General features: G+C 65.1%; 50 protein-coding genes (2 of these 50 running past the window's edge). 23 read left to right on the top strand and 27 right to left on the bottom strand.

The features are described 5' to 3' along the window. Together CO675_RS02290 and CO675_RS40365 are read left to right on the top strand one after the other, a co-directional pair. Positions 1–245: the 3' portion of a helix-turn-helix domain-containing protein gene (locus CO675_RS02290; protein WP_094194089.1), read on the top strand. 151 nt of this gene lie to the left of the window's left edge; only the last 245 of its 396 coding nucleotides appear in the window; its start codon lies off the left edge, out of view; the stop codon is at positions 243–245. 406 nt (positions 246–651) lie between these two features. Further along, positions 652–975 (top strand): hypothetical protein, encoded by a 324-nt coding sequence (locus CO675_RS40365; RefSeq protein ID WP_158231173.1) that lies wholly within the window; start codon positions 652–654, stop codon positions 973–975. A 38-nt stretch (positions 976–1,013) separates the two neighbouring features. Here CO675_RS40365 and CO675_RS02280 read toward each other — a convergent pair whose 3' ends face one another. From CO675_RS02280 to CO675_RS02245, 8 genes are all read right to left on the bottom strand, one after another. Beyond that, the gene (locus CO675_RS02280) at positions 1,014–2,096 is read right to left on the bottom strand and encodes an isocitrate/isopropylmalate dehydrogenase family protein (protein ID WP_097670388.1); all 1,083 of its coding nucleotides are present in this window, start codon (positions 2,094–2,096) and stop codon (positions 1,014–1,016) included. A gap of 120 nt (positions 2,097–2,216) precedes the next feature. Then, positions 2,217–3,287 carry an alcohol dehydrogenase gene (locus tag CO675_RS02275; RefSeq protein ID WP_097670387.1) on the bottom strand — a complete coding sequence of 357 codons (1,071 nt, stop codon included), beginning with the start codon at positions 3,285–3,287 and terminating at the stop codon, positions 2,217–2,219. Positions 3,288–3,429: 142 nt separating this feature from the next. Next, on the bottom strand, positions 3,430–4,395 hold the full coding sequence (locus tag CO675_RS02270; RefSeq protein ID WP_097670386.1) for an ABC transporter ATP-binding protein: 966 nt from the start codon (positions 4,393–4,395) through the stop codon (positions 3,430–3,432). Next, positions 4,395–5,381, bottom strand: coding sequence for an ABC transporter ATP-binding protein (locus tag CO675_RS02265; RefSeq protein WP_097670385.1), 987 nt, complete (start codon positions 5,379–5,381; stop codon positions 4,395–4,397). The genes CO675_RS02270 and CO675_RS02265 overlap by 1 nt, the downstream gene beginning before the upstream one ends. Then, entirely contained in the window at positions 5,378–6,247 is an 870-nt protein-coding gene (locus tag CO675_RS02260; RefSeq protein ID WP_097670384.1) for an ABC transporter permease, read from the bottom strand. The genes CO675_RS02265 and CO675_RS02260 overlap by 4 nt, the downstream gene beginning before the upstream one ends. Next, complete coding sequence (locus CO675_RS02255) at positions 6,234–7,184, bottom strand: ABC transporter permease (protein WP_097670383.1); 951 nt, start codon at positions 7,182–7,184, stop codon at positions 6,234–6,236. Before CO675_RS02255 ends, CO675_RS02260 begins: the two co-directional genes overlap by 14 nt. A gap of 6 nt (positions 7,185–7,190) precedes the next feature. Beyond that, complete coding sequence (locus CO675_RS02250) at positions 7,191–8,732, bottom strand: ABC transporter substrate-binding protein (protein WP_097670382.1); 1,542 nt, start codon at positions 8,730–8,732, stop codon at positions 7,191–7,193. Positions 8,733–8,965: 233 nt separating this feature from the next. After that, positions 8,966–10,177 (bottom strand): CaiB/BaiF CoA transferase family protein, encoded by a 1,212-nt coding sequence (locus CO675_RS02245; RefSeq protein WP_245452602.1) that lies wholly within the window; start codon positions 10,175–10,177, stop codon positions 8,966–8,968. A gap of 176 nt (positions 10,178–10,353) precedes the next feature. Here CO675_RS02245 and glgA point away from each other — a divergent pair, with 176 nt between their 5' ends. Next, the gene (gene glgA, locus CO675_RS02240) at positions 10,354–11,805 is read left to right on the top strand and encodes a glycogen synthase GlgA (protein WP_097670876.1); all 1,452 of its coding nucleotides are present in this window, start codon (positions 10,354–10,356) and stop codon (positions 11,803–11,805) included. 167 nt (positions 11,806–11,972) lie between these two features. Further along, entirely contained in the window at positions 11,973–13,031 is a 1,059-nt protein-coding gene (locus CO675_RS02235; protein WP_198964459.1) for a class I SAM-dependent methyltransferase, read from the top strand. 80 nt (positions 13,032–13,111) lie between these two features. Here the strand turns inward: CO675_RS02235 and CO675_RS02230 are convergent, their stop codons facing one another. The 5 genes from CO675_RS02230 to CO675_RS02210 form a co-directional block, all read right to left on the bottom strand. Beyond that, the gene (locus CO675_RS02230) at positions 13,112–14,659 is read right to left on the bottom strand and encodes a L,D-transpeptidase (protein WP_245452634.1); all 1,548 of its coding nucleotides are present in this window, start codon (positions 14,657–14,659) and stop codon (positions 13,112–13,114) included. Between the two features lie 245 nt (positions 14,660–14,904). Further along, entirely contained in the window at positions 14,905–16,101 is a 1,197-nt protein-coding gene (locus CO675_RS02225) for an MFS transporter (protein ID WP_245452601.1), read from the bottom strand. A gap of 130 nt (positions 16,102–16,231) precedes the next feature. Further along, a complete protein-coding gene (locus CO675_RS02220) occupies positions 16,232–16,762 on the bottom strand; it encodes a PRC-barrel domain-containing protein (RefSeq protein ID WP_245452600.1) in 531 nt (176 codons plus the stop codon). Positions 16,763–16,806: 44 nt separating this feature from the next. Next, a complete protein-coding gene (locus CO675_RS02215; protein WP_097670379.1) occupies positions 16,807–19,008 on the bottom strand; it encodes an amylo-alpha-1,6-glucosidase in 2,202 nt (733 codons plus the stop codon). 96 nt (positions 19,009–19,104) lie between these two features. Beyond that, positions 19,105–20,868: an ABC transporter ATP-binding protein gene (locus tag CO675_RS02210; protein ID WP_097670378.1), complete on the bottom strand. Its 1,764-nt coding sequence runs from the start codon at positions 20,866–20,868 to the stop codon at positions 19,105–19,107. 310 nt (positions 20,869–21,178) lie between these two features. Between CO675_RS02210 and CO675_RS02205 the strand changes: the two genes are divergently transcribed. From CO675_RS02205 to CO675_RS02180, 6 genes are all read left to right on the top strand, one after another. Then, on the top strand, positions 21,179–22,246 hold the full coding sequence (locus CO675_RS02205; protein ID WP_097670377.1) for a glycosyltransferase family 4 protein: 1,068 nt from the start codon (positions 21,179–21,181) through the stop codon (positions 22,244–22,246). A 299-nt stretch (positions 22,247–22,545) separates the two neighbouring features. Continuing rightward, positions 22,546–23,799 carry an ABC transporter substrate-binding protein gene (locus tag CO675_RS02200; protein WP_097670376.1) on the top strand — a complete coding sequence of 418 codons (1,254 nt, stop codon included), beginning with the start codon at positions 22,546–22,548 and terminating at the stop codon, positions 23,797–23,799. 16 nt (positions 23,800–23,815) lie between these two features. After that, a complete protein-coding gene (locus tag CO675_RS02195) occupies positions 23,816–24,685 on the top strand; it encodes a branched-chain amino acid ABC transporter permease (protein ID WP_097670375.1) in 870 nt (289 codons plus the stop codon). Beyond that, complete coding sequence (locus CO675_RS02190; protein WP_097670374.1) at positions 24,685–25,671, top strand: branched-chain amino acid ABC transporter permease; 987 nt, start codon at positions 24,685–24,687, stop codon at positions 25,669–25,671. Before CO675_RS02195 ends, CO675_RS02190 begins: the two co-directional genes overlap by 1 nt. A 7-nt stretch (positions 25,672–25,678) precedes the next feature. Further along, positions 25,679–26,428: an ABC transporter ATP-binding protein gene (locus CO675_RS02185; protein ID WP_097670873.1), complete on the top strand. Its 750-nt coding sequence runs from the start codon at positions 25,679–25,681 to the stop codon at positions 26,426–26,428. Then, positions 26,421–27,125, top strand: a complete 705-nt coding sequence (locus CO675_RS02180) for an ABC transporter ATP-binding protein (protein WP_097670373.1) — start codon at positions 26,421–26,423, stop codon at positions 27,123–27,125. Before CO675_RS02185 ends, CO675_RS02180 begins: the two co-directional genes overlap by 8 nt. Before the next feature lie 231 nt (positions 27,126–27,356). On the opposite strand, the gene CO675_RS02175 is transcribed toward CO675_RS02180, so the two are convergent. The 3 genes from CO675_RS02175 to CO675_RS02165 are packed head-to-tail and all read right to left on the bottom strand — an operon-like array spanning position 27,357 to position 32,465. Next, positions 27,357–29,300: an alkyl/aryl-sulfatase gene (locus CO675_RS02175; protein WP_097670372.1), complete on the bottom strand. Its 1,944-nt coding sequence runs from the start codon at positions 29,298–29,300 to the stop codon at positions 27,357–27,359. Between the two features lie 50 nt (positions 29,301–29,350). Then, the gene (locus tag CO675_RS02170) at positions 29,351–31,171 is read right to left on the bottom strand and encodes a flavin-containing monooxygenase (RefSeq protein ID WP_097670371.1); all 1,821 of its coding nucleotides are present in this window, start codon (positions 31,169–31,171) and stop codon (positions 29,351–29,353) included. A gap of 49 nt (positions 31,172–31,220) precedes the next feature. Beyond that, positions 31,221–32,465, bottom strand: coding sequence for an acyl-CoA dehydrogenase family protein (locus tag CO675_RS02165; RefSeq protein ID WP_097670370.1), 1,245 nt, complete (start codon positions 32,463–32,465; stop codon positions 31,221–31,223). A 112-nt stretch (positions 32,466–32,577) separates the two neighbouring features. Between CO675_RS02165 and CO675_RS02160 the strand changes: the two genes are divergently transcribed. Together CO675_RS02160 and CO675_RS02155 are read left to right on the top strand one after the other, a co-directional pair. After that, positions 32,578–33,357, top strand: a complete 780-nt coding sequence (locus tag CO675_RS02160; protein ID WP_158231172.1) for an IclR family transcriptional regulator — start codon at positions 32,578–32,580, stop codon at positions 33,355–33,357. A 44-nt stretch (positions 33,358–33,401) separates the two neighbouring features. Then, the gene (locus CO675_RS02155; RefSeq protein WP_097670368.1) at positions 33,402–34,382 is read left to right on the top strand and encodes a Bug family tripartite tricarboxylate transporter substrate binding protein; all 981 of its coding nucleotides are present in this window, start codon (positions 33,402–33,404) and stop codon (positions 34,380–34,382) included. 21 nt (positions 34,383–34,403) lie between these two features. Here CO675_RS02155 and CO675_RS02150 read toward each other — a convergent pair whose 3' ends face one another. The 3 genes from CO675_RS02150 to CO675_RS02140 are packed head-to-tail and all read right to left on the bottom strand — an operon-like array spanning position 34,404 to position 38,315. Beyond that, the gene (locus CO675_RS02150; RefSeq protein WP_097670367.1) at positions 34,404–35,507 is read right to left on the bottom strand and encodes an ABC transporter ATP-binding protein; all 1,104 of its coding nucleotides are present in this window, start codon (positions 35,505–35,507) and stop codon (positions 34,404–34,406) included. 15 nt (positions 35,508–35,522) lie between these two features. Then, on the bottom strand, positions 35,523–36,548 hold the full coding sequence (locus tag CO675_RS02145; protein WP_245452599.1) for an ABC transporter substrate-binding protein: 1,026 nt from the start codon (positions 36,546–36,548) through the stop codon (positions 35,523–35,525). Positions 36,549–36,572: 24 nt separating this feature from the next. Further along, a complete protein-coding gene (locus tag CO675_RS02140) occupies positions 36,573–38,315 on the bottom strand; it encodes an ABC transporter permease (protein ID WP_097670872.1) in 1,743 nt (580 codons plus the stop codon). A 537-nt stretch (positions 38,316–38,852) separates the two neighbouring features. Here CO675_RS02140 and CO675_RS02135 point away from each other — a divergent pair. The 8 genes from CO675_RS02135 to soxA all read left to right on the top strand — a co-directional run bounded on the left by CO675_RS02135 (position 38,853) and on the right by soxA (position 46,400). Further along, positions 38,853–40,250, top strand: a complete 1,398-nt coding sequence (locus CO675_RS02135; protein WP_097670871.1) for an MFS transporter — start codon at positions 38,853–38,855, stop codon at positions 40,248–40,250. 153 nt (positions 40,251–40,403) lie between these two features. Next, complete coding sequence (locus CO675_RS02130) at positions 40,404–40,853, top strand: (2Fe-2S)-binding protein (protein WP_097670365.1); 450 nt, start codon at positions 40,404–40,406, stop codon at positions 40,851–40,853. A 10-nt stretch (positions 40,854–40,863) separates the two neighbouring features. Continuing rightward, the gene (locus CO675_RS02125) at positions 40,864–43,062 is read left to right on the top strand and encodes a xanthine dehydrogenase family protein molybdopterin-binding subunit (RefSeq protein WP_097670870.1); all 2,199 of its coding nucleotides are present in this window, start codon (positions 40,864–40,866) and stop codon (positions 43,060–43,062) included. A gap of 56 nt (positions 43,063–43,118) precedes the next feature. Next, a complete protein-coding gene (locus tag CO675_RS02120) occupies positions 43,119–44,390 on the top strand; it encodes an NAD(P)/FAD-dependent oxidoreductase (RefSeq protein WP_097670364.1) in 1,272 nt (423 codons plus the stop codon). Continuing rightward, positions 44,383–44,832 carry a sulfur oxidation c-type cytochrome SoxX gene (soxX, locus tag CO675_RS02115; protein WP_245452598.1) on the top strand — a complete coding sequence of 150 codons (450 nt, stop codon included), beginning with the start codon at positions 44,383–44,385 and terminating at the stop codon, positions 44,830–44,832. The genes CO675_RS02120 and soxX overlap by 8 nt, the downstream gene beginning before the upstream one ends. 13 nt (positions 44,833–44,845) lie before the next feature. Then, positions 44,846–45,310 (top strand): SoxY-related AACIE arm protein, encoded by a 465-nt coding sequence (locus CO675_RS02110; protein WP_097670362.1) that lies wholly within the window; start codon positions 44,846–44,848, stop codon positions 45,308–45,310. Then, entirely contained in the window at positions 45,310–45,630 is a 321-nt protein-coding gene (gene soxZ, locus CO675_RS02105) for a thiosulfate oxidation carrier complex protein SoxZ (protein WP_097670361.1), read from the top strand. Before CO675_RS02110 ends, soxZ begins: the two co-directional genes overlap by 1 nt. Further along, positions 45,627–46,400: a sulfur oxidation c-type cytochrome SoxA gene (gene soxA, locus CO675_RS02100; RefSeq protein ID WP_097670360.1), complete on the top strand. Its 774-nt coding sequence runs from the start codon at positions 45,627–45,629 to the stop codon at positions 46,398–46,400. Before soxZ ends, soxA begins: the two co-directional genes overlap by 4 nt. 86 nt (positions 46,401–46,486) lie before the next feature. On the opposite strand, the gene CO675_RS02095 is transcribed toward soxA, so the two are convergent. Continuing rightward, on the bottom strand, positions 46,487–47,260 hold the full coding sequence (locus CO675_RS02095; protein WP_097670359.1) for a ferredoxin--NADP reductase: 774 nt from the start codon (positions 47,258–47,260) through the stop codon (positions 46,487–46,489). Positions 47,261–47,428: 168 nt separating this feature from the next. On the opposite strand from CO675_RS02095, the gene CO675_RS02090 reads away from it, so the two are divergent. The 3 genes from CO675_RS02090 (at position 47,429) to CO675_RS02080 (ending at position 51,131) form a co-directional block, all read left to right on the top strand. Further along, a complete protein-coding gene (locus CO675_RS02090) occupies positions 47,429–48,625 on the top strand; it encodes an amidohydrolase family protein (RefSeq protein WP_097670358.1) in 1,197 nt (398 codons plus the stop codon). Between the two features lie 434 nt (positions 48,626–49,059). After that, complete coding sequence (locus CO675_RS02085; protein WP_097670357.1) at positions 49,060–50,460, top strand: selenium-binding protein SBP56-related protein; 1,401 nt, start codon at positions 49,060–49,062, stop codon at positions 50,458–50,460. A 2-nt stretch (positions 50,461–50,462) separates the two neighbouring features. Continuing rightward, on the top strand, positions 50,463–51,131 hold the full coding sequence (locus tag CO675_RS02080; protein WP_097670356.1) for a hypothetical protein: 669 nt from the start codon (positions 50,463–50,465) through the stop codon (positions 51,129–51,131). Between the two features lie 63 nt (positions 51,132–51,194). Here the strand turns inward: CO675_RS02080 and CO675_RS02075 are convergent, their stop codons facing one another. The 7 genes from CO675_RS02075 to CO675_RS02045 all read right to left on the bottom strand — a co-directional run. Next, the gene (locus CO675_RS02075; RefSeq protein ID WP_097670355.1) at positions 51,195–51,650 is read right to left on the bottom strand and encodes a MarR family winged helix-turn-helix transcriptional regulator; all 456 of its coding nucleotides are present in this window, start codon (positions 51,648–51,650) and stop codon (positions 51,195–51,197) included. Between the two features lie 15 nt (positions 51,651–51,665). Next, positions 51,666–52,370 (bottom strand): ABC transporter ATP-binding protein, encoded by a 705-nt coding sequence (locus CO675_RS02070; protein ID WP_097670354.1) that lies wholly within the window; start codon positions 52,368–52,370, stop codon positions 51,666–51,668. Then, complete coding sequence (locus CO675_RS02065; RefSeq protein WP_097670353.1) at positions 52,367–53,158, bottom strand: ABC transporter ATP-binding protein; 792 nt, start codon at positions 53,156–53,158, stop codon at positions 52,367–52,369. The genes CO675_RS02070 and CO675_RS02065 overlap by 4 nt, the downstream gene beginning before the upstream one ends. Continuing rightward, positions 53,155–55,044 carry an ABC transporter permease gene (locus CO675_RS02060; RefSeq protein ID WP_097670352.1) on the bottom strand — a complete coding sequence of 630 codons (1,890 nt, stop codon included), beginning with the start codon at positions 55,042–55,044 and terminating at the stop codon, positions 53,155–53,157. The genes CO675_RS02065 and CO675_RS02060 overlap by 4 nt, the downstream gene beginning before the upstream one ends. A 209-nt stretch (positions 55,045–55,253) precedes the next feature. After that, a complete protein-coding gene (locus tag CO675_RS02055; RefSeq protein WP_097670351.1) occupies positions 55,254–56,468 on the bottom strand; it encodes an ABC transporter substrate-binding protein in 1,215 nt (404 codons plus the stop codon). 29 nt (positions 56,469–56,497) lie between these two features. Next, positions 56,498–57,082 (bottom strand): amino acid synthesis family protein, encoded by a 585-nt coding sequence (locus CO675_RS02050; protein ID WP_029078203.1) that lies wholly within the window; start codon positions 57,080–57,082, stop codon positions 56,498–56,500. 16 nt (positions 57,083–57,098) lie between these two features. Then, positions 57,099–57,267: the final stretch of a UPF0280 family protein gene (locus CO675_RS02045; RefSeq protein WP_097670350.1), read on the bottom strand. It continues 740 nt past the right edge of the window; only the last 169 of its 909 coding nucleotides appear in the window; its start codon lies beyond the right edge, outside the window; its stop codon occupies positions 57,099–57,101.

Genomic DNA, 57,267 nt, shown 5'->3' with positions numbered 1-57,267 from the left:
AGAAGTACGAGAAGGGCGTGAATCGTGTCGGCGCCGCTCGCCTTCAGCAAATCGCGAGCGCGCTGGACGTGCCGGTGACCTTCTTCTACGACGGCGACAACAAGGCCCGCGAAGTCGAGAGCCTGCTGTTCCTCGACAGCGCGTTCAGCCTCCGGTTGCTGCGCGCCTACAGCAAGATCAAGGATCAGACCGTGCAGCGCCAACTGGTGTCGCTGATGGAATCGATCGCCGCCAACGAAGACTGAACGGCAGCACAGGTACGATCGCAACACCGCGAACGCGATCGACCAGAGCGAGCGGATCGGCCGCGACCGGTCATTGGGATCGCCACGCGCCGGTCGAACCGGGAAGATATCGAAGCGCTGCCATCGGCGATGGCAGCGCTTTTTCTTTGGCCGCGGCAGGCAAGGTTTTGCGCGCGGGCCGTTCCGGTTCCCGCTTCGGCTGCACATCTCATGCAGCGCTTGCGAGCGCGACCCGCCGCCATTCTGTCGCGCGGCCAATTGTCGCCCGCGCATGGAGCGACCTCACAACTCCCGCATTTGCTGCGTTGAACCGGCATCGCCAGAACCGAGTGCACCTGCCTGGCTTTTTGTCGCAGCAACGAAGCGGCCGCATGGACGTTTTCAGGCTTCAACCAAGGAGATCTCAATGAATATCAAGCTTGCAATTATTGGACTGGCCGCGCTCGCAAGCGCAGCGTTGATGTCCGGTGCGGCATCGGCGATGCCGAACGGGCTGCCACAGGCCAGCCACATCGCAGGCGAAACGTCCAATGTCGACAAGGTACGCCAGGTCTGCGATCGCTGGGGCCGCTGCTACTGGCAACCGGGCTACGGCTACGGACCGCGCCATCACGGATGGCATCATCGTCCACACGTCTACCCCCGCCATCATCACGGGTACCGTCATCACGGCGGCCATCACGGTGGCGGCCATCACGGTGGTGGACATCACGGTGGACACAGGCGCTAATCGTCAGCGAGGGGGCTTCGGCCCCCTCCTTTTTCGCATTAGAGCGCCGCCAGCACGGCCTTCGCAACATCGGCCGTGCCGTTGCTGCCGCCAAATTCGAACGGCTTGATGCCGCCGGCATAGACCTTGTCGACCGCGCGCTCGATTCCTTCGGCGGCTTCAGCGGCGCTCTCGAGGCCGTGCTTGTCGGCGAGCCAGTCCAGCATCATCGCTGCCGACAGGATCATCGCAGTCGGGTTGGCCTTGCCCTGCCCCATGATGTCGGGCGCCGTGCCGTGACACGGCTGAAACACCGCGTAGCGGTCGCCGATGTCGGCCGACGGCGCCATGCCCATGCCGCCGATCAGGCCGGCGGTGAGGTCGGATAGGATGTCGCCGAACATGTTCTCGGTCACCATGACGTCGAAGTCCCACGGGCGCTTCACCAGCGCAGCCGCAGCCGCGTCGATGTAGAGGTGATCGGCCCTGACGTCGGGATGACGCTGCGCGGTCTCGTCGAAGATGCTCCGGAAGAACGCGAACGCCTTGAACACGTTCGCCTTGTCGACGCAGGTCAGCCCGCCGCCGACGCGGCCGCGCGCCTTGCGGCGTTCGGCAAGCCGAAACGAGAACGCGAACAGCCGCTCCGAGGTCCGGCGCGTGATCACCATGGTCTCGCGCGCCTCGCTGTCGGTGACGACGCCCTTGCCCATCGAGGCGAACAGGCCTTCGGTCGATTCCCGGATCACGACGAGGTCGATGCCCTTCTGATCGGCGCCGACGATCGTGCTCGGCACGCCCGGGATCAATCGCGCGGGCCGCACGCCGGCATAGAGATCGAAGATCATCCGCAGCTCGATCTGCGGTGCGATCTCGGTGTTATCAGGATAGCGCACCGACGGCAGGCCACAGGCGCCGAGCAGAATCGCGTCGGCCTCCTCGCACAGCCGGATTGTGCTCTCCGGCATCGACTTGCCGGTCTGCTGGTAATGGCCGGCACCGGCCGGCGCCTCGGTGAAGCGGAATTTGAGGCCGGCCGAGGCCTCGATCTTGCGCAGCACCTCGAGTGCCGGCGCCATCACCTCGGGGCCGATGCCATCGCCACCGAGAACCGCGATGTGGAGTGCGTCGTTGGCGGACATCGGGATTCCTCAAGACATCTGGGAAAGGGCCACTTGTCATTGCGGGAAGCGAAGTGATGAAGCAATCCATCTATCCCGGCGCTGCGGCATGGATTGCTTCGCTCGCAATGACGGCAGCAACTACGGCGTCAGCACGGCGCGGCCGACCAGCTGGCCCTTTTGCAGATTGGTCAGCGCCTCGTTCGCCTTTGCCAGCGGCATCGGCGTGACCGGGATCGCCGGAATCTTCTTGGTCCGCACCAGATCGAGCAGCTCCTGCGTCTCGCGCAGATTGCCGACATAGCTACCCTGGATGGTGACCGCCTTGATCGGGATCAGCGGCAGCGCCCAGGTCGCGCCGCCGCCGAACAGGCCGACGATCACGAGCTTGCCGCCCTTGGTCAGGCAGTCGAAGCCGAGCTGCGAGGTCTGGGCGTTGCCGACCAGGTCGATCGCGGCGCGGATCGGCTGACCCGCCTTCCTGATGAGCTGCTCCAGCGCGTCGGGCGCTTTGCCGTCGACGGTGGCGAGTGCACCGGCCGCCTCGGCTGCCTCGCGCTTCCTGGCGTCGATATCGACCACGATCGCGCCCTTGCCGCCCATCGCCTTCAACAGCGAGAGCGCCATCAGGCCGAGACCGCCGGCCCCGAAGATCACGATCGGGGTGTCGAGATCCTTCTCGACCTTCTTCAGCGCGCTGTAGGTCGTGACCCCAGAGCAGGCGTAGGGCGCGGCCGTGACGGGATCGAGCCCCTTGAGATTGAGCAGATATTTCGGATGCGGCACCGTCATGTGATCGGCATAGCCGCCGTCGCAGTAGACGCCGAGCGCATTCGGCTTGATCGCGCACATGTTCTCGTCGCCGCCGAGGCAGGTCGGGCATTTTCCGCAGCCGAGCCACGGATACGCCAGCGTGACGTCGCCGACCTTGAGGCCGCCCTTGTCGGCGTCCTTCACATCCGGCCCGAAGGCGACGATCTCGCCGACCGTCTCATGGCCCATCGTGCGCGGCAGCGAGACGCCGCGGTCCTTCAGCGACAGCGGCTTGCGGCCATGGCCGAGATCATAGCCGCCCTCCCAGATGTGCAGGTCGCTGTGGCAGACGCCGGCGGCCTTCACCTTGATCAGCACCTGCGTGCCCGACGGCTGCGGCGTCGGCTGATCGACCTCTTTCAAAGGGGCGTTGAAATCGACGACCTGGAAACTCTTCATCGCTGTTCTCCCGAAGCTTGTTCTTGCGGCGGACCTTGCCACGCCTGCCCGCCCGGGACAAACGCTCAAGACCGCATTTACGAGCAAGCCGCCATGCAGCTCGCGCGAAGGCCAACGCACCACTGTTCAGGGGCGTGACTAGTCAGATCAGCGGATGATGGCAAGCGGCGAACTGGCCGGGCGCAACCACGCGCAGTTCCGGCACTTCGCTGGCGCAGCGCGCATCGGCCCGCGGGCAGCGGGTGCGGAAGCGGCAGCCCGACGGCGGCGCGATCGGCGATGGCGGCTCGCCAACCGGCACGCTCATGGTCGGCCGGACATCCGGATCCGGCACCGGGATCGCTTCGATAAGCAGCGCGGTATAAGGATGCGCCGGCCGCGCAAACAGCTGCTCCGACGGACCGACCTCGCAGAGCCGGCCGAGATACATCACCGCGACGCGATCCGAGACCGCCTTCACCACGGCGAGGTCGTGGGCGATGAACAGCAGGGTCAGGCCGTAGCGCGCCTTCATCTCCTCCAGCAGATTGAGGATTTGGGCGCGGATCGAGACGTCGAGCGCGGACACCGGCTCGTCGCAGATCACGAATTCCGGATTGAGCACCAGCGAGCGGGCGATGCAGATGCGCTGGCATTGTCCGCCGGAGAATTCATGCGGCAGGCGTCCGCTCACCAGCGTGGGATCGAGCCCGACCGCCGACAGCACCTCGCTGACGCGCCGCTTGCGCTCCTCGGGATCCCTAACGCCCGCGATCACCAGCGGCTCGGCGACGATGTCACCGATCCGGCGCCGCGGATTGAGCGAGGCAATCGGGTCCTGAAAGATCAACTGCACGCGCCGGCGCATCTTGCGCAGCGACTCGCCCTTCAGGGTGGTGAGATCGTGGCCGTCGAACAGCACCTTGCCGGAGACGGCCTGCCGCAATTGCAGCACGGCGCGGCCGAGCGTGGACTTGCCGCAGCCGGACTCACCGACCAGCCCCAGCGTCTCGCCGCGGGCGATCTCGAGGCTGACATCGGAGACGGCGTGGATGGTCTTGCCCCCCACCGAATACTCGACGACGAGGTTTTCCACCTTCATCAGCGGATCGGATGCGGCCTGCAACATCACGCGCCGCTCCCCGCCGCGATCGGATGGAAGCACGCATAGAGATGCTCCAGTGTCTCGGCCGGACTGAGCCGCGGCTTTTCCGTGCTGCAGCGCCCGGCGGAATAGCGGCAGCGCGGCGAGAACGAGCAGCCTTTCAGCGGCCGGGTCGGATCCGGCGGCCGTCCCGAGATTGCCGGCAGCGGCGTATGCGGCGGCACGTCGAGCTTCGGCAACGCGGCGAGCAGCGCCTCGGTATAGGGCATCCGCATTTGCTTGAACAAGGCCGGCGTCGGCGCGCGCTCGACGACGCGCCCCGCATACATCACCGCGACCTCGTCGGTGCGGCCTGCGACTACGCCGAGGTCATGCGTGATGATGATCATCGCCATATGCCGGCGCTGCTGCTCGCGCGCGAGCAGATCCAGGATCTGCGCCTGGATCGTGACGTCGAGCGCGGTGGTCGGCTCGTCGGCGATCAGGAGTTTTGGCTCGCAGGACAGCGCCACCGCGATCGCGACGCGCTGGCGCATGCCGCCGGACAGCTGATGCGGATATTGGGTCAGCCGCTGCTCGGGCGCGGGGATGCCGACCGCCGTCAGCAACTCGACGCTGCGCTGCCTGGCCTGGGCCAGATCGAGCTCCAGATGTTCCTGGATGGTCTCGATCAGCTGGGTGCCGATGGTCAGCACCGGGTTGAGCGAGGTCATGGGATCCTGGAACACGACCGCGAGCGAGCGGCCGCGCAGCTTGCGCAATTTCTCCGCCGACAGCGTCGTGAGATCCTGCCCGTCGAATATCACGCGGCCGGACAGTTTCGCCTTCCTGGGCAGCAGTTGCAGGATCGCGCGCGACAGCATGGTCTTGCCGCAGCCGGATTCGCCGACAATGCCGAGCGTCCTGCCGGCGCCTACGGCGAGATCGACATGATCCACCGCCCGCAGATTGCCGCGCGGCGTCGGCAGGTCGACCACCGCGTCCTCGACCGAAAGCAGCGCACCGTTCATAGCGCACCCTGCCTCGGGTCGGTCAGCGCACGCATCGTGTCGCCGATCAGGTTGAACGAAAGCACCGTCAGGAACATCGCAATCGCCGGAATGAAGGCGAGCTGCGGCGCTACCTCGAGGCTTTCGCGTCCCTCCCCGATCATGCTGCCCCAGCTCGAGATCGGCGGCGGCACGCCGAGGCCGAGGAAGGAGAGCGAGCCCTCGACCACGATGGTGACGGCGACGCCGAGCAGGAAGAAGGCGATGAGCGGCAACAGCACGTTGGGCAGCAGCTCGCGCAGCAGGATGCGCGCATGGGTGGCACCGAGCGCTTGCGCCGCGATGACGAATTCGCGCCGTGCCAGTGTCAGCGTCGCCGCCCGCGCGACCCGCATGAAGGCGGGAATGCCGAGCACGCCGAGGATGCAGGTCAGGTTGAAGATCGACTGGCCGAGATAGGCGGTGACCGCAAGTGCCAGGATCAGCGGCGGGAATGCCAGCAGCACATCCATGCTGCCGACCACGAAGGATTCGAACCGGCCGCGGAAATAGCCGGCGAGCATGCCGAGCGCGCCGCCGATGGTGACGCCGATCATGGGTGCGCATAGGCCGACGATCAGCGAGATGCGTGCGCCATAGATCAGCCGCGACAGTTCGTCCCGGCCGAGGCCGTCGGTGCCGAGCCAATGCTCGGCCGAGATCGGCGCCCGCCGCTCCAGCATGTCCATGTCGGTCGGGCTCGGCAGCGGCAGCAGGTCGGCGAAGATCGCGACCGCGAACACCAGCACCATCCAGCCGATCGCGCACCAGAACAGCACGCCGAGCCGGCGCCTGCGCCGCACCGGCGTCGCTTCGGTCTCGTCGAGGCTGAGCTCAAGCGTGGCCATGGCGGATCCTCGGGTCGAGCACGGCGTAAAGCAAGTCGACGATGAAGTTCATGATCACGAAGCCCGCCGCGACCAGCAGCACCACGCCCTGCAGGATGATGAGGTCGCGGGTATAGATCGCGCCGACGAGGAGGCGGCCGATCCCCGGCAATGCGAAGATCGATTCGACGATCACGGCGCCACCGATCAAGCGGCCGATATTGATGCCGGTGATGGTGACGAGGGTCAGCGAGGACGGCTTTAGCGCGTGCACGAACAGGATTCGGGAGGGCTTCAGACCCTTCGCCTTTGCGAGCGCGATGTAGTCCTCCTGAAGCGCTGCGATCATGTCGGAGCGCAGCACGCGCATGATACCCGGCCATTCCGCAAGCCCGAGCGTCAGCGCCGGCAGCACCATGAAGCGCAGATTGGCGACGGGGTCCTCAGTGAACGGCACGTAGCCCGTCGCCGGCAACATGCGCAGCTCGACCGCAAACAAGTAGATCAGCAGGATCGCGGACAGGAAGGTCGGCACCGACAGCATGCCGAAAGCCGAGCCGGTCATGAAGCGGTCGAACGCGGAGCCCGCCTTGGCGGCGCAGGCGATCGCCAGCGGCACGCCGATCGCAAGCCCGATCAGCTCGGCGAGGATCATCAGCTCGAACGAGACCGGGACGCGCTCGCTGACCGCCTGCCACACTGTCTGCCCGGTGCGGAAGGATCGTCCGAAATCACCCTGCAGGATGTGCCAAAGCCAGCCGAGATAGCGCAGCCAGATCGGCTGATCGAGCCCCAAGTCGTGACGCAGGGCCGCGACATTCTCAGGCGTCGCCTGGTCGCCGAGGATCACGTACGCCAGATCGCCGGGCAACAGCGAGGCGATCACGAAGGTGAGAACCGAAACCGCGATCAGCACCGGTACCAGGTACAGGAGCCTGCGCGCGACGAAGAACAGCATGAAACGCTATTCCTTCCAGGCGTAGGAGACGTCGAGCACCCCGTTGAACATTTTCGGCACGCCCTTCACCTTCACGCTCGAGATCGCGTAATAGGTGTTCTGGAAGGTCCAGAACCAGATCGCCTCCTTGTTGATCAGGCGGCTGATCGCGCAATAGTCCTCGGTACGCTGGGCGACGTCGGCGGTGGTTCGCGCATGCTCGAGCAGCCGGTCGAGCTCCGGATTGGAGTAATTCGCCAGCGCGACCGGGCTGCCGGTGTGGAAATTGGCGTACATCTGCGGATCGGGATCGGCGAGATCGACGATGCGCCACGGCGTCAGCTGGAATTGGCGCATGAAGGCGCGCGGCGGAATGGTCGCCTGATCGACCTGCTCGATCTCCATGTTGGCGCCGATGCGCTTCCAGAATTGCTGCAATACCTGACCGCCGGTACGGCCGCGCGGCGTCGCCGTGACCAGCATCTTGAACTCAACCGGCTTGCCGTAGTCCTTGATCAACGCTTTGGCCTTTTCGACATCGTAGGGCAGCGCGCCGTCATCCTTGCACTTCACCCAGGACCCGTCGCCGTACGGATTGCTGGCCGGTCGCGCCAGGCCATTGGTAATCGCTTGCGACATCTTGTTGCGGTCGAGCGCCATCACCAGCGCCTGGCGCACACGCACATCGTCGAACGGCGGGACCTTGGTGTTGAAGGCAGCGACTGCAGCCCCCGAGCCTTCATACGTATGCACGGTTAGACTGGTGTCCTTGCGCGCCTTGATAATGTTGTCGGCGTCGGCCTCGTCGTCCCAGACGATGTCGGCCTCGCCCGATTGCAGCGAAGCGAAGCGCGACTGCGCGTCCGGCAACGGCTTCAGGATGATGCGGTCGAGGTAGGGCTTGCCCTTGTCCCAGTAGTCCGGATTCTTCTCCAGCACCATGCGATCGCCGGCGTTCCAGGATTTCAGGATGTAGGGACCGGTGCCGACCGGGTTGCGATTGTAATCATCGCCCTTGGTCTTCCACGCGGTCGGCGACTGCATCACATTGTTGGAACTCTGGATCGACTGCGTCGCCGGAAAGTTCACCGACGGGTCGGTGAAATTGTAGCGCACCGTGAGGTCATCGATGACATCCACACTCTTGATGCTGGTGATGTAGAAGGCGCAACGGCACTTGTTGGCCGGATCCTTCTGGCGGTCGAAGTTCTCCTTCACCGCCTGTGCATTGAACGGGGTGCCGTCGTGGAATTTGACGCCGGGCCGCAGCTTGATGGTCCAGGTCTTGAAGTCCTCGGCATGCTCCCAGGACAGCGCGAGCTTCGGCTTCGGCTCGCCCTTCTCGTCGAGCGTCATCAGCGTGTCGAAGATCGCGGCTGCCGCGGTGTTGGCCGACGTGTCGTAGACGCCGACCTTGAGCGGGTCGAAGCCCGCGATGTCCAGCTCCTGGCCGACGGTGAGCGTACCGCCCTGCTTTTGCGCATGGGCCGGTGCAGCGAACGCCGCTGCACCTAATCCCGCCACAAGAAATATGCGCGCAACTGCGTGCGCGCGCCCGGCCAGCTTCATCGATGCTCCCTCCCAAATGGGCGACGTCCGGTGTTCCGGATCATCGTATGTCGGGCCGCAGCTTGTCCGGAATCGCCGCGCGCGACAAGACCGTAAAACGGATGAAAAGCCGCAGGCAGATCACGATGCGATCACGCGGACCGGCATCGTGATCTCGTCGACCGGTTTGAGTCCGAACCGTCGGGCCGATATCCCCTTTGCGCCAATGCGGCCTTCCAGGCCCGGATCATGCTCTAGCTGCGCGCCGTCTTTGCCGGTTGCGCTGCGAAGCCTGCGATCTGATCGTCGGAGAGCCCGATCTCCTTCAGATAAGATCGTGTGTGCTCGCCGAGCGTCGACATCCGCTTGCGCGCGCCAACCGCCGCGCCGGACATCCGGAACGGCAGATTGAGCACCTTGAAACTGCCGCCGCCGTCCTCGACCTCGGCCAGTGCGCCGCGATGGGCAATTTGCGGATCGGCGAGCGCCTCGCGCACGGTGCGATAGGCCGACGACGGCACGCCATATTCATTGAGCGCGGCAAGACAGGCCTGCGTGCTGACCGCGCGCGACCACGCCTCGACGCCCTCCATCAGGCTCGCCCAGTTGTCCCGCCGATCGGAATATTTGGCGAAGCGCGGATCGGACACCCATTCCGGCCGGCCGATCACCTGCATCAGGTTCTGGAACGTCTTCTCGCTGGCGATCGCCACCATCACGTAACCGTTGGCGGTCTCGATCGGGCCGAACATCGGCCGCTGGGTTTGCTTCACCTCGAATTGCGACCACTGCAACTCGTTCAGGGTCAGGCTCAGCATCGATTCCAGCATCGAGACGTCGATATGCTGACCCCTGCCGCTGGCACCGCGCTGATAGAGCGCCGCCGAGATCGCGCCGAAAGCGTAGACCCCGGTCAGCACGTCGGCATGGTAGATGCCGCAATAATCCGGCCGGGTGCGGCCCGGCTGGTAGGCGAGATGCGCCATCTCGTAGCCCGAGGCGGCATGGATCACCGGCGCATAGGCCGGCAATTCCGCCGATGGGCCGGTCTGGCCGTAGCCGGAGATCGAGCAAAAGATCAGCTTCGGATTGATGTCGCGGATCGAGGCATAATCGAGCTTCAGCCGCCGCATCACGCCGGGGCGGAAATTCTCCACCAGCACGTCGGCGGTCGCGATCAGCCTACGCACGGCTTCGACGCCGGCCGGCGACTTCAGGTCGAGCACCAGGCTGTGCTTGCCGATATTGAGCTGGCCGAACGCCGTCGAGCAATGGTTGCGCACCGGCGGCCGCGTCCGCATCGTCTCGCCTTCGGCGGGCTCGATCTTGATCACCTCCGCGCCCATGTCGGCGAGCATCCGCGTGCAATGAGGTCCGGCGATCGTGGTCGAAAAATCGAGCACGCGAAGGCCGTCAAAGCTCCGTGTCAAATTCCCCTCATCGTCGGCGGCTATTGTCGTTGCCAAGGCTTCCTCCAGCTTCGTCGTTTCCGTTGTTCGGCGTCGCGCGACCCTAAAGTGAGCCGCCCTGACGGGAAAGCGTCTCGTCCAGACCGGGACCGCGGGCCGTCTTGCATTTTACTCAAAGGCAGATTGGACCCGATCTTGCATAGCTCTGTCACGGGCTGGAACGAGGGCGCTTGTTGAAGGTCTTATTCGTCACGACGGAGATGGACGATTTCGTCCGCGTGGGCGGGCTCGGCGCCGTTTCCGCTGCACTTCCCCGGGCGCTCCGCCCCTGGAGCGACGTCAGGATCATGCTTCCCGGCTACCGGGACGTGGTCGAACAGTTCACGCATATTGAAATCGTTGGACAATGCGAGGCACTCGCCGAGATGCCGGGCTGCACGCTCGGGCGTGCATCGACCAAGGACGGGCTGCCGGTCTACGTGCTGCTGTGTCCGCAGCTCTACGACCGGCCGGGCAATCCCTATGGCGACGAAGCTGGCCGCGACTGGCCCGACAACGACATCCGCTTCGGCCGCTTTGCCTCCGCCGCTGCCGAACTTGCAGCCGGAACGCTGGACAAGAATTGGGCAGCGGACCTCGTTCACGCCAACGACTGGCAGGCCGCGCTCACACCCGCCTACCTCGCGTGGCGCAACGCGCGGATTCCGTCGATCCTGACCATCCACAATCTCGCCTATCAGGGCTTGTTTCCGAAGGCCTCGCTGCGGCGGATCGGCGCACCGGAAAGCTCATTCCACATCGACGGGCTGGAGTTCTACGACAAGCTGTCCTTCCTCAAGGGCGGCCTCGTCTACGCTTCGCATCTGACCACGGTCAGCGCGACCTATGCGAGGGAGATCACCACCGCCGAGCTCGGCTGTGGGCTTGAGGGCCTGCTGCGCATCCGCTCCGACGCCGACCAGCTGACCGGCATCCTCAACGGCATCGACGAGAGCTGGGACCCGCGCCACTGCGCACAGCTCGCCCAGCCGTTCGGCGCCGGCGACTGGAAGGGCAAGCAGGCCAATGCGGACTATGTCCGCCGGCAGTTCGGCCTTGCGGTCTCGCGCGGGCCGATCTTCGGCCTGGTTGCGCGGCTCGTGCATCAGAAAGGCGTCGACCTCGTGCTGTCGGCCGCCGACGAGATCATCAAGGACGGCGGACAGATCGTCGTCACCGGCAGCGGCGAACCCGCGATCGAGGACGCGCTGGTGGCCGCGCACCGGCGCCGGCCCGACGCGATCGGCGTCATCATCGGCTTCAACGACGCCCAGGCGCGCCGGATCTTCGCCGGCAGCGATTTCACCCTGATGCCGTCGCGCTTCGAGCCCTGCGGCCTCAGCCAGATGTACGCGCAGCGCTTCGGCTCGCTACCGATCGGCCACCAGACCGGCGGGCTTGCGGAGACCATCGCCGATGGCGAGACCGGCTTCCTGTTCGCCCAACCGTCGGCGGAATCCTTCCTTGGCGGCGTCAGGCGCGCCTTCGACGCCTATCGCGCCAAGGATCGACTCAACGCCATGCGCGCCAGCGCGATGGCCAAGTCCTACAGCTGGGACCTGTCGGCCGCCTGCTACGGCGCGCTGTACAGGAGGCTCATCATGCCGCGGGCAGCAGCCTCAGGCGCCCGCGTCGCAGGCTTGTGAAGTCGCCACGCTGGCATCCCAGCCGCATTGTGACATTCAGCCTGCGCCGCCGACCCCATTCGTGCGATCATGTCCGCGCCCAAGGCTTTCTGCCTGGACGATAGCGCACACATGAAATTGGCAATGATGGACTTTTTGCAAAAACCCAATTGCGATGGAGGAACATCATGGACGTCAACGAGGAGCGTCTCAATTCATTCATGGGAAAGATGATTGGCGATGTCGGCGCGGCCATGAACGCTTCGCTGATGCTGCTGGGCGACAAGCTCGGGCTCTACAAGGCTCTGGCGCAGCAAGGACCGATGAACGCGGCGGCCCTGGCCAAGGCAACGGGAACAGCCGGACGTTACGTTCAGGAATGGCTCTCGGCACAGGCCGCTTCCGGTTACGTCGAGTACGACAGCGCGACCGGAAAATTCTCGATGCTGCCCGAGCAGGCGCTTGCGCTTGCCGACGAGGACAGCCCGGTCTTCCTCGGCGCCGTGGGAAGCCTTGTCGGCGCGACCTTTCTCGATGAGCCGAAAATCACCGATGCGTTCAAGACCGGCAAGGGCGTCGGCTGGAACAAGCGCAGTGAATGCCTGTTCTGCGGCACCGCCCGCTTCTTCCGCACCAGCTACAAGCACTATCTGGTGCAGGAATGGCTGCCGGCGCTCGAGGGCGTCGTCGACAAGCTGAAGAAAGGCGCTGTCGTCGCTGACGTCGGCTGCGGCCATGGGGTCTCGACGCGGCTGATGGCGGAGGCGTTTCCGAAATCAACCTTCTACGGCTTCGACTATCACGACGGCTCGATCCAGGCGGCGCGGATGGCTGCGAAGGAGGCTGGATTGTCGGACCGCGTTCATTTCCAGACGCACTCGGCCAAGGACTTCCCAGCCAACAAGTATGACCTGGTGTGCTTCTTCGATTGCCTGCACGACATGGGCGACCCGGTCGGCGCGCTCAAGCACACCCGCTCCACCCTCGCCGACGACGGCACCTGCCTGTTGATCGAGCCGTTCGCCAACGATCGGCTGGAGGACAATCTCAATCCGATCGGGCGCGTGTACTACGCGGCGTCGACGATGATCTGCACGCCCGCGTCGCTGGACCAGGAGGTCGGGCTTGCACTCGGCGCGCAGGCCGGCGAGACCCGGCTGCGCGAGATCGCGCGTCAGGGTGGCTTCTCACGTTTCCGCCGCGCGGCGGAAACGCCGTTCAACCTGATCCTGGAAGCTCGCCCGTAACGGCGCCAACGCGATTGGACGGCGGTGTCATACCGCCGTCCAACGTTCAGATTGCAGTCTGATCCTTCGGCAGCGTCTTGCTACCAGTCCTGTTGCGATTGCCAGTAGTACTGGCCGCCGCGCCGGCGCGGATTGGCGGGTTGAGGATTGCCATAATACGGGGAGCCGTACTGGGTCGGCGCCTGAGGATTGCCGTATTGGGGATAGCCGTACTGGGTGCCGGACTGCGGATTCCAGCTGCGCTGAGAGAAGAAGCCGAAACCGTCCCCGTCCCCGCTCGCAACCATGTCGTCGGTTTCCATCGGCCTGGTCGGCTTGCGTGTGATGAAACCGCCCTGGGGCTGGTTGCTCAGCACGGCAACGAACTCGGTGCGGTAGTTGGTCTCGGCGCTCAGCGGCTCGTCCGAGATGATGATCGACGAGCGCGGCATCGCGGTCGGCGCAATCCGATCCAGCACATCCTGTGGAATAGTGACGCGGTCGAGCGCGTCCTTGGCGTTGTCGCCGTCGTCGATCGTCACCTCGGTCCAGCGCAGACTGCCGTCGTTATTGCGGGCCATCGCCGTGTAGATATGCGTGCCGATCGGCTGGTCCGGATCGCGGATCGTGACGGGAACCTCAATGCTCGAGTCGAACACCTCGCCACCGTCAGCCCATGGCTTGTGGGTGTTGCGCCGGACGTAGAGCTTCTGCGTCGCGCGGCTGATGTAGACGGAAACCGGCTCGAGCGCGAGCTTGGCCTCGGTCGCTGCCTTCTGAGTATCGGCCTTCTTGGTCTCGGCCGCCTTGGCGGCGTCCTTTGCGGCCGCCGCGGCGTCGAGCTTAGGCTTGGCGTCGCCCTGGGCCGCCTCGAACTGCGTCGTTGCTTCCGCGGCCTTGGCGGCAGCCTTCTGCTTCAGATCCTCGGCGCGCGCCTTGGCCTGGTCGGTCTTGGCATTGGCGAGCGTCTTGTCGGCGAATGCGAGTTCGGCGTCGGCGCGGGTCTTGGCCTTTTCCAGCTTGCGCAGTGATGCCGGCGTGAACAGCGCAGCTTCCTTGGTCGCGGCCACGGAGGCCTTCTTTGCCTCGTCGGCAACCTTGGCGGCATCCGCGGCTTCGCGGGACAGTGTCTCGGCACGCGCCGGAGCAGCCGCGATGGCCTGGGCGTTCGGCACGAACAGCGCGGGGTGAGTGAAATCGACTGGCGCCGGGTCGTTCGGCGCGATGATCACCCGCATCCCGATTCGCGTCCTGTCGAACAGCTTCTCGGCGAAGTCATAAGGCATCCGCACGCAGCCGTGCGAGGCCGCGTAGCCGGGCAGTGGGCCGCCATGCAGCGCGATGCCGTTCCAGGTGATGCGCTGCATGTTCGGCATCCATGCATCGTCGTACATGGTCGAGTGATGGTCCTTGTCCTTCTCGACCAGCGCAAAGACGCCGGCCGGCGTTTCGCGTCCCTTGACCCCGCTCGACACCGGCGCGCGGTAGATCCAGCCGTCGGCGTCGTAGAAGGTCACCTTCTGGGCCTTGATCGACACGATCGCCATGATCGGCTCGCCCGCAGCGCGCGGCGCGGTCGCCTCGACCGTTGCGGCGGGACGCTGCTGCTTTGCCGCGGCGCCGCCGGTCAATGACGCAAGTGTGACCATCGCCGCGAAGGTCACAAAGGCGGGAGGCCCCCAACGCCGCATCGGTCCGGTGATTTGCGCCGTCGTCGTTCGATTTATCATGCCATTCCTCGGTCGAAATGCCTGCCCGCGCTGCGTCGATCCCTACCAGATCACGATTTTGGATTGATTAATCCACGGGACTACCGGCTCGTTCCGCCAGCAAATCACTCATATATGACGGCGCATGCATGAGGAAGGGTGCGGCGGAGTGAAACCTGCCCGCGTCATGCCGTCCGCCGCGTCTCCGGCATGACCAGCCAGATCATGAACAGCCCCAGCGCGGCGACGCCGGCCAGCCCCATGAAGGCGGTGCTGCTGCCGAGCTTGTCGCTGACATAGCCGGCCAGCACCGTGCTGAGCGACGCACCGATGCCGACCGCCGTTCCGACAATACCCTGCGCCAGGTTGAAATGGCCGCTGCCGAACGCCACGTCGGCCACGATCAGCGGCACCATGACACTGAAGATCGCCGCGGTGATGCCGTCGAAGATCTGCACCATGACCAGCAGATAGGGATCACGCACCGTTGCGAACAACAGGCCGCGGATCACCAGCGAGGCGAATGCGAGCAGCAGCAGCGGCCGCCGGCCCCAGGCCTGGGCTTTGCGGCCGACCGACGGCGAGCACAGCGCGACGATCGCCTGCGGCACGATGATGCAGGCGGCGATCAGGACCGGCGCCCACTGGCTCGACCGTGTCGTGACGACGCCCGCCATCAGCGGCAGCATCGCGGCATTGGCGAGCTGGAACAGCATCATCGCGCCGGCAAAGATCAGCAGCGGCCGCTGCCGCACCAGAGCGAAGACGCTGGTGGCGCGCTTGTCGGGAACCTCGCGCTTCACCTCGCCATGAGCCTGCGCGATATCGATCTCGCGCTCGCGGATCCGCGCCAGCGACAGCAGCGTCGGGATCGCCAGGATGAAGGTCACGAGGAACACCGATCGGCTCGACAGGAAATAGCCGCAGGCGCCCATCAGCGCCGCAGCCGAGCCGCTGCCGAGCGAAGCGAAGCGCGCATTACGGCCGAGCCGCTCGCCGATCGCCAGCGGCCCGACCAGGCCGAGGCTGATCGCGGCGATCGCCGGACCCAGCACGCAGCTTGCGAGCGCGTGCAGCGTTGCGGCGAGTGTCACCACGGGAAAGATCGGCCAGAGCGCGTAGGCCAGCGCGGCGGCGCCGATCGCGGCGACCGCCCAGCCCGCAACGACCCGCTCCGAGCGCGCCGCATCGACGATCGCGCCGCCGGGCACCTGGCCCAAGAGGCCGATGATGCCGCCGATCGAGAGCACGAAGCCGATCTCGACCTGGGTCCACTTCTGCGTCGTCAGATAGACCGCGATGAAGGGGCCGAAGCCGGTCTGCACGTCGGCCAGGAAGAAGATGAACCAGTCGAGCCCGCGCTGGCTTTCGCGCGACGGCATCCGCGGTTCCTCAGGACTGGGTTGATCAGAGACAATCGGCACAATTTTGGTGCCGCCGGCTGATCGCTCGCCACGACCGTCGCCAACCATCTCGACGGAAGAGTTCGGACGCGCGACCAGCTTTAGCCCCCTAATGTTCGTAATCCCATGGATGAAGATTGCCGGCCGCGCCAAGCACGATCAGCGGCGTATCTTCCTTGTATTCCGGCGCAGCGCTCACCTGCTGCTTGTTGAGGTCCAGCGTGATGCTGTCGCTCTTGCTGGAAACGCCGGCGAAACGCAGTGCGTTCCAGTCGACCACGATCTTGCGGCTGCCGACGCCGAGGAAGCCGCCGAAATCGATCACCGCGGCGCGGACCTTGCCGTCGCGGTCGACGATGACGTCGACGATGCGGCCCATGTCCTCATTGGCGGAACTGCGCACGTCGCGCCCGAGAATGCCGTGCGCATCGCGCGCGCCGATCACGGTCACCGAAGGCGGCGGCGACTGTTCCTTTGACGGTTCTTTGGCCTGCTCCTTCGATGCAGCGGCTGCTGGCGGCGCAGGAGTTGCTGACGGCGCCTGGGTCGTTGGCGTCTTGCCTTCGTCGTCGGCGGCGCGGACGCCCGCGCATGTCAGCAGCGCCGCTCCAACCAGCATCACCATGATCCTCGGACGCATATACCTCTCCCCACGTTTTCGCCGCGCGCTGCGTGCGACGGCGCTCAATGCGTCAGCACGATCGACACCTGGATCTGGCCACGCGTGCGCAACACCTCGAGCGACACCTCGTCGCCGTGGCGGCGCAGCCGCAAATCGACGCTGGACGCGCCGAGCCTGAGGTCGCGCAGCACCACGTCGTTGAGGAATTCCGGCAGCCGCGGATCGCGCAAGCGGATCTCGCCGCGCGCGGTGTCGAACTCCAGCCCGAGTGCGGCCTCAAGCAGCGTGAACGGCGTCGCGCTCGCCCAGGCCTGCGGTGCACAGGCCACCGGATAGAGCACCGGGCCACGCCGGCGCTCGCGGCGGAAGCCGCAGAACAGCTCAGGCAACCGCCGCAGCTCCATATAGCTCGCGGCATCGAACAGGCCATTGAACAGATGCGCGACCGAGTGCTTGAGGCCGTAGCGCGCGAGGCCGAGTGCGATCAGCGCATTGTCATGCGGCCAGATCGAGCCGTCGTGATAGGACATCGGGTTGTAGCGCGCTTCGCCCGCGGCGACGGTGCGGATGCCCCAGCCGGAGAAGAATTTCTGGCTCATCAGGTCGGCGGCCACCCGCCGCGCGCGGTCCTCCCGCACCATGCCGGAAAACAAGACCTGCCCGGCATTCGACGTGCGCACCTTGCACGGCTGCTTGGCGCCATCGAGCGCGAGCGCATAGGTACCGAGTTCCTCGCACCAGAATGCCGCCTCGAATCGCTCACGCAGCCGCTCGGCCTCTGCATCGAGCTTCAAAGCCTTGTCGGCGAAGCCGAGCCGCCGCGCCGCTTGCGCGGCAAGCTGCTTGCCGGCGAACACATAGCCTTGCACTTCCGCCAGCGCGATATTGCCCTCGGCAAGCGTGCCGTCGGCGTGGAAGATGGCGTCGAAGGAATCCTTCCAGCCTTGATTGCGCAGCCCCTCCTCGGTGGCGCGCTGGTACTCGATGAAACCGTCGCGATCGGGATCGCCCGGGCCGTCGATCCACTGCAAGCCGGCCTCGACCGCCGGCCACAACTCGCGCAACGTCTCGACGTCGCCGGTGCGCTCCAGATAGAGCCCGGCGAGCAGCACGAACAGCGGGGTCGAATCGACGCTGCCGTAGTAATGCGCAAACGGCACCTCGCGCAGCGCCGCCATCTCGCCGCCGCGCATCTCGTGCAGGATCTTGCCCGGCGCTGCATCGGACAGCGGGTCGACCGCCTTGGCCTGGAACAGCGCGAGCCGCTTCAGCACGCCCTTGGCGATCCGCGGATCGACCCACAGCATTTGCAGCGCGGTGATCAGCCCGTCGCGGCCGAACGTCGTCGAATACCAGGGAATGCCGGCATAGGGATAACGGCCCTGCGGCGTCTCCGTCATGAGCATGTTGAGATCGGCCATCGCCTGGCACAGCACCTCGTTGAAGATGTTGTTCGAGGTCTCGATGCTGGCCGCGCCGGCCGACGAATTCCGCATCTCGCGGCGATGCGCCAGCAGGCCGCGGAAGAACGGCACCGGCTTCTGCATGATCGGCTTGTTGCAGGACACCGCGATGAACAGCGAGGTGACCTGCCCCGGCTCGAGGTCGAAATGATAGGTCGCAGTGTTGACCGACAGCCGGGTCGGCCGCGGATCGAAATGCAGCGCGGTGATCCGCGTCTGCTCGTCGAGGCCGCAATACTCCAGCACGACGTCGGTCGGGCCGAGCAACTTGCTCGAGCCGATACCCCGCCGCGGCCGCCGCTCGCCGCGCACCTCGAACAGGTCGGCGAAATCATTGTCGAACAGCAGCGTGAGATCAAAGCTTGCGGCAAGATCGCCGTGGTTCTGCAGGCCGATGCGCTGATAGGCGGTGCCGCGCCACAGGAAGATCGAGCGCACGATGTGCAGCGTATCCTTCTGCAAGGTCAGATGGCCGTCGCGATAGACGTCGGAATTGGTGAGATCGACCGTCAGCGCCGAATTGTCGTCGCGCATGTTGGAGCCGAGGAGCAGCGGCTGCACGTTCTCCAGCACCATTTCCAGCCGCGCGAGGTAGCGCGTGTCGGCGTTGAACAGGCCATCGGGCCCGCCCGCCGAAGCGCCGATGTCGCCATGGCTGTCGAGCACGATGAAGGTGTCGTCGTGCTTGAGCGAGCGCCGCGGCCGTGCCGCGGGCCCGGTCATCGGAATGTAGAACGGCTGTTCGGCGACGTGCTCAGTGATGCGAGCAGTGATGATCTGCGTAACGACGTCAGCTGCCATCTGAACCTCTGGCGACTTTGCTTGGCCTCAGTCTTGGCTCTAGTCTCGGCTCGAACGAACGCACCGGAACGCAACAACGCGCTTGATGACGCGGGGTCAGGCCGCGCTGGTGGAGAGCCGGCCCATTTCGCGCGCGACCAGGTCGCGGTAGGGACCTCTTCCCTTCACGAGGATATCGGGCGGACCATCCTCGACGATCCGGCCGCCCTGCAGCACGACCACGCGGTCGAAGCTGCGCAGCGTCGCGAGGCGGTGCGCGATCGCCACCACCGTACGCCCGCGCATCAGGCGCGACAACGCCTCGCGGATCGCCTCCTCGGAGTCTGCATCGAGCGCCGCGGTGGCCTCGTCGAGCAAGAGGATCGGCGCATCCTTCAGGAAGGCGCGCGCGATCGCGATCCGCTGGCGTTGGCCGCCCGAAACTTTGACGCCGCGATCGCCGACGATGGTGTTCATGCCTTCCGGCAAGCTTTCGATGAAGTCGCAGCGCGCCGCGATCGCCGCCCGCATCACCTCGTCGTCGGTGGCATCAGGCCGACCGTAGCGGATATTCTCCAGGATCGAACGGTGGAACAAGGAAATATCCTGCGGCACCACCGAGATCGCCGCGCGCAGGCTCTGCTGGGTGACGCGCGAGATGTCCTGGCCGTCGACCGTGATGTTGCCCAGCTCGACGTCGTAGAAGCGCTGCAGAAGGGTAAACAGTGTTGACTTGCCGCCACCGGACTGCCCGACCAGACCGACCCGCTGGCCGGGCTGGATGCGCAGGCTGAAGCGCTCGAACACCTGCAAGCCGCCGGGATAGCGGAACGAGACATTGTTGAAAGCAATCGCCGCGCCGCTCTTCACCAGCACCTCGGCTTCCGGATGGTCCTTGAGCTCGTGCGGCTGCAACAGCGTCGCCAGCGCCTCGGTCAGCCGGGCGACATGCTGGGTGACGTCGACCAGCGCGACGGCGAGATCGCGGGTGGCGCTGAGGATCGAGATGCCGAGCGTGCAGACCAGCACGACGTCGCCGGTGGTGGCTTGACCCTGCTGCCAGAGCGAGAGCGCCCAGGCCAGCATCGCGATCGTCAGAATGACGGTCACGCCGGCGTGAACCAGGCGGAGCTTTTCGAGATAGCGCAGGGAACGGCCGCGCGCGACGAGTTCCCGATTGACGGTCGCGTCGAAGCGGTCGTGCTCATAGCCGAGGCCGCAGAACGCCCGCACCAGCGGCAGGTTGTTGATCACGTCGACCATCTCGCCGTCCACGGCGGCCGCCCTGTTGGCGAAATCGTCATGTAGCGGCCTGCCGGCGGCCGCCATGCGGAACATCGCCACCACCATCGTTCCCGCGATCAGGATCAGCACTGCTGACATTGTCACGCTGACGGTTCCAACCAGGGTGATTGCCGCGAAGGTCGCGATGCAAGGCGGCAACACGTTCCAGACGAACATGTTCTCGACGGTGTAGACCGCGTTCGACGTCGCCGTGATCCGGCTGGTCAGCATGCCCGGCAGCCGGTCGGTGAAATAGCTCGGCGCGTGGCCGGTGAGGTGTCGGAACATGTCACGGCGAAGGTCGCCGCTGACGCTGACGAAGGTGTAGCTCGCGGTCCAGCTCGCGATCCGCCACAGAAAGTTGTCGGCGGCGATCAGCGACATGAGCAGAGCGAATGCCAGCCATACGCCGTTCGCAGCCAACGGTCCTGCCGACAATGCGTCGACCAGATTCTTCACGCCGTATTGCGTGCCTACCGAGCAGGCAACCGCCGCGACGACGGCCGACAAGATTACAACATGCGACGGGAGCCGCCGGCGCAGATAGCGCAGCACAAAGGGGAACGGCCGATGCGCGTATCCTGACAGATGGTCCATGACGTCCTGCAAAAGCTGTTGAAGGTGAACGAGAAAATTTTAGACGAAGCTCTCGTGCACGATGACGTGAAGGGCGGCGGTGGGATTCCTTGATGCAGCCATCACTGCGCGACAATTTTGCAACGTTGGCGTCCGCAAAAACGTGTTGGAGTGAGATGGCATCAGCAAGACCACAGTGTGATGGAAGAAAGAAGCGGCAGATCTCCCACACCTAAGGAACCTCGCACGTGCGAGAACGTTCCCGTCCTTGGCATGTCGCTGCCATCAGAGGGCTGAGGGTTCACCACATTACAAACATGGAGACGGAGAAATGCGCATCGCGCAGGTTGCCCCGCTGACGGAGGCTGTTCCCCCCAAGCTCTACGGCGGCACCGAACGGGTCGTGCACTGGCTGACCGAAGAACTTGTAACACTTGGACATGACGTGACGTTGTTCGCCAGTGGCGATTCACAGACCTCCGCGAAGCTCGATGCGACCTGGCCGAAGGCACTGCGGCTCGACGGTTCCGTCCGCGATCCCAATGCGCTGCACATGGTGATGCTGGAGCGCGTGCGGCAGAAAGCCGACGACGACGAGTTCGACTTCCTGCATTTCCATCTCGACTATTATCCGTGGTCGCTGTTCGCGCGGCAGCCGACGCCGTTCGTGACCACGCTGCACGGACGGCTCGACTTGCCGGAGCACCAGCCCGTCTTCAACACCTTCTCCAAGGCCCCGGTGATCTCGATCTCCAACGCGCAGCGGCGGCCGGTGCCGCAGGCGCACTGGGTGCGCACCATCCATCACGGCCTGCCGGAGAATTTGCTGACGCCGCAACCGGCCAAGCAGTCCTATCTCGCCGTGCTCGGGCGCATCGCGCCGGAGAAAGGCGTCGATCGCGCGATCAAGATCGCGACCCGCTGCGGCATTCCGCTGAAGATCGCAGCCAAGGTCGATCGCGCCGACCAGGAGTATTACGACGAGCTGATCAAACCGCTGATCACCAGCAATCCGCTGGTCGAGTTCATCGGCGAGATCAGTGACCGCGAGAAGCCGGATTTTCTCAGCGGCGCGATCGGACTCCTGGTTCCAATCGATTGGCCGGAGCCGTTCGGCCTCGTGATGATCGAAGCGATGGCCTGCGGCACGCCCGTCATTGCGTATAACCGCGGTTCGGTGCCCGAGATCATCGAGGACGGCTTGACCGGCTTCATCGTCGAGGACGAGATCAGCGCGGTCGCGTCCGTCGGCCGGCTCGCGACGCTCAACCGCGATGCAATCCGCAAGCGGTTCGAGACCCGCTTCACCGCACGCCGCATGGCGCTCGACTATCTCGCCGCCTATCGCAGCCTGATGGAAGCCAAGCCGCGCTTCAAGCTGGTGGCGAGCGCGGAATAGCCGTTGCAGCGGCCGATCGAATGATCCGGCGGACCGGCCGGCACCGTTCCGTCCGGTTCGTCGGGTCATTCGATTGTCAATAATACCACCGCATCCGGCGGCAATTCCCATGCAGCGACGCGGCTCGCAAGCGCGTATCGCGCGATTGCTGCGACGCAGCAGTCGAAACGTGCTTCCCGTGACCCTGGCCGATATCGCCTTTGCGATTGCCGAATTACGTGCTCTTATGCCCCCGCTTGAGCAAAAATAATAAGCGAGCGGACGGAGCAACCGAGCCGCAGTCGCACAGGGGGAACGCCATGACAGGGGACCGCAAGCCGTCGGCCATTAATAATGCCGCGCCAACCAAAGCCTCACGGACAAAGCTGAACCGCCGCAAATTCCTGGTCAAAACCGGCGGGGTGCTCGCGGCCGGCGCCTTCGGCGCCGTCCCGCTGCGCGGCTGGGCCGCCGACCCGATCAATATCGGCGCACTCTATCCGAGCACCGGCAGCATGGCGCAGATCGGCGTCGGCTGCGTTGCAGCGGCGAAGCTCGCGGTCGACATGGTCAACGAGGCCGGCGGCATCAAGTCGCTCGGCGGCGCCAAGCTCAACCTCATCGTCTCCGACGTGCAGAGCGACACCACGGTGACGCGCACCGAAACCGACCGTCTGATATCCGGCAACAAGCTGTCGGCAATCCATGGCTGCTACGCCAGCGCGCTGACCTTGATCGCGAGCGAAGTCTGCGAGCGTGCCAGGGTTCCGATCATCACCGGATCGAGCTCGGACCAGCTCAACAAGGGACGCACCTACACCTTCACGCCGTTTGCGCGCGCCTCGCAATTCGCCAAGGCGCAGCTGCAGATGGCCAAGCTCGTCAGCGACCAGGCCAAGGTCGCGGTGATCTTCGAGAACACCGCATTCGGCACCTCGACCTCGAACGGGCTGAAGGAGCTGGCGCCCGGCGAAGGCGTCGAGATCGTGATGTTCGAGCCCTACTCGGCCGGCTTCACCGATGCGAGTCCGCTGATCAACAAGGTCAAGGCCTCCGGCGCCAACACGCTGTTCTCGCTGTCCTACCTCAACGACCTCATCCTGATCGTGCGCACTGTGAAGCAGGTCGGGCTCAACATCGCGATCAATGGCGGCTCGGGCGGCTTCGTGATGCCGGACTTCTACAAGAATGTCGGCAAGGCGGCCGAAGGCCTGCAAGGCGTCGCGCACTGGAACCACGACGTCAACGACGATGCGCAGAAGGTCAACGCCGAATTCAAGAAGCGCACCGGCGAGTTCGCGTTCGAATATGCCGGCGGCCTGGTCGCGCAGACTTTCATGCTGGCCGACGCGCTGGAGCGCGCCGCCTCCGCCGATCCGAAGAAGGTGCGCGAGGCGCTCTCGACGCTCGACGTCTCCTCGGGCTTTGCTGCGATGGCGCCTGGCGGCAAGGTGAAGTTCGGCCCCGACGGCAAGAACGTCTATGGCTGTCCGGTCGGCGTGCAGTGGCAGAATGCCGATCTCGCCAGCATCTTCCCCAAGGAAGACGCCCGCGCCCCGCTGATGAAGACCTGAACGGCGGTCCCATCGCATGTGGGAGACACTGGCCCAGGCTGTCATCAACGGCCTGCTCATCGGCGGCATCTACGCGCTGGTCAGCATCGGCGTCACGCTGATCTTCGGCGTGGTCAAGATCGTCAATTTCGCCCAGGGCGAGTTCGTGATGATCGGAATGTATATCTCGTTCTTCCTCGCCACCCAGTTCGGCATCGATCCGCTGGTCTCGCTTGTGGTCTCGATGCCGGTGCTGTTCCTCGCCGGCGTGCTGATCCAGCACTTCCTGATCCGCAGGGTGCTCGGACCGAACGACATGCCGCAGATCTTCCTGACCTTCGCGTTGTCGCTCTTGCTGCTCAATCTCTCGCTGATGCTGTTCAGCGCCAATTACCGCACCGTCCACACCTCGTATTCGGATGAAGCCTGGCACATCGGCGGGCTGTACATTCCGGTCGCGAAGCTGATCGCCTTCGCGGTCGCAATGGCGCTCAGCGGACTGCTCTGGGTGTTCCTGCACACCACCGATCTCGGCCGCGCCATGCGCGCGGCATCGCAGAACCGCGACGTCGCGATGCTGATGGGGATCAATCCCAACCGTGTGTTCGCGGTTGCGTTCGGCACCGCGCTGGCGCTCGCCGGCGCCGCCGGCTCGCTCTTGATGCCGTTCTATTCGGCCTATCCGTTCGTCGGCCAGGTGTTCGTGCTGATGGCGTTCGTCGCGGTCGTGATGGGCACGCTCGGCAATGTGATGGGCGCGCTGGTCGCGAGCCTGATGATGGGCGTGGCGGAATCGCTCGGCATCCAGTTCGTCGGCGCCGATTCCGGCCTGATCGTGGTGTTCGCGCTGCTGCTGCTGACGCTTGCCTTCAGGCCGAGCGGGCTGGGCGCCAAAAGGGGCCGCTGATGCAGACCTCAGGCAACATGAAGTGGCTGTGGCTCGCGATCGGGGCCGTGGTCATGCTGGCGCTGCCCCAGCTCGTCACCTCGTCGTTCGCGATCGACATCTTCATCCGCATCCTGCTGTTTTCCTTCATCGGCGTCGCCTGGAACCTGATGGGCGGCTATGCCAAGCAGCTGTCGCTCGGGCACGCCGCCTATTTCGGGCTCGGCGCCTACACTTCGACCATCATGCAGGTGAACTACGGCATCTCGCCCTGGATCGGGATGATCGCAGGCGGCGTGGTCGCGATGCTGGCGAGCCTGCCTATCGGCTGGCTCTGCTTCCGCCTGCGTGGTCCCTATTTCACCATCGCCACCATCGCGACCGCCCAGGTGCTGATGCTGATCTTCCTCAAGTTCCGCGACTTCGCCTGGGGCGCCGAAGGAACCACGATCCCGAACCTCGGCAGCGCGCCGCTGATGATGCAATTCGAGGAGAAGTCGTCCTACTACTACGTGGTGCTCGGCCTGCTTATCGTTGGCCTCTGGATCACCCACCAAATCGAGAAATCCTGGATCGGCTACTACCTCGTTGCAATCGGCGAGGATGAGGATGCGGCCGAGGCGATCGGCGTCAACGCGCCGAAGATCAAGCGCGACATCTACATGATCAGCGCGTTCCTGACCGCGCTCGCCGGCACCTTCTACACCCAGTACATCTACTTCATCGATCCCGCGACCGCGTTCAGCTTCAGCGTCTCGATCGAGGCGGCGCTGGTCTCGATCGTCGGCGGCATCGGCACATTGTGGGGGCCTGTGATCGGCACCGTGCTGCTGGAGACCACCTCGGCGCTACTGCAAAGCTGGCTCGGCAGCTCGGTCGGCGGCATCCAGCTCACCGTCTACAGCCTGATCCTGATGGCCGTGATCCTGTGGCGGCCGACCGGGCTGATCGGGTTTGCGACCGACGTCTATCACCGCTATGTCCGGCGCAAGCCGGCACGCGCCTGAGGTTGCGATGGCAGAAGCACTCGTCATCAAGGGTCTCAGCAAGCGCTTCGGCGGCCTGCGCGCGGTGCAGGACGTCAGCTTCACCGTGCAGGAGAACGAGACCGTCGCGCTGATCGGACCGAACGGCGCAGGCAAGACCACGAGCTTTCATTTGATCACTGGATTTCACCGCCCGGACTCCGGATCGGTGCTCGCCTTCGGTCACGAGGTCGTGGGCCTCAGGCCGCATGACGTCTGCGCGCTCGGCATGGCGCGCACCTTCCAGGTGGCAAAGCCGTTCGGCGCGATGACGGTGCTCGCGAATGTGATGACCGGCGCGTTCCTGCGCGACCGTCATGTCGCCGCCGCCCGCAACAAGGCGCTTGAAGCAATCGAATTCGTCGGGCTCGGCGCCAGGGAGCAGACGCCGGCCAAGGACCTCACCACCATCGACCAGCGCCGGCTGGAGATGGCCCGCGCGCTGGCGACCCAGCCAAGGATCCTGCTGCTCGACGAGGTGATGGCCGGCCTCAACCCGGCCGAGATCGACCAGGCCGTGGCGCTGGTGAAGAAGCTTTCGGCGCGCGGCCTCACAATCGTGATCGTCGAGCATGTGATGCGCGCGATCATGGCGGTCGCCCGTCACATCGTGGTGCTCGACCACGGCCAGAAGATCGCCGAAGGCGCGCCGAAGGAGATCGTGGAGAATCCGGAAGTGATCCGCGCCTATCTCGGCTCCTACGTGCATCCGCCGGCGCAAGGCAACGCCCATGCTTGAGCTCTCCCGCGTCAGCGCCAGCTACGGCTCGGTCCCCGCCATCACCGACGTCAGCATCTCCATCGGCGAGGGCGAGGCCGTCGGCCTGCTCGGCGCCAACGGCGCCGGCAAGAGCACGACGCTGCGCGCCGTCTCCGGCCTCGTCAAGCTGTTCGGAGGCAAGGTCACGTTCGACGGCGTCGACCTCGCCACGCTGCCGCCCTACCGGATTCCCGAGCTCGGTATCGCGCACGTCCCGGAAGGCCGTCAGGTCTTTCCCGAAATGACGGTGCAGGAGAATCTCGAGATCGGCGCTTATACGCCGAAGGCCAAGGCGGATCGCGGGCGCACGATGGAGCTCGTCTACAGCATCTTCCCGCGGCTCGCCGACCGCAGGAAGCAGCTCGCCGGCACCATGAGCGGCGGCGAGCAGCAGATGGTCGCGGTCGGCCGCGGATTGATGCTGAAGCCCCGCCTGTTGATGCTGGACGAGCCGTCGCTCGGCCTCGCCCCCGTGATGACCGATGTGACGTTCGAGAAGATCGGCGCGATTCACAAGATGGGCACAGCGATCCTCCTGGTGGAGCAGAATGTCAGCCGCGCGCTGTCGCTTGTGCAGCGCGCCTATGTGCTGGAAAGCGGCAACGTGATCATGCAGGGCTCGAGCGCCGAGCTCGCGGGCAACAAACAGGTGCAGGCGGCGTATCTCGGGATTTGAGCCAGCGCTTATCGACCCGTCATCGCGCTCCTCCGGAGCGGGTGATAATTCCTAGGCTGCACCAAACATTCAGTGTCGTCCCGGCGAAGGCCGGGACCCATAACCACCGATAACCATTATTGAGCGTCGGCGGAACGACGAGTCTCGCCCACGACATCCGCTGCGGAGTATGGGTCCCGGCCTTCGCCGGGACGACGATAGAGTTTGTGACGCCGTTCGTTTCCCGGTTCACTACGTCACCACCGTCCGCTTCGGCTCGACGATCTCGAACATCCGGGGAAACTCGTCCATCAGCACCATCAGTTCGCCGAGCCGCAGCGGCTCGCCTGATACCTTGACCTTGCCGGCACCGACGGCCTCCGGGAACGAGGTCAGCTTGGCGATCACCTCGTCGAGCACGCTGCGCGCCAGCGTGAAGCTCGCGTGCGCGTCGCTCGCCTGCGCCCCCTTGACGTAGGTCAGCGCCGAGTTCTCGAGATTGAGCACGAAGCTCTCGCCCGTATCGGTAAAATTCCAGTTCAGCACGATGCGCTTGCCCTCGGCCTTGGGGCCATTGAGGCGAATACCGAGCACGTCCCAGAGCTGCTCGGTGCGCAGCGCAGCCAGCGTCTCGCGTGGCATCGGCGAGCGCGGCGGCGTCTTCGGCATGCCCTGCCGCAGCTCCTGGGCGCCGAACAGATAGGCGTTGCGCCAGGTCGAGCTCTCCGCGGCATAGCCGAGCTGCTCGAACGTGTCGGCCAGCAATGCACGGGCCGCCTGGTTGTCGGGCTCGGCGAAGACGAGATGGCTGACGGCCTGTGCGACGAAGCGGAATTCACCCTTGGCGAAATCCGCGGTTGCGCGTTTCAGGATCGCATCGGCGCCGCCCATATATTCGACATACTTCTTGCCGGCATCGACCGGCGGCAAGGCATCGAGATTGACCGGATTGGCGTCGTACCAGCCGAGATACTTCTGGTAGATCGCTTTCACATTGTGCCTGATGTGACCGTAGTAGCCGCGGCCGTGCCAGGCGCCTTCGAGACTCTGCGGCAGCCTGATCGTCTCGGCAATCTCCGCCGCGTTGAGGCCGTGGTTCATCAGCCGGATGGTCTGGTCATGCGCATATTTGTAGAGATCGCGCTGCTGGCGGATCATGGTGTCGATCCGCTCCCGCCCCCACACCGGCCAGTGATGCTGGCCGCACATCGCCTCGGCCTTGCCGCCCCACATCTGAAGCGCCTCGCCGAGATATTTCGACCAGGCCAGCGCGTCGCGTACATCGGCGCCGCGGAACGGCAGCAGGTTATGGAAGTTGTGCGTGCAGTTCTCCGCGAGGTTCAACAGCTTGTAGCGCGGAATGAAGAAATGCATCTCCGCCGGCGCTTCGCTGTTCGGCGCCATCTGGAATTCGAACTCGACGCCGTCGATGATGCGCGTATCGCCGGTCGCGATGATCAGATCGGTCGGCCGCAGCAGCGCCACGCCGCCCGCCGCCATGGTCTTGCCGAGGCCGCAATCGACCTGGCCGCGCACGCCCTTGGCAAGGAACGGCCCGAACTGGTATTGCGCGCGGCGCAGCATCGCAGGCCCCGCGATGATGTTCTCGGAGACCGCGTGCTCCATGAAGAAGTTCGGCGCGATGATCGGCACGCCGGCCGCCAGCATGGCGTCGTCCACCACGCCGCGCGCGCCTCCCCAATGGTCGGTATGGGTATGGGTGAAGATCACGGCGGCGACCGGCCGCCTGCCGCGATGCTGGAAGTACAACTCCATCGCGGCACGCGCGCCCTCGATCGAGGTCAGGGTGTCGACCACGATCACGCCCTTGTCGCCCTCGATCAGCGTCATGTTGGCGATGTCGAGCCCGCGCACCTGGTAAACGCCCGGCACCACCTCGAACAGGCCGTGATGCATGTTGAGTCGTGACTGCCGCCACAGGCTCGGATCGACGGTCGCAGGCGCCTTCTCGTCGGAGAGGAAGCCGTAAGGCTCGAGGCTCCAGACCACCCTGCCCTGGGCCGAGGTGACGCGCGCGTTCTCGATGGTGCCGAGGAAGCCGCGTGCGGCGTCGTCGAAATCCCTGGTGTCGGCGAACGGCAGCGCTTTCAGCGTCGCCGCGTGCTGCGCGATAACCGGCGCGGATGCCGCCTTCGGAAGTTCGTGCGACGTCTCACCTGCGGTTGTCTGGGTCATTACTCAAGCACTCCCTCATTTGGCAGAAATCAGTCCCGATCGCACATCCCTCAACGGAATTGCACGCCTTCGAACTGGCCGCTGCTGCGCCACTGGTCGATGTATTTGAAGTAGGCCAACGCGCCCGCCGGATAACCGACATTGAGCTTGGCGGCAGGCCCCGGCTCGCGTCCCTCATTGTTGTAATAGCCGGGCGTGCAATCGGGTCCGCCGATCATCCGGCCGACCGCAGTCAGCAGCAGCTCGACCCAGCGATCCTCGGCGTCCTTGCTGACTTCGATTTCCTTGAAGCCGTTGTCCTGCGCATGAGCGACCATCAGGGCGATGGTCCGCGCCGCTTCGGTCAGATTGTGCGGCACGTTGGAAATGAGGTTGGCGCCCTGCGTCGGCTGCACGAAGAACACGTTGGGGAAGCCATGCACGTGGATGCCGTGCTTGGTGCGCATGCCCTTGGCCCAATATTCCGACAGCTTGATGCCGTCGCGGCCCGTCGCGTCGAAACCCGCCCGCCGCTTGTACTCGGTGCCGACCTCGAAGCCTGACGCGTAGATGATACAGTCGAGCTTGTATTCCTTGCCCGCGACCACGATCCCGTTCTCGGTGATCTCTTCGACGCCCTTGCCGTCGGTATCGACCAGATGCGTGCCCGGCGTGTTGAACGCCTGAAGATAGGCGTCGTGAAAGCATGGCCGCTTGCAGAGCTGGCCGTACCAGGCTTTCAGATTCCTGGCCGTCTCGGCATCGCCGACGATGCTGTCGACCCGGTTGCGGATCTCCTCCATCTTCTCGAAGTCGGAATCCTCGAACACCGCCCGCATGTTTTCCACGGTGCGCTGCTCGCGCGGCAGCAGCATCACCTTGGCGCGGATCCGCTTCGACAGATCGGTCCAGCCATCCTGCACCAGGTCTTCCTCCGCCGATCCACCGGCCTGGTTGGCGGTGAAGTTCTCCAGCCAGCGTTGTTGCCAGCCCGGCGTTGCGATATCGGCGAACCAGTCCGGATCGATCGGGCCGTTACCACGCACGTCGACCGACGACGGCGTGCGCTGGAACACGTAGAGCTCCTTGCAGGCGCGCGCGAGGTGCGGAATGCACTGCACCGACGTTGCACCGGTGCCGATGATGCCGACCCGCTTGTCGGCAAGCTTGTCCATCGGCGCGCCCCGGGGATCGCCGCCGGTGTAGTCGTAATCCCATCGGCTGGTATGGAACGAGTGGCCCTTGAAGCGCTCGATGCCGGGAATGCCGGGCAGCTTCGGCACATGCAGCGGGCCGGTGCCGATGCCGATATATTGCGCGGTGAAGGCGTCGCCCCTGGTGGTGCGGACGATCCAGCGCGATTGTGCCGCGTCCCAGTCGAGGCTCGTCACCTCGGTGTGAAACAGCGCGTTGTCGTAGAGATTGAACTGCCGCCCGATCCGCTGGCAGTGCGCCAGGATTTCCGGCGCATGCGCGTATTTCTCCGACGGCATGTGGCCGGTCTCTTCGAGCAGCGGCATGTAGACCATCGACGCGGTGTCGCATTGCGCGCCGGGATACCGGTTCCAGTACCAGGTGCCGCCGAAATCACCGCCCTTCTCGACAATGCGGACGTCCTTGACGCCGGCCTCGGTCAGCCGGGCCGCGGTGGCGAGCCCCGCAAAGCCGCCGCCGATGAAGGCGAAGGTGACGTGGTCGGTCTTCGGCGCGCGCTCCACCACCGGCGTGTAGGGATCCTCGAGATAATGCGCGAGCTGGTCCTTGATCTGGAGATACTGATCGTTGCCGTCAGGACGCAGCCGCTTGTTGCGCTCCTCCTGATACTTCAGGCGCAGCCGCTCCTTGTCGATCGCGGCGGGTTTTGCGTCTAGGGCTTGCTCGGTCATCGTCATCGGAAGGGCGCCTCGTCCAGGGATAATTCGGTGGCTACTCTAGCGCCGCTCAGGCGGGATGTGCAGCAAGATAGGGCGAATTGGCGATCGACCATTCCGGCATCGGCTCCATCCGGAAGATCTGCCGCAGATGCACCTCGTCGGGGCCGTCGCCGATCCGGAGCAGCCGTCCCCACGCCAGCGCCTGATGGATCGGCGTATCGTCTGAGCCGCCCATCGCGCCGAACACCTGCATCGCGCGGTCGGCGATCTTCTGCAGCATTGCGGGCACCGCGACCTTGATCAGCGAGACGTCGCGCCAGGCGCCGTGATGGCCAGCCTGATCGAGCCGCCAGGCGCAGCGATACGCGAGCAGCCGCGCCTGCTCCAACTCGACGCGGGCTTCGGCGATCCAGCGCTGCACGGTGTCGTACTGGATCACGGTGCGCCCGAATGCGCTGCGCTCCGCGGCGCGCGCCATCATCAATTCGATCAGGAGTTCGCAGAGCCCGATCGAGCGCATGCAATGATGGATGCGCGCCGGTCCGAGTCGGACCTGCGCGACCTTGAAACCCTCACCCTCCGCGCCGAGCAAATTCTCTACCGGCACCCGCACATTGTCGAACACGAGTTCACCGATCGGCGCGACATGATCCTCGCAGCCCATCCAGCGTAGCCGCCGCACCAGCCGTACACCGGGCGCATCCATCGGCACGATGATGCAGGAATGCCGGCTGGTGCGCTCGGCGCCGGCATCGGTGACACCCATCACGATCAGGAAGCTGCAGCGCTGATGCGCGGCGCCGGTGATGAACCATTTGCGGCCGTTGATGATGTAGTGGTCGCCGTCGCGCACCATCCGCGTTGCGATGTTGGTGGCGTCGGACGAGGCGACATCGGGCTCGGTCATGCCGAAGGCGGAGCGCGTCTCGGCGTTGAGCAGCGGCGCCAGCCAGCGCTTCTTCTGCTCAGGCGTCGCGCAGGCCTGCAACGCGATCATGTTCGGCACGTCGGGCGCCTGGCAGTTGAACACCTCCGGCGCCCAGAACAGCCGCCCCATGATTTCCGCCAACGGCGCGTAGTCGAGATTGGAGAGGCGTGTGCCGGGTTCATCGTCGGCCAGTTCGGGCAGGCCGAGATTCCACAGGCCGGCCGCGCGCGCCTTTTGCTGCAACTCGGCCATGAAGGGCGGCGTGTCGCTCTGCGAACGGACGTGGTCGAGCCAGGTGCGATGGCGCGGCAGCACCTCCTTCTCGAAGAAGGCTAGCAGATCACGCCGCCGACGCTCCGATCGCTCGGATAGAGCGAAGTCCATACCGCCTCCCGTATTTTGGGCGAGAGATAAACCCATATCGAAACGATTTGCAAATTCATTTCGATATATTGACATTTATGGTCATTTAAGACCATTATTTCGTATGGCGGCATTGTCCACTCTCGAATCACAGGCGGATCCCTCCTTTGCGACCACCCTGGCGCACGGGCTCGATCTGCTGGCGGCCTTCCGCAACCACAGCGGCCCGCTCTCGAATGCGGAGCTTGCCGAGCACACCGGCCTGTCGCGGCCGACCGTTTCGCGCCTGACCTACACGCTGGAGCAGCTCGGCTATCTCAGGCGCGATGCCAAGGGCCGCTTCGTGCTCGGGCTCGGCGTGCTTGCCGCCGCCTATCCGGTGCTGTCGTCGCTCAAGGTCCGCCAGCTTGCGCGTCCGCTGATGCGTGATTTCGCCGCTTACACCGGCGGCACGGTGTCGATCGCGATGCCGTTCGGGCTCGACTTCATCTATGTCGAAACGCTGCGCACGACGGACGCGGTGCCGCACGTGCCTGACGTCGGCTTTGTCTCCTCGCTGGCGCCGACCGCAGTCGGGCGCGCGCTGCTGTCGCTGTTCACGCAGGACGAACGCAATGCCTATGTGGCGCGCGTGAAGGCCGAGCGCCCTGAGGAACTCGACTACGTCGAGCGGCGCACGCTGCCGGACATCGAGCTCTGCAACGAACGCGGCTTCGCGGTCTCGCTCGGCGAATGGCGTCGCGAGATTTTTGGCGTCGCCGCGCCGCTGTACCGCACGCCAGCCGGAGAGTGCCTGTCGGTCAATTGCGGCATCCCCTCATTCCGCTTCAGCGCCGAGCAGATCGAGCGCGAATGCGGGCCGCGCATCCTCGGGCTCGCCCGCAGCATCCGCTCGCTGGTGGCCAACGGCTAGACCACGCATCCCACGAATGATGCGGGAAACATTGGGAGGGAGAGATGCGCGGCATCACAACCGCCATGGCCTTGCTTGCGGCCATCATCACGGCGCTGTCCGGCAGTGTTCCTGCCCGTGCGCAGGACAATTATCCGAGCCGTCCGATCCACATCATCGTGCCCTACCCTGCCGGCGGCATCGTCGATATCGTCGCGCGTGCCGTGACCGAGCAGGTCGGCCGCGACTGGAAGCAGACCGTCGTGGTGGAGGCACGGCCCGGCGGCAACAGCAATATCGGCACATCGGCCGTCGCGCGCAGCGAGCCGGATGGCTACACCTGGGTCGTTACCGGCCCCGCGCTGCTGGTCAATCCGGATCTCTACAAGGACGCCGGCTGGAACGCGGCAAGGGATTTCAGATGCGTCGGCCTCGCCGTCTGGAATCAAAGCGTCGCGCTGGTGCATCCGTCGATGCCGGTGAAGAGCATCGGCGAATTCGTCGACCTGGCCCGCAAGCGGCCCGGAGAGTTCAACTTCGGCAATCCCGGCACCGGATCGTCAATCGACCTCAGCGCCCAGAAACTGTTTCAGGTCGCCGGCATCAAGCTGACCAATGTCGGCTACAAGGGCCAGCCGCAGGCCCTGATCGACCTGATGACCAACCTGATGCATTTCGAGATCGTCTCGCTCGAGCTGGCGCTGCCGCACATCAAGGCCGGCAGCGTCAAGCCGCTCGCGGTCTTCACCGACAAGCGCGTGCCCGACCTGCCCGACGTCCCGACCATCGCCGAAGCCGGCTTTGCGGAGGCCGCCTACGTTCCCTGGTATGGCATCTACGTGCCGGCCGCGACGCCGGCGCCGCTGCTTGCGAAGATCAATGCGGCGATCAACAAGGCGTTGCAGAACCCCGACGTGCAGCGCCAGCTGTCGCTCGCCAACATTCCGGGCAAGCCGTTGTCGCTCGATGAACTCGCCGCGCTGATGAAGGCCGATCAGCAGAAGCTGACCACCGTGATCAAGACCTCGGGAATGGCGCTGCAGTAGCTTCTGCTCAGTCGATCCTGTTTAGTCTTCGGACGCCGGCCCATTGTCGCGATAAGCCCACAGGCATTCGCGCGGCAGCGCGACCTGCGCCTCGACGCCGACCTGATGGCGCGCGGCGGTGCCGAGCTCGATCGCCTCCAGCCGTTTGCCGAACAGCTCGATGCCGTAGGCGGTCTGGGTGCCCTGGTAGCGCCGGTCGAGCACCTTCGCCGCAAATGTATTTGCGCCATCGGGCCGGCCGATCGCGATATTCTCGGGCCGCAGCGCCACGCGCACCTTCTCGTCGGGACTAAGCGCCTGGAATAGCGCGACCTCACCTCGCCGGCCGTCACCGAAATCGACCACGCCATAGCCGCCGTTGCAGGCGACCAGCGTGCCGGCGAGCTCATTGGTCGCGCCGGTGAAATTGGCGACGAACAGATCGGCCGGGCGGTTGTAGATCACATCAGGCGTGTCCATCTGCAACAGCTTGCCGTCGCGCATCACGCCGATCCGGTCGCCGAGCACGACCGCCTCGGCCTGATCATGGGTGACGTAGAGCGCGGTCATCCCGGTCTGCTTGAGAATGACGCGGAGGTCGTCGCGCAGCCGCAGGCGCAGTTTGGCATCGAGGTTCGACAGCGGCTCGTCGAGCAGCAGGAGTTGCGGCCGGTACACCATGCTGCGCGCCAGCGCGACGCGCTGCATCTGCCCGCCCGACAGCGCCACCACCGGCCGGTCGGCATAGTCGGACAGTCCGACCAGCGCCAGTGCATCGTCGACCATGCGGGCGGCATCGGTGCGGCCGACCGTGCGGTGCTTCAACGGATATATCACGTTCTGCCGCACCGTCATATGCGGCCACACCGCATAGGACTGGAACACCATACCGAGGTTGCGTGCCCGCGGCGGCACGAGGATGCCGCGCGCCGGCGATGACACCACCCGCCCGGAAATGCTGATCTCGCCATCGGTCGGGTGCTCGAGCCCGGCGACGCAGCGCAAGGTAGTCGTCTTACCGCAGCCGGACGGCCCGAGCAGCACCACGATCTCGCCGGCCGGCACGCCAAAGCTGACGCCGTCGATCGCCGGGCGGCCGATCGCAAACTGTTTCCTGAGGCCGCTGACCTCGAGCGTTGCCGTCATCGCTGCACCATCAGCCTATTGCCGATACCCGTAGATCTTGTCCCAGTCCGCGACCCATGCCGCATGCAGCTTCACGTACTCGTCGAACTTCGGATACCAAAGCTTGACCACCTTGGGATCGAAGCCCTCCGGAAACGCCGGCGGCTCCTTCAACGAGGTGAGATTACCGAGTTCCTTGATCATGAAGGTCTGCCCTTCCTTCGACAGGCACCAGTTCAGGAACAGCTTTGCCGCATTGGGATGGGCCGCCGTCTTCGGAATGCCGCTCGCATAGGGATTGACGGGCGCGCCCTCGGGCGGGAAGAAGATCTCGATCGGCGCGCCGTCCTTCTTCTTCTGGTAGATCACGTTGTAGAGCAGCGGCGCGATCGCGATCTCGCCGCGCACCAGCGCATCGGCGGTCGGCGCCCCGGAAGGATAGAGCACGGGATGGGTCGCGGCCTGCCCGGCCCAGTAATCCTCGCCGAGCACCTGTCGCTCGAACATGATCCGGGTCCATGTGGTGCCGCCGGACTGCGCGAACACCTGCCCGATCAGCTTGTCATATTGCGGCTTGGTCAGGTCCATCCAGGATTTCGGCGGATCCTTCACCAGCTCGGTGTTGTAGCCGATCGACCAGGCGATGGTGGCGCGCGGCCACAGCTTCGGCGAGATCAGTGCGTCCTTGCTGTAATCGGCCGCGTTCGGCGGCGCGTAGTCCTGGAACAGATCTTCCAGCGGCTGCATCAGCGCGCGATCGGAGTGGTCGACGACGTCGGCAATCAGCTTGCCGGCCGCGGCTTCGGTCTTCACGCGGGTGATGAGCTGGCCGCCGGGCGCGCGGACCATCTCGACCTTGATCTCGGGAAAGCGCTTGTTGAACGCCTTGATCACCTGTTGCTCGATCTCGGCAAAATTCGCGGTGTAATAGACGAGCTTGCCCTCGGCCTTTGCGGCGGCAATCAACTCCGCCGAGCCGAACTCCTGCGCCCGCGCGGCCGACGCCAGCGCAAGCGTTGCAACGCTCGCCAAGGCCAGTGTGGTGAAGGTTCGTCTATCCATCGCCAAATCCTTCCTCGTTTATCGTTATCCGGTCCGCGCCACGTTGCCCTGCGCCGCCCCGCGCGACAGCCAGTTGGCGCCGCCGATCAGGACACCGAGCAGTACGGTCTGCACCAGGCTGAAGGCCGCGGTCTTGCCGATATTGCCCCCCTCGTAATAGTCGAGCAGCAGCACCGACATCACCATGGTGTTGCTGGTGTAGAGGAACAGCGACGAGCCGAGTTCGCGGATCGCCAGCACGAACAGCAGCGTCATCGAGGCCAGCACGCCCGGCCGCGCCAGCGGCAGCACGATCGTCCCGATGGTGCCGAGCATGCCCCGGCCGCAAACCCAGGCAGCCTCTTCGAGCTCGCGGTGGATCTGCAGGAACGAGGTCGACAGCGCCTTCACGGTGTCGGGCATGAAGCGCGCGATGAAGGCGAGCGCCAGAATCCAGATCGTGCCGTAGAGACCGCCGGGCACGCCGATCCAGGCCCAGAGATAGGCGACACCGACCACGAGCCCGGGGATTGCGACCGGCAGCGTCGAGATCAGGTCGATGGCGCCGCGCCCAGCGACGCGGGTGCGATGAATGGTATAGCCGATCGCAAAAGCAAGCGCGCCGCCGACGACGGCGGTGATGACCCCGACCTCGATCGCGTTGTAGATCGACTTCATGGTCAGCGGATTGTCGAAGATGCTCTCGAAATGCATCAGCGAGTATTGCCGCATGTCGAACAGGCTCGCGGCGTCGCGGATGAACATGAACTTGCGGAACGCTGCGACGATCAGCGCCAGCGACGGCAGTACGACGACGATGACGAGGTAGACGATCCCGAGTGCGAAGGTGACCCAGCGCCATGGCCCGAGATCGAGGCTGCGTGGTCGGAACGCCTTCCCCGCAACGGTGGTGTAGCTGCGCCCGCTGAGCAATTTCTGCTGCAGATAGACCAGCAGCCCCGTGACCATCATCAGGATGATCGCGACCGCGGCTGCGGTGTTGTAGAGCGGCGGCGACCAGTTGGTGAGCTTGAAGATATAGGTCGTCAGCACGTTCAGATTGGTCGGCGCGCCGAGTACGGCCGGGATGCCGTAGATGCCGAGCATCACGATGAACGACAGCAGCATGCCCGAGACGATCGCCGGCATGATCAGCGGAAACGTCACCGTGAACAGGGTGGCGAACGCGCCGGCGCCGGAGATTTCCGCCGCCTCCTCCAGGCTCGGGTCCATGTTGCGCAGCGCCGACGAGGTGAACATGTAGACATAGGGCGCGTAGTAGATGCCGAACACGAACACGAGCCCCCACATCGAATAGAGATCGATGCGCAGGTCAGAGCCCATCCACTTGAACATCGTATTGATCAACCCAGTCTTCGGCGAGCCAAGGATCGCCCAGGCCACACCAGCCACCAGTGGCGGCGCGAACAGCGGCAGGATGCTGGCCGCGGCGATGAAACCCTTGAACGGCGTGTTGGTGCGAACCACGATCCACGAGAAGAACAGGCCGATCGCAACCGCGATGACCGTGCCGCCGCCGCAGGCGATCAGCGTGTTGAGCAGCGCCTCGCCGACATTCGGATTGGCGAGCACGGCGAGGAAATTGGCGATCGACAGATGGCTCAGGCTGAGGCGGATGCCGTCGACCACCGGGTTGGTGTCGGTCAGCGCGCCGAGCAGCAGCATCAAAACGGGATAGATGACCAGGAAGCCAAGGATCGCCAGCAGCGCCGCGACCCAGAGGCCGGTAAATGCGCGGCGCCGGGTTCCCTCCCTGGCGCTTCGCATGGCTTCGCTGCGCCAGTCGGCCTGTCCGTGCAATGCGCGCGTCCCCTCTTTGCGGCGCGATCTGACGTCACGCCTGCTTGTATGCCAAGCGTAGTCGATCGCGACTGTGACGCAAGCTATCCGAAAGTCGCTCCGGCGCGCTTCTGTGACGCAGCGCGGGAACACGAATTCGATTGGTTCACGCACCACAATCTCGGTGCCGTCCCAGCGAAAGCAGGGACCCATAACCACCGGGTTGTCTTGTTGAAGAGGGCTGCGGCCCCAGCGTCGCGCAACAATTGGCATTTGTGGGTCCCCGGCCTATGCGGGGACGACACTGAATTTGTTGCGCGGCCGCCGAGTCATATTTCGGCGTTCTCGCGACACAATTTGCGCGAGCTGTGCCCTTCGTTCCGCCCCTCACTCCGAGACTGCCCCTTCGGCCGCAGCCTGCTGGCCCCGTCCGGCAACGCCGCTTCGCATACGCATCATGCAATGGTGCGGCTGGGGAACGTGGGGCCGGCGTAGTACATGGCGATCGCGGAGACATTTTCAGGCATGCTCGAGAAGACCCCGACCACCGCAGCTGCGGCGCCGATCACCGATGGACTGCCTTGGGAACGACGGCGCTGGGCGGTGGCCGCGATTTTCACCGCGCTGGCGATGGCCTCGCTCGATACCGCGATCGCCAACATCGCGCTGCCCGCGATCGCCAGCGATCTGCATGTCAGCCCTGCCGAGGTGGTCTGGGTCGTCAACGTCTACCAGATCGCCCTGGTCGCCACGCTGCTGCCGCTCGGTGCGCTCGGCGAAATCGTCGGCCACCAGCGGATCTACATCGGCGGCCTCCTGCTGTTCACATTGGCGTCACTCGGCTGCGCGCTGGCGTGGTCGCTGCCGAGCCTTTTGGTCGCGCGCACATTGCAGGGGCTCGGCGCCAGCGGGCTGATGAGCGTCAACACCGCGCTGGTCCGCTTCGTTTATCCGAGCCGGATGCTCGGCCGCGGCTTCGGTCACAATGCGCTCGTGGTCGCGAGCGCCATGTCGCTCGGGCCGACCATCGCCTCCGGCATCCTCGCGCTCGGGCCGTGGCCCTGGCTGTTCGCCGTCAACATTCCCTTCGGAATCGTCGCCTTGCTGATCGGCATGAAGACGCTGCCGAAGACGCCGCGCGCCGCCCACGCCTTCGACTTCGCCGGTGCGGCACTGGCCTGCGCCTGCCTCGGGCTCTTCATCATCAGCATCGGCAGCGCCGCCCACAAGGCGGCGCCTGCGCTCGTCATCTCGGAGTTTGCCGGCGCCCTGCTGTTGGGCTGGATCCTGACCCGGCGGCATGCCGATCATCCGGCGCCGATGCTGCCGATCGACCTGTTCCGCCGTCCGATCTTCGCGCTGTCGGCCGCGACTGCCGTCTGCTCATTTGCTGTGCAAGGCCTCGCCTTCGTGTCGCTGCCGTTCTACTTCGAGGACATCCTGCACCGCTCGCAGGTCGAGACCGGCTTCTTCATGACGCCCTGGCCATTGGTGGTCGCCTTCATGGCGCCGATCGGCGGGCGGCTGTCGGATCGTTATCCGGCCGGCATCCTCGGCGGCATCGGCATGCTGCTGCTGGGCGTTGGCATGGTGCTGCTCGCGACCCTGCCGGCCGAGCCCGGCATCGCCAACATCGTCTGGCGCACCATGATCTGCGGCATCGGCTTCGGCTTCTTCCAGACCCCCAATATGAAGGCGATCATGTCGAGCGCACCGTCGCATCGCAGCGGCAGTGCCAGCAGCATCGTCGCGACCGCGCGGCTGACCGGACAGACCACCGGCGCCGCGCTCGCCGCGCTCTGCTTCGCATTGGCCGATCGCGAGGGCGCAACCGTGGCGCTGGCGCTGGGTGCCGGGTTTGCCGCGCTCGGCAGCGTCATGAGCTTCCTGCGGCTGGCTGTCGCCTCACCGCAAAAGGCATGACAGGCATGTTGCATGCGCGGAGCGCGGCCATACACCGCGCCATCAACTTTCTTCCGCACTGCAAGCGCATATTCTTGATTTGAACCGTTCCAGTTTCAAGGCCAACATCGCCCCGAAGTCCAGTCGGAGGATTGGACCATTCAGGGGAAAGCGATGGCAAACCTCAAAATCAACGGCAAGACGATCAATGTGGACGTCGAGGACGACACGCCCCTGCTGTGGGCGATTCGCGAGAATGTTGGACTGACGGGGACCAAATACGGCTGCGGCATCGCACAATGCGGCGCCTGCACGGTACATGTCGACGGCGTCGCGATGCGTTCCTGCGGCGTGACGGTGAGCGAAGTGGCCGGCAAGGACATCACTACCATCGAGGGCCTCGCAGCCGGCGGCGTGATGCACAAGGTGCAGCTCGCCTGGATCGCGAGTGACGTGCCGCAATGCGGCTATTGCCAGAGCGGCATGATCATGGCCGTCGCGGCGCTGCTGAAAGAGAATCCGAAGCCGACCGACGACGACATCAACGACGCCATCACCAATATCTGCCGCTGCGGCACCTTCCAGCAGGTGCGCGAGGCGATCCATGCTGCCGCGAACGCATGAGGAGGCAGCCATGAATCTGCAAGTCAACCAACACATCATGCCAACACTCAATCGCCGCGCCTTCGTGATCGGCGCGGCAACCGCCGGCGCCGGCCTTGCGCTCGGCCTCGATCTGCCGTTCGGCGGCCCCTCCGTGGTGCGCGCAGCCGACGGCGCGCCTGAAGTCAACGCCTGGGTCGTGATCCGACCCGACGACACCGTGGTGATCCGCATCGCCCGCTCCGAGATGGGCCAGGGTACGCTCACCGGCCTTGCGCAGTTGGTCGCCGAGGAACTGGAGTGTGACTGGTCGAAGGTCACGACCGAATATCCGACACCCGGCCAGAGCGTCGCCCGCAAGCGCGCCTGGGGCGATTTCTCGACCGGCGGCAGCCGCGGCATCCGCACCTCGCAGGACTATGTCCGCAAGGGCGGCGCCACCGCGCGCATGATGCTGATCCAGGCCGCGGCCAATGAGTGGAAGGTGCCGGCCACGGAGTGCAAGGTCTCCAATGGCGTCATCACCCACACGTCCTCGGGCAAGACCACGACCTACGGCAAAGTCGCGGAAGCCGCCGCCAGGCTCGAGCCGCCGGTCGACGTCAAGCTGAAGGACCCGAAGGACTGGACCATCGCCGGCAAGGGCCTGAAGCGGCTCGACACCGTCGACAAGACCACCGGCAAGATGACCTATGGCATCGACGTCAAGCTGCCGGGCATGCTGAACGCCGCGATCAAGGATTGCCCGGTGTTCGGCGGCAAGGTGAAGAGCTTCGACGAAGCCAAGATATCAGGCATGAAGGGCGTCAAGAAGGTGGTGCCGGTCGGCGACAGCGCCGTTGCCGTCGTCGCCGATACCTGGTGGCACGCCAAGTCCGCGCTCGACAAGCTGCCGATCGTCTGGGACGAAGGCGACAATGCAAAGGTCTCCAGCGAGACGATTGCGAAGTGGCTCGCCGAAGGTCTCGACAATGCGCAGCCGGCCTATGTCGGCAATCAGAACGGCGATGCCAAGGCAGCGATCGCAAGCGCGGCGAAGAAGGTGGAAGCTGTCTACAGTTATCCCTACCAGAACCACGCCACGATGGAGCCGATGAACGCCACCGTGCTTTACACACCGGACAAATGCGAGGTGTGGTGCGGCACGCAGAATGGCGAGGCGGCGTTCGCAGCGGCGCTCGAAGCCTCCGGTCTGCCGGCGGAGAAGGTCGACGTGCACAAGCTGATGCTCGGCGGCGGCTTCGGCCGGCGCGGCATGACCGACTATGTCCGCCAGGCGGTGGCGATCGCCAAGCAGATGCCGGGCACGCCGATCAAGCTGCTATGGTCGCGCGAAGAGGACATGCAGCACGGCAAGTATCACCCGGTCACGCAGTGCAAGCTGACCGGCGCGTTCGATGCCGACAACAATCTGGTCGCGCTGCACTACCGGCTGTCGGGTCAATCCATCCTGTTCTCGGTGCGCCCGGAAGCGCTGCAGAACGGCATGGACCCCGCCGCGTTCCAGGGCGTCGCGCAATCCGGCGAGGCCGCGATCGGCTATGCGGTGCCGAACTTGCTAGTCGAGCATGCGATGCGCAATCCGCACGTTCCACCGGGCTTCTGGCGCGGCGTCAACGTCAATCACAACGCAATCTACATGGAATGCTTCATGGACGAGCTGGCCCAGGCTGCCGGCCAGGACCCGCTCGAATTCCGCCGCAAGCTGATGGGCAAGCATCCCAAGCATCTCGCCGTGCTCAATGCCGTGGCCGAGAAGATCGGCTGGGGCACGCCGGCACCGCAAGGCGTCTATCGCGGCATCGCGCAGGTGATGGGCTACGGCAGCTACGTTGCCGGCGCCGCCGAGATCTCGGTGACCGACGGCAGCAAGATCAAGGTGCATCGCATCGTCGCCTCCACCGACCCCGGCTATGTCGTCAATCCGGCGCAGGTGGAGCGGCAGATCGCGGGCTCCTTCGTCTACGGCCTCAGCGCGCTGTTCTATGGCGGCTGCACCGTGAAGGACGGCCGTATCGAGCAGACCAATTTCGACACCTACAACTCGATGCGCATCAACGAAATGCCGAAGGTGGAAGCGGTGATGGTGCCGAGCGGCGGGTTCTGGGGCGGCGTCGGCGAGCCGACCATCGGCGTTGCGGCGCCGGCGGTGCTCAACGCCTATTTCGCCGCGACGGGAAAACGCATCCGTACTTTCCCGCTGCGCAACCAGAACATCTCTTTCGCCTGATCAAACCAGAAGCGGCGGCCGGATCGGCCGCCGCTTCCTTTTCCGGATTCTCGTGCATGGCCGTCACGCGTCATCCGACGCGCAGAGATGTGGTCCGTGGCGCCGCTGCCGTCGCAGCGGCGGCGCTGGCACGTCCGGCGCTGGCGCAAGCCGCACCACGCATTGCGGTGATCGGCGGCGGCTTCGGCGGCGCGGCTTGTGCGCGGGCGCTGCGGCGGCTCGACGCCAGGCTGCAGATCACGCTGATCGAGCCCAACAAGACCTTCACCGCCTGCCCGTTCAGCAACGAGGTGATCGCAGGCCTGCGTGAACTCTCCGCGCAACAATTCACCTATGACAAGGTTGCAGCTGACGGCATCACGGTCGCCGCGCAGGCGGCGACCAAGGTCGATGCGCAGGCGCGCACCATTGCGCTTTCCGATGGCGCGACGCTGTCCTACGACCGGCTTGTGCTGGCCCCCGGCATCGACATGCACTTCGATGCCCTGCCCGGCTATGACGAGGCAGCCGCCGAGAAGATGCCGCATGCCTGGAAGGCCGGCGTGCAGACCCTGCTGCTGCGCAAGCAGCTCGAGGCGATGGACGATGGCGGCTTGGTCGTAATCGCGGTGCCGGCCGCGCCGCTGCGCTGCCCGCCGGCGCCTTACGAGCGCGCCAGCCTGATCGCGCATTACCTCAAGGCCAAGAAGCCGAAGTCGAAGATCCTGGTGCTCGACGCCAAGGACAATTATTCACAGCAGAAGCTGTTCGAGAAGGCCTGGGCGGAGCTCTACCCCGGCATGATCGAGCGGATCGCGCTGTCGCAGGGCGGCCGCGTGACCTCGGTCGATCCGGCAACCAGCGAGATCGTCACGGACTTCGGCAACTACACCGCCGCGGTCGCCAATGTGATCCCGCCGCAACGAGCCGGCCGGATCGCGGAGATCGCCGGTGCCGCCGATCACACCGGCTGGTGCCCGATCGATCCGGTCAGCTTCGCCTCCAGGCTGGTGCCCAATATCCACGTCATCGGCGATGCCGCGATCGCCGGCGGAATTCCGAAATCCGCCTCGGCGGCGGCAGCGCAAGGCCGGGCCTGCGCAGCCGCGATCGTGAGCTCGCTTGCAGGCCAGGCAGCGGAGACGCCGCGGCTCGACGGCGCCTGCTACAACACCGTCGCTCCCGGCTACGCATTCTCGCTGAAGGGCGTCTATCAGCCGAAGGAAGATCAATATGCCGAGGCCGAGGTGACCACGAGTCCGGTCGACGCGCCGCGCGAGGTGCGCCAGCGCGAGGCCGATCAGGCGCTCGCCTGGTTCAAGACCATTACGGGAGACACCTTTGGCTAGGCTCGCCCTCGCAACGTTGCTCGCCGCGGCACTGTTCGCAGCATGTGCGCCGGCCGGCGCCGAAGAGCTGCGCCCCTATACCGTGGTCGGCGACGCGATCCCGCAACCGCTGACGGGAACCAAAGGCGACGTTGTGCGCGGCCGTACGCTGATCGTCGAGCGTTCCTCCACTTGCATCCTCTGCCACAGCGGCCCATTTCCCGAGCAGGCTTTCCAGGGAGACCTCGCGCCGAACCTCACCGGCAGCGGCAGCCGCTGGTCGGAAGGACAGTTGCGGCTCCGGCTGGTCGATGCGGCGCAGCTCAATGCTGTGACGATCATGCCGTCCTACTATCGGGTCGACGGGCTCACGCGGGTCGGCGCCTCATGGCGCGGCAAGCCGATCCTGTCGGCGGAGCAGATCGAGGATATCTTGGCCTATCTTGTGACACTGCGGAACTAGGACCGACCAATCGATGGCGAATTCAAACCACACCACACGTCGCACGGTTCTGGGCCTTGCCGGAGGTGCCGCAGCGCTGGTGATCGTGCGTCCCGCCGACGCAACGCCGGCGATGCTGCAGGCCGCGATCCGCAATGTCGTAGGTGAAGCCAATGTGCGCGCCGGCAAGGTCAAGCTCGACATCCCGCCGCTGGTCGAGAACGGCAACACGGTACCGATGACAGTCAGCGTCACGAGCCCGATGACGGCGGACGAGTATGTGAAGAGCATCCATGTCTTCAACGAGAAGAATCCGCAGCCGAACATCGGCAATTTCTATCTGGGACCGCGCGCCGGACGCGCCCAGATATCGACCCGCATCCGCCTCGCCGACAGCCAGAAGGTCACCGCGATCGCACGGCTGTCCGACGACACGTTCTGGTCGGCAACAGCTGATGTCGTGGTGACGCTCGCCGCCTGCACCGAGGAGGCCATCTGATGCCGTCGGCCCTGATCAACGTGCCGAAGAAGGCCAGGCGCGGCGACGTCATCGAGATCAAGACGCTGATGTCGCATATCATGGAGACAGGCTATCGCCACACCGCCTCGGGCGACGTGGTGCCGCGCGACATCATCACGAGCTTCACCTGCCGGTTCAACGGCACGGAAGTGTTTCGCGCCGATCTTTATCCTGCGATCGCGGCTAATCCGTTCATCACCTTCTTCACCACCGTGACCGAGAGCGGCAAGTTCGAGTTCGAGTGGATCGGCGACAAGGGGTTTTCGGAGACCGCGCAGGCTTCGATCACGGTCGAATGAGGATTGCCGCCTGCATCGCGCTGCTGACGGCGGTGGCGAGCACAGCGCTCGCCGCGGAGATCCCGCAAGCCGAGCGCCGTTCGGGCTACAGCTTCATGAGCCCGGACACCAAAGCGATGCAGGACGAGGACACCGCCAATCCCGGCATGCTGTTCGTGCTCGACGGCGAAGCGCTCTGGCAGCGCAAGGCCGGCACCGCAAACAAGGCCTGCGCCGATTGCCACAGCGATGCGCGCATCAGCATGAAGGGCGTCGCGGCGCACTACCCAGCCTTCGAGAAAGCGTTGGGAAAGCCGGTCGACCTCGAAGCGCGGATCAATCTCTGCCGCACCAACCACCAGCAGGCCTCGCCATTCGCCTATGAAAGCCACGAACTGCTGGCGCTGACAGCCTATGTCGCGCAGCAGTCACGCGGCATGCCGATCGCGACGGGCGACGATCCGAAGCTCGCGCCCTTCGTCGAAAAGGGCCACGCGCTGTTCATGCAGCGGCAGGGTCAGCTCAATCTCGGCTGCACCAACTGCCACGACGATAGTTGGGACAAGAAGCTCGCGGGCAGCGCGATCACGCAGGGACAACCGACCGGCTATCCGCTGTATCGGCTGGAATGGCAATCGCTCGGATCGTTGCAGCGGCGGCTGCGCGCCTGCATCACCGGCATCCGCGCGCAGGCCTATGACTACGGTAAACCCGAGCTGGTCGAGCTCGAGCTCTATCTGATGACGCGGGCGCGCGGCATGCCGGTCGAGACGCCGGCGGTCAGGCCCTAGCGCACCGGCTTGATCCAGCGAAGCGAAGCAATCCATTGCTCCCGGCTGTACCGGAAGATGGATTGCTTCAGCCTTCGCCGCGAAGATCAGCGTTCGGCGAACGCCTTCTCCACCACGAACTGCGCGGGCTCACCATGATTGCCTTCGACGAAGCCGCGGCCATTCAGCAACGTGCGGGTGTCGGCGACCAGCGCCGGCGAACCGCAGATCATGACGCGGTCATGCGCGGCATCGAGCGCCGGCAGGCCGATGTCGGCGAACAGCTTGCCCGAGGTGATGAGATCGGTGATGCGGCCGCGGTTGCGGAACGGATCGCGGGTCACGGTCGGGTAGTAGATCAGCTGATCGCGCACCAGATCGCCGATCAACTCGTCCTGCGGCAGCTTCTCGGTGATCATCTCGCCATAGGCGAGCTCCTTGACGCGGCGGCAGCCGTGCAGCAGCACGACCTTCTCGAAGCGGTCATAGGTCTCGGGATCCTTGATCACGCTGAGGAACGGCGCAAGCCCTGTGCCGGTGCCGATCAGATAGAGGTTGCGGCCGTCCTCGAGGTTGTCGATCACGAGCGTGCCGGTGGCCTTGCGGCTGACGATGATCTCGTCGCCTTCCTTGAGGTGCTGGAGGCGCGAGGTCAGCGGGCCGTCCGGCACCTTGATCGAGAAGAACTCGAGCGTGTCCTCGTAATTGGCGCTGGCGACGCTGTAAGCCCGCAGCAGCGGCTTCTCGCCGACCTTGAGCCCGATCATGGTGAACTCGCCGTTGCGGAAGCGGAACGACGGATTGCGCGTGGTCTTGAAGGAGAACAGCGTGTCGGTCCAGTGATGAACGCTGAGGACGCTTTCCTGGTTGAAATTGCTCATCGCACCAACCCCTGATTTGTGCTGCGGCGGGCAAGGGCTTGAACCAGTTGACCGGCCGGATCGTTTGTATACGATCATTCGTATACAAACGAATAATCCGGCTTGATCCAAATGTCAAGCCGGGCTCAAATTCCCGGGCAATTTCGGAAAGAAACGAAGGAAAACACCATGGCTCACGACGCGCCCCAGGCCACCGGCCCCAGCAAGCTGGTGATCCGCAATATCGGGCTATTGCTGTCGGGGGCGCTGGAGAGGCCGATCCTGGACGCCGATACCATCGTCGCCGAGAACGGCAAGATCACCGCGATCGGCCGCTTCAAGGACGTCGACACCGAAGGCTCCACCACGATCGTCGACGCCATGGGCACGACGGTCGCGCCCGGCCTGATCGACAGCCACGTCCATCCCGTCGCCGGCGACTGGACGCCGCGGCAGAACCAGACCAGCTGGATCGACAGCTATCTGCACGGCGGCGTCACCACGATGATCTCCGCCGGCGAGGTGCACATGCCCGGCCGTCCGCGCGACGTGGTCGGCGTGAAGGCGATGGCGATCTTCGCGCAGCGCGCATTCTGGACGCTGCGGCCGGGCGGCGTGAAGGTGCACGCCGGCGCACCGGTGATCGAGTGCGAGATGGTCGAGGACGATTTCAAGGAGATGGCCGCCGCCGGCGTCAAGCTGCTCGGTGAGGTCGGGCTAGGTGGCGTGAAGGACGGGCCGACCGCGCGGAAAATGGTCGGCTGGGCGCGCAAATACGGCATTCAGAGCACGATCCACACCGGCGGTCCTTCGATCCCCGGCTCCGGCCTGATCGACAAGGACGTGGTGCTGGAAGCCGACACCGACGTGGTCGGCCACATCAATGGTGGCCACACCGCCCTGCCCGACGACCAGATCCGCTGCATCTGCGAGGGCTGCAAGCGCGGGCTTGAGCTGGTGCACAACGGCAATGAGCGGTCCGCGCTGTTCACCTTGCGCACCGCGCGCGAGATGGGCGATCTGCACCGCGTCATCCTCGGCACTGATGCGCCGGCCGGCTCCGGCGTGCAGCCGCTCGGCATCCTGCGGATGGTCTCGCTGTTGTCCTCGCTCGGCGAGCTGCCGGCCGAGCTGGCATTCTGCCTTGCGACCGGCAACACCGCGCGGATGCGCGAGCTCGATTGCGGCCTGATCGAAGTCGGTCGCTCCGCCGATTTCGTGCTGATGGACAAGGCGCAGCATTCGCCGGGCAAGAACATCCTGGAGAGCGTTCAGCTCGGCGATCTCCCGGGCATCGGCATGACCATCATCGACGGCATCGTCCGCACCCAGCGCAGCCGCAACACGCCGCCCGCCGGCAAGGTGCCGGAGATCGTGGCGAAGTAGGTTACGACAGACGACCCGTCATCCCCGCAACGGCTCTGCCGTTGTCGCTGGAGGTGCTCGCGAAGCGAGCCTCGAAGGATGCACGGCCACCAGCCGAGCCGTCGACCCTTCGAGACGCCGCGCTCTGCGCGGCTCCTCCAGCGACAACGGCAAAGCCGTTGCGCGGGGGTGACGGTGAGAGATTGGTCCCTGGGGGGCAGTACAGCGGCGCTTGCTCAACCTCTTGAAGAAGCTGTTGGATCACGGGCACGGCATCGCGCGCCTTTGCCGCGCCGCCTCCGTAACCGAACCTTGTTTCCACCCGTCATCATTGAGGTGTATCGTGCCGCCACGCGAACCTAGCCGGCGGCGCTCGCAAGAGCCACGCGACGATTAAGTTCCTGCCGCATGCCGCCGTGCCGTTGGTCCAAACCAGGCAAACAGGAGGCAGCACGATGACGATGAGGCCAGATCCCACGTTTCACGCGTCGCCGAAGCTTGCGATGGAAGCTCCGGCCGAGAACTTCGCCTACACCGTGCTGCTCAGCCCGGACTTCTCCAGGCCCGACGCGCTCGCCGTCATCGACGTCAAGCCGGGCTCGCCGACCTACAGCAAGATCGTCCACACCGTGACGATGCCCAACAAGGGCGACGAGTTTCACCATTTCGGCTGGAACGCGTGTTCCTCGGCATTGTCCCCGCTTGCGGGGCATGCCTTCATCGAGCGCCGCTATCTCATCGTTCCCGGCATGCGGTCGTCGCGGATCTACATCATCGACACCAAGCCGGATCCAACGCAGGCCAAGATCCACAAGATCATAGAACCCGAGGAGGTCTTCCGGAAGACCGGCTATTCGCGGCCGCATACCATCCACTGCGGCCCGGACGGCATTTACGTCTCCACGCTCGGCGGCGGCGGCAAGGACGGCACCGATGGGCCGCCCGGCGTCTTCATCATGGATTGCGAGACATTCGAGGTGCTCGGACGCTGGGAGATCGATCGCGGTCCGCAGACCAAGCATTATGACTTCTGGTGGAACCTGCCGCGCGACTACATGGTGAGCAGCGAATGGGCGCTGCCGCCGCAATTCGAGAACGGCATCGTGCCGGAGGACCTGCTCTCGAACAAATACGGCCATCGCATCCACTTCTGGGATCTGCGCGCGCGACGCAATGTGCAGACCATCGATCTCGGCGCCAACCATCAGATGGCGCTGGAGGTGCGGCCCGCACACGATCCGGTTCGCGAATACGGCTTCGTCGGTGTCGTGGTCGATACCACGAACCTCGAGGGCTCGATCTGGACCTGGTGGCGCGAGGGCGGCAAGTTTCACATCGAGAAGACGGCGACGATCCCGCCAGAGCCCGCGCCGAAGGAGCAGCTGCCGCCGCTGCTGCAGGGTTTCGGCGCCGTGCCGCCGCTGGTGACCGACATCGACCTGTCGATGGACGACAAATTCCTTTACGTCTCCTGCTGGGCCACCGGCGAGATGCGCCAATACGATGTCAGCGATCCGCGCAAGCCGAAGCTCGCCGGATCGGTGCGCATCGGCGGGATCACCCGCCGCACTCCGCATCCCAACGGACAGGCATTTGCCGGCGGCCCGCAGATGGTCGAGATCAGCCGCGACGGCAAGCGGGTCTACTGGACCAACTCGCTGTACTCGACCTGGGACGACCAGTTCTATCCCCAAGGCATTCCCGGCGCCGAGGTGATGGCGAATGCCGGCCCGGGCGGCGGCCTTGAGCTGGCAAAGGATTACTGGGTCAGCCTCCCCGACGGGTACCGCGCGCACCAGATCCGGCTCGACGGCGGCGACTGCTCGACGGATTCGTTCTGCTATCCGTCGGCCTGAATGTGGGTGCCGCCGACTGGACACTGGCCTCGCTGTGGCTGGCGGTGATTGCGAGCGGCCTCTACCACGGGATCAACCCGGGCATGGGCTGGCCGCTCGCGGTTTCGGCCGGGTTGATGCAACGGAGTTCGCGCGCGCTGCTGGCCGCACTCGGCCCGCTCGCAATCGGTCATCTGCTGGCGATGCTGCTCGTGATCCTTCCCTTCGCGCTGCTGATCACCCTCGTTGAATGGCAGCGCACGATCCGGATCGGTGCCAGCCTGCTTGTGATCGCCTTCGGCATCTATCGGTTGATCGACCGGCGCCATCCGCGGGCCCTGGCGCGGATACCGCCGACGCAACTCGCCTTGTGGTCCTTCGCGGTGGCGATCGCCCACGGCGGAGCGCTGATGCTGGTGCCGATCTATCTCGGACTATGCCGCGCGGCCGAACCGGACCAAGGCCACGCCGCCGCCAACTCCCTGATCGACACCAACCTTACGATGGCCGTGCTGGTCTCCATCGTCCATGCCGGGGCGATGATCACGGCCGGCGGATGTCTGGCGTGGCTGGTCTACCGCTATCTCGGTCTCAAATTCGTGGCCCGGAGCTGGTTCAATCTGGACACGGTTTGGGCCGTCAGCCTGGTGCTGGTCGGCGCCGTCGCGCTGGCGCTTGGTGTTGCGACATAGTCCGAACGTGCCGCCCGTGGGCAACGCGAAGATGGTGACGAAGCGGGCTCGAAAGATGACCCGTCAGCGAAGCCTGCCGAGCAGCGCCATCAGGGTCTCGCGCTCCTTGGCGTCGAGCGGCGCCAGCGTCTCCCGGGAGATCACGAGCGCATTCGGCGCGGCCTTGTCGGCCATCTGCTGCCCGGCGCGCGTCAGGCTCACCATCAGCCGGCGGCCGTCATCGGGATCGGGCGAGGTCTCGGTCAGGCCGCGCGCGGTCAGGCGATCGATCACGCCCTTGATGGTCGCAACGTCCATCGAGGTCAGCCGCCCGAGCTGGTTCTGCGAGCACGCGCCGACCTCCGACAATTTCGACAGCGCCGCCCACTGCGTCGGCGTCAGGTTGATGCCAATCTCGCGGGCGAAAATCACGGCGTGACGCTGCGACACCTGGCGCAGGATGAAGCCGATCTGCTCGTCGAGCACGTAGCCGGGCTTCGCCGCCTTGACGGTTCGCTTCTGTGCAGCACTCCTCGCCATCGTTTCACCCCACCTTTACAGCGACAGATGCGCGTCGCGGATATCCGGACGCGCATCGAGTTCCGCCATGGTGCCGCCGAAACAGATCCGGCCGCGTTCGATGATGTAGGCGCGATCCGAGATCAGCCGGGCAAAATGCAGGTTCTGCTCGGAGACGACGATGCTGACGCCCTCTTTCTTCATCGCCAGAATCGCATCGACCATCTGCTCGACGATCTTCGGCGACAGGCCTTCCGACGGCTCGTCGAGCAGTACCAGGGACGGATTGCCCATCAGCGTGCGCGCGATCGTCAGCATCTGCTGCTCGCCGCCGCTCATGCGCCCCCCCGGCCGGCCGCGCATTTCGCCGAGGTTGGGAAACAGCTTGAACAGTTTGTCGCGATCCCATTGCGGCGCGCCCGGCCGTTTGGGCTGGCGGCCGACCTCAAGATTCTCCTCGACCGTCAAATCCGTGAAGATGCGCCGCTCCTCCGGCACATAGCCGAGCCCGCCGCGCACGATGGCATGGGTCGGCAGCTCCGAGACGTCCCTGCCCTCGAACATCACGCGGCCGGAGCGGTTCTCGACCAGGCCGACGATGGACCGAAAGGTCGTGGACTTGCCGGCGCCATTGCGCCCGAGCAATGCGACCACCTCGCCCTCGCCGACTTCGAGCGCGATGTCGAACAGGATATGCGCCGGGCCGTAGAAGCTGTTGAGGTCCTTCACCGTGAGCTTCATGCCGATGCTCCCTCGCGGTGGCGGGCGTCGTAAAGAAGGCCTTCGCCGAGATAGATCGCCCGCACCTGGGCGTTGCCGCGGACTTCCTCCGGCGAGCCTTCGGCAATCAGCGTGCCGCGGTTCAGCACCAGGATGCGGTCGGCGTGCTCGAACACCACGTCCATGTCGTGTTCGGTGAAGAGAACACCGATCGATTGCTCGCGCGCGATCCGCGCCGTCAGCCGCATCAATTCGACGCGCTCGCGCGGCGCCATGCCGGCGGTCGGCTCATCCATCAAGAGCAGCTTCGGCTGGTTGGCGAGCGCGATCGCAAGCTCCAGCCGCTTGACGTCCCCATAGGCGAGTTCGCCGCAGGGCCGCTCCGCATAGGCGCCCATGCCGACCAGATCGAGCAGCCGCCCGGCTTCGTCGCGGGCGTGACGCGCAGTCGAGGCCCACAGATTGAACAGCTGCCCGCCATGCGACACCAGCGCTACCTGGACGTTTTCGCGCACCGTCATGGTCGGGAACGTCGCGGCGATCTGGAAGGTGCGGCCGACGCCCATCCGCCAGATCACGCGCGGCTTCTTGCCGGTGGTGTCCTCGCCGAGCAGCTTGACGCGACCGGAGTCCGGAATGATCTGGCCGTTGAGCACGTTGAAGCAGGTGCTCTTGCCCGCGCCGTTCGGTCCGATCAAGGCGAGGATCTCGCCTGCATGCAGCTCGAACGAGACGCCGCGCACGGCATGCACGCCACCATACGATTTGGTCAAGTCCTCGACCGACAGCAATGTGGGAGCCATGCTCATTCGGCAGTCTCGATGCGGGAGGTCAGCACGGGCGATGCCGCTGATGAGGATTTGCGCCGGCGATGCAGGAAGGCTTCCAGCGTGCCGACGATGCCCTTCGGGAACGCAACCACGATCAGAACGACGAAGCCGCCGAGCACGAGTTTCGACCAATCGGTCTGGCTGACCAGCCAGATGTTGAGCGCCTTGTAGACGATGGCACCGACCACCGCGCCCGACACGGTCTCGACGCCGCCGAGCAGCACCATGACCAGCGCATCGACCGACAGCGAGATGCCCATATTGTCGGGGAACACGCTGCCCTTGAGATAGGCGAACAGCGCGCCGGCAAGACCTGCGACGGTGCCCGCGATCACGAAGGCGGTCCACTGGATGCGCTTGCCGTTGATGCCGACCGCTTCGCTGCGCAGCGGCGAATCCCGCGTGGCGCGCAGCGCAAAGCCGAACGGCGAGAACACGATGATGCGCAGGATCACGACCGCGAGCGCGGCGATGCCGAGCGACAGCCAGTAGAAATGCGACGGGCTCGCCGCCCATTTCTCCGGCCAGACGCCGAGAATGCCGTTGTCGCCGCCGGTGACCGACACCCACTGGAACGCGATCGACCAGACGATCTGGGCAAAGGCCAGCGTCAGCATCGCGAAATAGACGCCGGAGAGCTGCACCGCGAAGAAGCCGAACACCGCGGCGCCGAGCAGCCCGAGCAGCGGGCCGAGCAGCAGGCAGGCGATCATCGGCAAGCCTGCCATCTTGGCGAGCAGCGCCACGCCATAGGCGCCAAGGCCGAAATAGGCGGCATGGCCGAACGAGGCGAGCCCGCCGACCGACATCAGGAAGTGCAGGCTGACCGCGAAGATCACGAAGATCGCAATCTCCGAGCCGACGGTGAGCACGTAATTGCCGGCGACGAACGGCAGCGCGGCGGCGACCACCAGCACGGCGATCGCGGCAAGCCGCTCGTTCATCGTCAGCGGCCGCCACGGATTGACGGTGAGGCCGGGCGTACGTCGCGCCGGCGCCTCCGGCTTGCCGAACAGTCCCCAGGGCCGGACGATCAGCACCACCGCCATCACCAGGAACACCAGGATGATGGAGATCTTCGGGAAGATCAGGATGCCGAAGGCGTTGAGCTCGGACACCAGCACCGCGGCGACGAAGGCGCCGATGATGCTGCCGAGCCCACCGATCACGACCACGACGAAGACTTCGACGATGACGCGCAGATCCATTGCGTGATTGACCGCATCGCGCGGGATCTGCAGCGCGCCGCCGAGCGCGGCGAGGAAGACGCCGAGCGCGAACACGCTGGTGAACAGCCATTTCTGATTGACACCGAGCGCCGCCACCATGTCGCGGTCTTGCGTCGCCGCGCGCACCAGCACGCCCCAGCGGGTGCGCTGGAACAACAGCCAGAGCACACCGAGCACGACCGGCCCGAGCACGATCAGGAACAGATCGTAGCTCGGAATGTTCTGGCCGAAGAAATCGATCGCCCCCTTGAAGCCGGGTGCGCGGCGGCCGACCAGATCGTCCGGCCCCCAGATCAGCACCACGAGATCCTCGACCATCAGCGTCAGGCCGAAGGTGGCGAGCAGCTGGAACAGCTCGGGCGAATGGTAGATCCGGCGCAGCAGCACCATCTCGACCAGCACACCGATCGCGGCAACCGCCAGCGCCGCGACGACGATGCCGCCCCAGAAGCCGAACGCGCCCGAGAAGCGCTCGGTTAGCGTGAAGGCGACGTAGGCGCCGAGCATGTAGAACGCGCCATGCGCGAAATTCACGATCCGCGTCACGCCGAAGATGATCGACAGGCCCGAAGCGACCAGGAACAGCGATGCCGCGCTGGCAAGACCGGTCAGGAACTGGACGATATAGAAAGCCATAGGCGGTCCGCGTTGGAGATCAGCATCACTATCCTTCACCTCGCCCCGCCTGCGGGAGAGGTCGAAACTCAAGCGCAGCTTGAGTTTCGGGTGAGGGGGACTCTCCGCGAGCACAACTCGTGGAGACACCCCTCACCCCAACCCTCCAAGAGCGAGCTTCGCTCGTCTCGACCCCTTAAGAACGGGGAGAGGGAGAAGAAGCCGCAAACTCAATCCTTCGGCCGCAGCTTCTCGATTTCGGCATCACTCGGCAGATAGTCCGAGCCCTTGCGATAGGCGGTATCGACCATGATGCCCTTGCCGTCCTTCAGCGCGGTCTTGCCGGTGAAGGCACCTAACGTCGACTGGTGGTCGATCTTGCGGAAGGTAATCTCGCCGAACGGCGACGACATCGAGATGCCTTCCGCCGCCGCGATCAGCTTCTCCGGATCGCTCGAGCCGGCCTTGGCGAGGATCGCCGCCGCCGCCTTGATGGTCTGGTAGCCGACGATCGAACCGAGCCGCGGATAGTCGTTGTACTTGGCCTGGTAGGCCTTCAGGAACGCGTCATGCTCCGGCGTCTTGATCGAATACCAGGGATAGCCGGTGACGATCCAACCCTCCGGGGTCTCGTCCTTCAGCGGATCCAGATATTCCGGCTCGCCGGTCAGGAAGCTCACCACCGTACGGCCCTTGAACAGGCCGCGGGTGTTGCCTTCGCGCACGAGCTTGACGAGGTCGGCACCGAAGGTGACGTTCAGGATCGCCTCGGGGTTCGCCGCGGCAACCGCCTGTATCACTGGGCCGGCGTCGATCTTGCCCTGCGGCGGCCACTGCTCGTCGACCCACTGGATGTCGGGCCGTTTCTCCGACATCAGCTTCTTGAACACCGCGACCGCCGACTGGCCGTATTCATAGTTCGGTGCGATCGTCGCCCAGCGTTTTGCGGGCAGCTTCGCCGCCTCCTCCACCAGCATCGCGGCCTGCATGTAGTTCGACGGCCGCAGGCGGAAGGTATAGCGGTTGCCTTTCGACCAGGTGATGGCGTCGGTCAAAGGCTCTGCCGCGAGAAAGAATACCTTCTTCTGGTTGGCGAAATCGCTGACCGCGAGGCCAATGTTGGAAAGGAATGTGCCGGTGAGCATCGCGACGTTTTCGCTCGACACCAGTTCGTTCGCCGCGGTCTGCGCATCCGCCGGCTTGCCGCCGTCATCCTTGGAAATGACGACGAGCTTCTTGCCGTTGATACCGCCGGCCGCATTGATCTCCTCGACCGCGAGCTGCCAGCCCTTGCGATAGGGCTCGGTGAACGCCGGCAGCAAGGAGTAAGAGTTGATCTCACCGATCTTGACTTCGCTCTGCGCCAACGCGGGTGTCGTCATGGCGCTCGTTGCCATGGTCGCGACCGCGATCGCCAATCCCGCCCCTACGAAATAACCACGCATCCCGTCCTCCAGTTTTTCTTTCAAAGAGATTATCGCAATCCGTCTTCGCCCTTGACCTCGTCGACCGTCAGCCCGCCGACGCGCGGCAGCGGCCGACCGCTGTCGGTCACCGCCACCGCGACCATGATCTCGTTGGCCCGTGGCGCGTCGTTGATCTGCACCTCCATGCCGTCGAAATGGCTGCGCACGAAGGCGGCGTCCTTGTGCCCGAGCGGAATATCCAGCGTGGTGCCGGGCCCCGAGCGCTTCTTTGACGACGGGATCAATGCCGCCCCCTTCGAGAGCACCTTGCGCACCGGCGCGCCCATCTTGGGATGCAGGATCGCGGCCGCGTGCTCGAGCTCGCCATTTTCGCCGACGGCAGCGGCCTTGCCGTAGCTGTGCGCCTTGGCGCCGTCGATGCCGAGCGCGGCAACGGCCCGCTTCGAAAGCAATTCGCCGAGTTCCTCGCCGATCGCGATCAGCGGCGACAGGTCTTCGACATAACGGCCGGCAAACGGGTTTTCGATCACGGCGATCGCCGCGGCACGCCGGGTCGGCGGTGCGATGGTTTTGCCCATCTCCAGATGGGTCTCTTCGACCACGGTGACGATCTTGCGAATGACGGCGCTCATCTTGCCTCGCTCCCGGTCATGCCTGCGGCATGTGTTCTATCGTTTTTCCCTGAAACGCATGCGATGCCGACGCCTCAATCCCAGTTGCACCGACAATTCGCGTTTCGCCCAGTAGACGCAATGCCGCGCCCTCGATCAATCCCGACGTCAGGAGCATGCGCGCCCGCGCTGCACCCGCCTCGAGC

Origin of the sequence: Bradyrhizobium sp. C9, assembly GCF_002532045.1 — a bacterium.
GTDB lineage: Bacteria > Pseudomonadota > Alphaproteobacteria > Rhizobiales > Xanthobacteraceae > Bradyrhizobium.
The sequence above is the reverse complement of the archived record's forward strand: the minus strand, read 5'-3'. Positions and strand labels throughout refer to the sequence as shown.

Excerpts from the sequence above, each read along its gene's own strand:
- CO675_RS40365 (WP_158231173.1), top strand. The coding sequence starts at position 652 with ATGAATATCAAGCTTGCAATTATTGGACTGGCCGCGCTCGCAAGCGCA.
- CO675_RS02280 (WP_097670388.1), bottom strand. The coding sequence starts at position 2,096 with ATGTCCGCCAACGACGCACTCCACATCGCGGTTCTCGGTGGCGATGGC.
- CO675_RS02275 (WP_097670387.1), bottom strand. The coding sequence starts at position 3,287 with ATGAAGAGTTTCCAGGTCGTCGATTTCAACGCCCCTTTGAAAGAGGTC.
- CO675_RS02270 (WP_097670386.1), bottom strand. The coding sequence starts at position 4,395 with ATGTTGCAGGCCGCATCCGATCCGCTGATGAAGGTGGAAAACCTCGTC.
- CO675_RS02265 (WP_097670385.1), bottom strand. The coding sequence starts at position 5,381 with ATGAACGGTGCGCTGCTTTCGGTCGAGGACGCGGTGGTCGACCTGCCG.
- CO675_RS02260 (WP_097670384.1), bottom strand. The coding sequence starts at position 6,247 with ATGGCCACGCTTGAGCTCAGCCTCGACGAGACCGAAGCGACGCCGGTG.
- CO675_RS02255 (WP_097670383.1), bottom strand. The coding sequence starts at position 7,184 with ATGCTGTTCTTCGTCGCGCGCAGGCTCCTGTACCTGGTACCGGTGCTG.
- CO675_RS02250 (WP_097670382.1), bottom strand. The coding sequence starts at position 8,732 with ATGAAGCTGGCCGGGCGCGCGCACGCAGTTGCGCGCATATTTCTTGTG.
- CO675_RS02235 (WP_198964459.1), top strand. The coding sequence starts at position 11,973 with ATGGACGTCAACGAGGAGCGTCTCAATTCATTCATGGGAAAGATGATT.
- CO675_RS02230 (WP_245452634.1), bottom strand. The coding sequence starts at position 14,659 with ATGGTCACACTTGCGTCATTGACCGGCGGCGCCGCGGCAAAGCAGCAG.
- CO675_RS02225 (WP_245452601.1), bottom strand. The coding sequence starts at position 16,101 with ATGCCGTCGCGCGAAAGCCAGCGCGGGCTCGACTGGTTCATCTTCTTC.
- CO675_RS02220 (WP_245452600.1), bottom strand. The coding sequence starts at position 16,762 with ATGCGTCCGAGGATCATGGTGATGCTGGTTGGAGCGGCGCTGCTGACA.
- CO675_RS02215 (WP_097670379.1), bottom strand. The coding sequence starts at position 19,008 with ATGGCAGCTGACGTCGTTACGCAGATCATCACTGCTCGCATCACTGAG.
- CO675_RS02210 (WP_097670378.1), bottom strand. The coding sequence starts at position 20,868 with ATGGACCATCTGTCAGGATACGCGCATCGGCCGTTCCCCTTTGTGCTG.
- CO675_RS02205 (WP_097670377.1), top strand. The coding sequence starts at position 21,179 with ATGCGCATCGCGCAGGTTGCCCCGCTGACGGAGGCTGTTCCCCCCAAG.
- CO675_RS02200 (WP_097670376.1), top strand. The coding sequence starts at position 22,546 with ATGACAGGGGACCGCAAGCCGTCGGCCATTAATAATGCCGCGCCAACC.
- CO675_RS02195 (WP_097670375.1), top strand. The coding sequence starts at position 23,816 with ATGTGGGAGACACTGGCCCAGGCTGTCATCAACGGCCTGCTCATCGGC.
- CO675_RS02190 (WP_097670374.1), top strand. The coding sequence starts at position 24,685 with ATGCAGACCTCAGGCAACATGAAGTGGCTGTGGCTCGCGATCGGGGCC.
- CO675_RS02185 (WP_097670873.1), top strand. The coding sequence starts at position 25,679 with ATGGCAGAAGCACTCGTCATCAAGGGTCTCAGCAAGCGCTTCGGCGGC.
- CO675_RS02180 (WP_097670373.1), top strand. The coding sequence starts at position 26,421 with ATGCTTGAGCTCTCCCGCGTCAGCGCCAGCTACGGCTCGGTCCCCGCC.
- CO675_RS02175 (WP_097670372.1), bottom strand. The coding sequence starts at position 29,300 with ATGACCCAGACAACCGCAGGTGAGACGTCGCACGAACTTCCGAAGGCG.
- CO675_RS02170 (WP_097670371.1), bottom strand. The coding sequence starts at position 31,171 with ATGACGATGACCGAGCAAGCCCTAGACGCAAAACCCGCCGCGATCGAC.
- CO675_RS02165 (WP_097670370.1), bottom strand. The coding sequence starts at position 32,465 with ATGGACTTCGCTCTATCCGAGCGATCGGAGCGTCGGCGGCGTGATCTG.
- CO675_RS02155 (WP_097670368.1), top strand. The coding sequence starts at position 33,402 with ATGCGCGGCATCACAACCGCCATGGCCTTGCTTGCGGCCATCATCACG.
- CO675_RS02150 (WP_097670367.1), bottom strand. The coding sequence starts at position 35,507 with ATGACGGCAACGCTCGAGGTCAGCGGCCTCAGGAAACAGTTTGCGATC.
- CO675_RS02145 (WP_245452599.1), bottom strand. The coding sequence starts at position 36,548 with ATGGATAGACGAACCTTCACCACACTGGCCTTGGCGAGCGTTGCAACG.
- CO675_RS02140 (WP_097670872.1), bottom strand. The coding sequence starts at position 38,315 with ATGCGAAGCGCCAGGGAGGGAACCCGGCGCCGCGCATTTACCGGCCTC.
- CO675_RS02135 (WP_097670871.1), top strand. The coding sequence starts at position 38,853 with ATGCTCGAGAAGACCCCGACCACCGCAGCTGCGGCGCCGATCACCGAT.
- CO675_RS02130 (WP_097670365.1), top strand. The coding sequence starts at position 40,404 with ATGGCAAACCTCAAAATCAACGGCAAGACGATCAATGTGGACGTCGAG.
- CO675_RS02125 (WP_097670870.1), top strand. The coding sequence starts at position 40,864 with ATGAATCTGCAAGTCAACCAACACATCATGCCAACACTCAATCGCCGC.
- CO675_RS02120 (WP_097670364.1), top strand. The coding sequence starts at position 43,119 with ATGGCCGTCACGCGTCATCCGACGCGCAGAGATGTGGTCCGTGGCGCC.
- CO675_RS02110 (WP_097670362.1), top strand. The coding sequence starts at position 44,846 with ATGGCGAATTCAAACCACACCACACGTCGCACGGTTCTGGGCCTTGCC.
- soxZ (WP_097670361.1), top strand. The coding sequence starts at position 45,310 with ATGCCGTCGGCCCTGATCAACGTGCCGAAGAAGGCCAGGCGCGGCGAC.
- soxA (WP_097670360.1), top strand. The coding sequence starts at position 45,627 with ATGAGGATTGCCGCCTGCATCGCGCTGCTGACGGCGGTGGCGAGCACA.
- CO675_RS02095 (WP_097670359.1), bottom strand. The coding sequence starts at position 47,260 with ATGAGCAATTTCAACCAGGAAAGCGTCCTCAGCGTTCATCACTGGACC.
- CO675_RS02090 (WP_097670358.1), top strand. The coding sequence starts at position 47,429 with ATGGCTCACGACGCGCCCCAGGCCACCGGCCCCAGCAAGCTGGTGATC.
- CO675_RS02085 (WP_097670357.1), top strand. The coding sequence starts at position 49,060 with ATGACGATGAGGCCAGATCCCACGTTTCACGCGTCGCCGAAGCTTGCG.
- CO675_RS02075 (WP_097670355.1), bottom strand. The coding sequence starts at position 51,650 with ATGGCGAGGAGTGCTGCACAGAAGCGAACCGTCAAGGCGGCGAAGCCC.
- CO675_RS02070 (WP_097670354.1), bottom strand. The coding sequence starts at position 52,370 with ATGAAGCTCACGGTGAAGGACCTCAACAGCTTCTACGGCCCGGCGCAT.
- CO675_RS02065 (WP_097670353.1), bottom strand. The coding sequence starts at position 53,158 with ATGAGCATGGCTCCCACATTGCTGTCGGTCGAGGACTTGACCAAATCG.
- CO675_RS02060 (WP_097670352.1), bottom strand. The coding sequence starts at position 55,044 with ATGGCTTTCTATATCGTCCAGTTCCTGACCGGTCTTGCCAGCGCGGCA.
- CO675_RS02055 (WP_097670351.1), bottom strand. The coding sequence starts at position 56,468 with ATGCGTGGTTATTTCGTAGGGGCGGGATTGGCGATCGCGGTCGCGACC.
- CO675_RS02050 (WP_029078203.1), bottom strand. The coding sequence starts at position 57,082 with ATGAGCGCCGTCATTCGCAAGATCGTCACCGTGGTCGAAGAGACCCAT.